We start from the raw sequence: 56,192 nt of genomic DNA, 5'->3' as shown, positions 1-56,192 counted from the left end.
GCGACTTCGCCATCCAGCTCGATACGGCCGCCCTGGCTTTTCACCGCCTGGCCCAGACCGATATCGCCACGCGCGACCTGCCCGCGCCGAGCTTGCGTCGCGCCCTCGTCGCCCTGATCACTCAATTCCAGCGCTACCGAACCTATGCGACGGACACCGGGGAGGTCCCAACCGAGGCCTTGGCCCTGGCGGCGGCGCTCGAGCCGACCTGCGGCGCGGCCCTGGAGCAGATCGGCCGCTGGCTGCAAGGCCAAGGCCCCGCCGAGCTTCGCGCCGAAGCTGTCCGGCGCTTCGAGCAGCTCAGCGCTCCCGTGGCCGCCAAGGCCGTCGAGGACACCGCGTTCTATCGGTTTGGGCGCCTGCTCTCGCGCAACGACGTCGGCTTCGACCCCGGCCGTTTCTCGGCCTCGCCGGGCGACTTCTTGGCGCTGGCGGCCGCGCGAGGAGAGGCCTTTCCTCATAGTCTTCTGACGACCGCCACCCACGACCATAAGCGCGGCGAGGACGTCCGCGCCCGGCTGGCCGTGCTCAGCCACGCCCCGGACGCCTGGGTCGAACGCGCCAGAGCCTGGCTCGCCGCGACGACACCCCAGGACGTCGCCCCGGGCGACGCCCATATTCTGCACCAGATGATCGTTGGGGCCTGGCCGCTCGACCTATCGCCGCAGGATCCCGTCGCGATGAGCGCGTTCGCCGATCGCCTGGCCGGATGGCAGCGCAAGGCGCTGCGTGAGGCCAAGCTGCGCACGTCCTGGACCGTGCCAGACGAGAACTACGAGTCGGCTTGCGAGCGGTATCTGCGCGACCTGCTCACCGGACCTGATGCCGCATTCCGCGCCGACTGCGCCGCTTTTGTCGAGGAGATCGCACCAGCCGGCGTGGCGTTCAGCCTGATCCAAACCGGCCTGCGCCTGACCCTGCCAGGCGTGCCCGACCAGTTCCAAGGAACGGAATTGTGGGACTTCAGCCTGGTGGATCCAGATAACCGTCGCCCCGTGGACTATGCGGCCCGACAGGCCGCTCTGCAGCGGGATCCAGGCAGCCTCGCCTGGCGGGACGGCGCCACCAAGCTGACCCTGATCCACCGGCTTCTTGGGCTACGGCGCGACCACCCGGATCTCTTCGTCGCCCCGCTTCGTCCCGTGGCGGTGACCGGCCCACGCGCCAGTCAGGCGGTGATCTTCGAACGCGTCTCGGCCCAGCGCCGCCTGCTGGTCGTCGCCGCGGTCGGCTGCGCCAAGGCGTGCCTGGCTGCGCGCGCGCCTTTGATCGGGGCCGACTGGTGGGGCGACACAGCCCTGCCTGATGGTCGCCGCCTGGCCGACCTCATGCAGGGCGCGCCCTTCTGGCTAGAGCTCGCGTGAGACCGTTGGTCGCGGCCTAGCTTGGTTGACAGGACTCGCTATCGGCGCGTCCATGGTCGGGCTTCTGGGGAGGGGCGCCGTGGCCAAGGTCATGATCGACTACGAAGAAAAGCTCTATCTGGCTCTGGCCGCCCTGCGCGGCGCGGGCTTCTCGCCGCTGCGGCTCGTGCTGGATCGCCCCGCCCGCCTTGGCCCGACCAGCCTGGACTGGCCCAAAGGCGGCGCCGCCCGAGCGCTGGATCTTGAGGTCCGGTTCGAAGCGGACGGCGAACCCCACATTGTCGCCCAGAAGGACGACCGCACGTTCCAGGCCCCTATCCGGCCAAGCCTTCTGGCCCGCTGGCTGGCTTCCGACGCCGGCGAGCGTGAGCCGTTGGCGCTGATCCCGGCTTACGCCCAGCCCCGTCTGCGCGTCGTCCGCTAGCTACTAGGACGACACACCGTCTTAGCGATCAGAGCCGCGCAGGTCACCGGGCGCCCCGCTGGGCGCGACCTCGCATCCAGGAAAGCGCAAGGCATGCCAAGCCAATCGGTATGCCGCCCAAGATCGCGGCAACTGCCCAACTTGCCGTTGGCGCTATAGCCGGGGTCTGGGCGGCAAGAAGGCCCTGTGCCAGCTCCCATAGCCCGACGAAACAGAAGGTTAGCCCGCAAAAGGCGCAGCCCCCCGCCACCCAATCGATACCTGGACCTTGGCCGCCGGATCGAGGGCTCTTCGCCATTCAAGTCTCCCATCTGCCAGCGTGACCACCAACGCGGTCCGCAAGACTTTGCGACCCCGTCATACGACGCAAGATGGGGGTTGGATCAGGGCCAAAGCAAAGATTTTTCGGTGGGGAACTGCGCCCATCAGCCCCCATTACCCCTACTCGATAAACCCTGTTCAAGGCTGGAAAATGGGCAAGTTCGTCAGTCGTCGCAGGCCGCTGGCGGCGTGCCTGTTGTCCGTGCTCTGGCTTGGCGGATGCGCGACGGGCCAGGGCAGTTTTGTCGCCGGCTCGGGCGGCGCTTCCGACTCCGAAAGCTTCGCTGAGGACGAAGGATTTTATAGCGACGCGGCGTTCGATCGCGACGCGCCTGGCCTCCTGGCGGCCAGCGGCAACGTGCTCTTGCCGGGCGGCCGAAATCTTGCGCCGCCCAGTTTGAACCTCGGCGGCGCCGGCTCAAAGCCCCTGCTGAGCACTGGGCCGGCCAACGCCGACGTCGACGTCAATCTTGGACTTTTGAATGGCGCAAACGCCTCGGCGGGCCTGACCACTGGTCTCGGCGCGGTCAATGTCAACACCGCTCTCGGCGGCCCCCTTCTGGCCTTGAACGGGTCACGCGCGGCGCTTCTTGGGGTCAGCGCCGCCGGGCCCAACATCCTGGGCGTGACGCCCAACCTGTCCGCAAGCGTGGGCACAGCGGTCAATCCGGCAACCGCCGCCACCCAGTCGCTGATCAACGCGACGGTCGGGGCGACCACGCCAAGCGGACCGGTCATCGCGCCGATCGGCGGCGCGCCCTTGACGCCGCCGGTGCTCGGCGTGCCGGGCACGACGCCCTTGCAGACCTTGCTTCCCCTGCTGCCCACCGCCCCCAAGCCGCCGGCTTTGCCGGGCCTCTTGGGAAACTGAGAAAGTCGACATGCGCCCCATTTCCCTGCTGATGGTCACGGTGGCGGCGCTTGCCCTACCGCTGGCGGTCCACGCCCAGACCAGCACGACCCGTGTGGTCCCGCAGAACCGCCCCGACCAGAACCCGCGCATCACGCGCGCCCGGCCTGCGCCAGCACCCAAGGTCCCGCGGGGTCGTGCTCGCTCCACCCCGCTCGCGCCGTTCGTCCTGCGTGAGGTCCGCTTGGAGGGCTCGACCCTGCCGCCAGCGGTCATCGAGGCCGCGTGGCGGCCATTCGTCGGCAAGACCGTCGACACCCGCGACCTCGTCAAGATCACTGACGCCTTGGCGCGCGCCTATGAGCAACGCGGCTATGCGATCTATACCGTCGTCGCGCCCGATCAGGTGTTTACCGACGGCGTCCTTCGCCTGCGAGCCCTGGAAGGTTACATCGCCGAGACGGAAGTCCAGGCCCCGAACGCCAAGAGTCGCGCCCAGGCCGACCGCCACCTCGCCCGCCTTAAAGCCGACAAGCCGCTGCGTCGCGACACGCTCGAACGCTACATTTCGCTGATCCGCGATATCCCTGGCATGAGCAATGAGATTGCTCTGGAGAACGGCGCCGGCGACGACGGCGTGCGATTGAAGCTCAAACTGACGCCCAAGCCGGTGCAGCTCGCCGTGTCGGTCAACAATCGCGGCACGGCCTACCTGGGTCGGACCCAGGTCCAGGCCGATCTCTACCTGAACGGCTTCATCCGCTCGGGCGACCAGACGCGATTCTCGGTCGCCGTGCCGACCGACATTGACCGCTTCCAGTCCTACTCCCTTTCACACGCAACGCCGGTGGGCGACGATGGCCTTACCTTGGGTCTCAACGCCGGCTATCTCAAGACCCGACCCAAGGTCGGCGGCCTCGTGGGCCACGCCAAGTCGGGCGGCGTCCAGCTGTCCTATCCGCTGCTCCGCAGCTATGAGCGAGACGCCTACATCAACGTCTCGGTCGATGGCGTCGACAGCGATAACGCCTTCCTGGGCTACACCTTCGCCAACGACAAGACACGCGCTGCCCGCGTGGCGCTGTCGACCAGCGCTCAGACTGATCGTCGGCTCTGGTACGTCAGCGGCACGCTTAGCCAGGGCATCGACGGCCTGGGCGCGCAAACCGATCCGATGCTAGGCAAAATGGCGTTCCGCAAGCTCAACCTGCGGGGCGGCGCCGCCTTCAGCCTGGGCAAGCAAGGCGCCCTGCGCCTCAACGGCGCGGGCCAGGCCACCGGCGACCGTCTGCCCGGCACCGAGCAGTTCGCCATCGGCGGCGACGAGTTCGGCCGAGGCTACGAGGCCTCGGTGATCGCGGGCGACAGCGGCCTGGCCGGCTCGGCCGAGCTGGCTTTCGTGCCCGCCAAGGCGCCCAAGGGCTTTGCCGGCTCGGAAGCCTACGCTTTCGTCGACGGCGGCAAGGTCTGGTACCGCAGTCGTTTTGGCTATCCCGGGTCCCACGCTGATCTGAAGTCGGCGGGCGCGGGCGCGCGCGTGCGTATTCGCGATAAGGCGATCGTCCAAGTCGAGGCGGCCAAGGCCTTGTCCAATGACATTGCCTTCCTCGACGCAAGGCCCTGGCGGGGCGTGGTTTCGCTCAAGACGGTTTGGTAGGCCTTCGACCACCCTGACAAGATCAAGCGCTCGGTCCTCGGCCGGGCGCTTCTTCATATCCAGCGTCGCCGAGGCGATGAGCGGCAAAAGAAAAGCCGCTCGTTTCCGAGCGGCCTGTCGAGTGGGCGGAGAGAAGGCGTAGGGTAAGGGGCCAGGAAGGGCGCGGCAGAGCCGCGCCCCCTGCAGTCGTTTAACGCGGCGTCGAAGACGACGAGTTTTGCTGGTTGCCGCTCGACGAACGGTTCGTCATCGACGAATGGCTCGCGCTGCGGTCACTCGACGACTTGGTCGAGTTGTTGTGGCTTTCGCCGCCGGCGCTCTGGCGCTGGACGCCACCGATCGTAGTGCTGTCGGTGCTGATCGGCACGCCGATGTGCAGGCCGCTCGACGAAGCGTCGGAGCTGTTGTTCGAGGCCGAGTTGGCGCCGTTGTTCGAGCCGCCGCCAGCGTTGTTGCTGGTCGAGCCGTTGGTGCTCGAGGTGTCCTTGTACGTACCGATCTGCGGATCGGCGTGGATGCCGCCGAGCGTGGTGTCGCGCAGGTTGGTGTTGTTGTCGTGCCAGCTATCGCCGGTCTTGTTCGTCTCGCGGCTTTGCATGTTGTTCTGCGTGCCGCTGTTCGAATTGGAGTTCTGCTTGTTGGTCGACGAGCTGCTCTGTTGAGCCGAGCTGCCGCCGCGGCCGAGCAGGTTGGAGCCATTGCCGCTGGTGATTTGGGCGAAAGCGGGCGCAGCGATTAGGGTCAGCGCGGCCGCGCCAGTCAGAAGGTAATTACGCACTGAGAATTCTCCTGGATTTGAATAGGGCGGTGCCGACTTGCGCCGACATCAAACAAACTCAGGGCGATCACAAAGGTTTCTACTAAATCAGTAATATGGCATCATTTTATTCAACATCGCGAGACGCACAAAACTGAACGTCGGTAATTCGACAGATGACACTTCCATTTATACTGTACTGCGTACGATGGAATACTGGGATTGGATCACATCAATTGACGATATTTCGACATTGAAATCGAACGGAGTTCTCTCTGAGGGGTTGATCCTCCAGCGCGTCACCAGAACGCCACTCCTCGGACACAAGCCGCTGCCCCTTACCGCCTCGTCTCTCCACACGGACGATCCCAGCGCCTGGATCGCGAGCATCGCCAGCAATGGCGACCGGCTGGCGTTCTCCAAGCTCTTCCGGCGGTTTGCGCCCAAGCTGAAGAGCTACTTTTTGCGCAATGGCTTCGAGGATGGCGAGGCCGAAGACTTAAGCCAGGAGACCTTGCTACGGGTCTGGCGCTGTGCAGCTCAGTTTGATCCGGCCAAGTGCGAAGCCTGGGGTTGGATCTACGCAATCGCCCGCAACCTGCGCATTGACCGATACCGAAAGGCGATGCGTCAAACCGCGACGGTCTCGGACCTTGCCGCGCCGGCGAGCGATCCTGAAGGTCAGATTGTCGTAGCCGACAGCGCCCGGCGCCTACGCGGCGCCCTGGGCTGTCTGGCCGACGATCAAATCGCCGTCGTGAGACTGGCCTATTACGATGATAGACCCCATTCTGAGATCGCCCGACGATTGAACGTCCCATTGGGAACTGTGAAGTCGAGACTGCGCCGAGCGGCGGCGCTGTTGAGGGTGACCCTCGGTGAGTAAGCTTTGCATTTTCATCCATCTCCCGACCTGATCGAGCGCTTCGCGGCAGGGAACCTTCCGCTGGCGCCATCCTTGGTCGTCGAGAGCCACATCGAAGTCTGCCCGCACTGCGCAAAGGCCGCATTCGGCTTGGAGGCCGCCCATGGTCGCGGTCTGGCTGATCTCCCCGACGCGCAGCTCAAGCCGGATGCTCTCGATCGGGCCCTCGCGGCGCTGGACGCCACGCCCGCCAACCCACCACGCTTTGACGACACCCCCCTACCCGCCGCGGTTCTGCGCCAGGGCCTTCATCCGCGCCGGTTTATCGGCCAGGATTACTGGGTGGCCCCGGTGCGTCGCGCGCGTCGCGATAGCTGGCGCGCCTATGTCCTACGGGCGCCTGCGGGTACGTCGATCCCGGCTCACCGGCATCTGGGTCAGGAGTATTTTCAAGTCTTGATGGGCGCGGTCACCGATACCGACCTTCGGCGAACCGGTGATTTTGTTGGCGGCTCCACCGGCGCCGATCACGCGCTCAAGGTCGGACCCGACTCCCCCTGCGCGTGTCTGATCGCTGTCGAGCATGGCGCACTGTGGCGTGGGGCGATGCGCCTGCTCTCGCCCCTGCTCGGGGTCTGAAGGCCAAACAGCGGTTTGCACTTAAGTCCCTTGGGAAATCGCCCCTAATTTACCTTCGTTGCCGACGGTTGGGCTTCCCAGCCGAACACGCTGCGCCCACCATAGGTATGCGACATGGCTCGCTCCTCGGCGATGTAGGCGTCGACGGATGGGCCCGTGGCCTGGCGCTCCAGTCGGCGCGCCTGATCGTCCAGTCGCTGGATCGCGCCCAGCGCCTCCTCGCGTCCAAGCTTGGCGCTTTCAACTGCGCTCTTCAGCACACGGATCGTCTCGTCATAGACTTTGGTCGGCACCGGGAAGGGATGGCGATCCTTGCCGCCCAAGGCCAGCGAGAACCTCGCTGGATCGCTGAAACGGCAAGGCGCGCCGTGTACGACCTCGGCGACCATGGCCAGTGTGCGAACGGTGCGCGCGCCCACGCCCGGGACCAGAAGGAGCTCGCTGAAGTCCTTGGGCCCCTGCTCGACCGCCGCCGCCAAGGCGCCGTGCAGCCGGCGGGTTACGACGTCTTGCGCCCGGACATCGTGATGATCGGGCATGATGAGATGAGGCAGCATCGCCTGGGCCGGCGTGGGATCTTCGGCGGCCGTCAGCTTGCGCGCCTCGCGCGCGACGCCGTCCGGACCAAGGCTGGTCAATAGGTCCAGCTGCGCCATTCGCGACGCCTCAGCCCGCCGGTCGGTCAGGTTGACGATCGTGCCCCGCCCTCGCCCCTCGATAGCCGCATGTGGCGCGTCCACGAAGCTCCTCAGATCCCGCGAGAGCCAATGGTAGCGCCGGGCCTGCTTGCGATCGCCGTTCATGCCCTGCTGGACGACGACCCACTGGCCGTCGTCGGCGACGATGAAGCCGTGCAGGTAGAGATCAAAGCCGTCCTGCACAGCGGCGCTGTCGACCTTGGCCACCAGCCGACTGGTGTGTGCCAGCAGCGCCCCATCGAGTCCGACGCGCTCGCCAACGCCGATCAGCTCGGCCGGCGTCAGGCGCGAGGCCTTGCCGCGGCCGCCGCAGACATGGATGCCCAGCTCGGCCGACAATGGCGAGAGACCCCGCTTGAGCGCACCCAGCACGCTGGTGGTTATGCCTGACGAGTGCCAGTCCATGCCCATCACTGCGCCAAACGACTGGAACCAGAAGGGATGGGCCAAGCGCCGCAAGAGTTCCTCCCGGCCATAGTGGTGCACGATGGCCTGGCTGACGACCGCGCCCAGCCGCGTCATGCGCTCGCCCAGCCAAGCGGGCACGCGCCCGCCATGCAGCGGTAGGTCGGCGCTCCCCGCGCGTCTGGCCATGCTGACTCCGATGTTCCGCAATCGTTCTAGCATGCGAGCATATCTTCGTCAGTCGTCTATCCGTCACACGACCGAAGCCACTGAGGGTTGGAACGGCGCTCGCCGTGCGCCGTTGGTGCTGCCTGAGCCGCCGGAGACAAGACCATGACCCCCGAGGACCGTCTGAAGATGCAGGATCCGCGCGAGCAGTATCCCAAGCCGCCCTTTCCTGCCCAGCCGCAGGCCGCGCCGGGCTTGGCCGCAAGGATGCACCCGCGCCCAGATCATGGTGAGGAAAGCTACAGGGGTTCGGGCAAGCTGGCGGGCCGCAAGGCGCTGATCACCGGCGCGGATTCGGGGATCGGTCGGGCCGCGGCCATCGCCTACGCCCGTGAAGGCGCTGACGTCGCCATCGGTTATCTGCCGAGCGAGGAGAGTGACGCGCGCGAGGTCATCGCCCTGATTGAAGCCGAAGGCCGCAAGGCCATCGCCTTGCCCGGCGATATCAAGGATGAAGGCTTTTGCCGGGAGCTCGTCGCCAAGGCGGTCGAGGCGCTGGGCGGGCTCGATATCCTGGTCAACAACGCTGGCAAGCAGGTGAGCCGTCCCGATATCGGCGCGATCGACAGCGAACAGTTCGATCAGACCCTCAAAACCAATCTCTACGCCATGTTCTGGATCACCCAGGCGGCCAAGCCCCATCTGCGTCCCGGATCGGCGGTGATCAACACCGCGTCCATCCAGGCCTATGAGCCTTCCGAAACGCTGCTCGACTACGCCACCACCAAGGCTGGCATTGTCGCTTTCACCAAGGCCTTGGCCAAGCAGCTGATCAAGAACGGCGTGCGCGCCAACGTCGTGGCGCCCGGCCCGTTCTGGACGGCGCTGCAACCGAGCGGCGGTCAGACCCAGGAAAAGGTCCAGCATTTTGGCGAGCAGAGCCAGTTTGGTCGCCCCGGCCAACCCGTGGAGATCGCACCGGTTTATGTGCTGCTAGCCTCGCAGGAAGCCAGTTTCATCACCGGCGAAGTCTATGGCGTCACCGGCGGTGCGGGCGTCGCGTGACGACGCATCACGCATCGGCTCAAGACGTCGAGACTACCGAGCCGAGCTTTGCGCGCGCGTTCCGCGACCGCCCGGATGTTGCCTATCCGACTTAAGTCGCGGAAAACAAAAGTGTTTTCAAACGGAACGTCCGGCCCGGCCTGCGGTTCGTCAGAGTATGTCAAGCAACGCGCCCCTTGTCCTGATCGTCGAAGATGAACCTCTGGTGCGAGAGATCGCCGCCGCAGCCATCCAGGACGCCGGCTACGAGGTGGTAGAGGCCGCCAATGCCCGTGAGGCGGTCGATATCCTATGTACGCGCGCCGACGTCGGCGTCCTGTTCACAGACGTGGACATGCCCGGCGACCTTGACGGGCTGCGCTCGCGCGCTTGGTCCATGAGCAGTGGCCGGCCATTCGCTTGGTGGTGACATCGGGACGCTCTCTGCTCGGCCCGGTTCCAGACGACGGGCGGTTCGTCGCCAAGCCCTACAGTCTACAGCACTTGGCCGACACGCTCGCGAGCGTGACGGTCTCCAAGCATTGAAGACTTGTGCCGCGTAGAGGCAGACTCTCGCCGGGCTAGGCGGCCGGATCCAGGATGACGCCGTGTGTGGCGGAAGGCTGCAGAACCGGCGTGTGCTTTCGCCCTGCCACCCAGGCGTCGATCATGTCAGCCCACTCCTGCAGCATGTGGCTCCTGGCGTGAGCGTATTCGGCCACGTTGTAGACCCGGCGCGACGTGCGGCGGTCGACGTGAGCCAAGCATTTCTCGATCCAGTCGCCATCAAACCCGACCTCGTTGAGCAATGTCGAGCCCGTGCGACGAAGATCGTGCACCGTGAAGGGTGCGAGCTGTTGCTGGTTGCGCGTTGCGCGTTCGGCGATCGACGCGGTAACGCGGTTGAAGGTGGCGTTCGACATCGGCTGATCCGGCTCGTAGCGGGATGGCAGCAGATAAGGCGAGTTTCCCGCGCAGGTCCTGAGAGCGATCATGATGTCGAGCGCCTGACGCGACAGGTAGACGTTGTGGGGACGCCCGCATTTCATCCGCGCGGCCGGGATGCACCAGATCGCGTTGACGAAGTCGACCTCGTCCCAGGTCGCGAACCGCAACTCGCTCTTCCGGACGAGGGTCAGAAGGATCAGCTTCAGGCCAAGTCGGATGGTCGGCAGGGTCGGCACCGCCTCCAGCAACGGGAAGAAGATCCGGATCTCCTTGGGCGACAAGGAGCGTTCGCGTGGCGTGAAGGTGGCGATGGAAGCGGGGCTGACGTCGTTGGCTGGGTTCTCGATTTTCACCCCATGCAGTCGAGCGAAGCCGAAGATCAGCTTGATGATCTCACGCACGTGGATGGCGGTGGCTGGCGCGTCTCTGGCCACGATCCGCTCGCAGAGCGCCCGGATGTCCTGAGGCTCGATTTCGTGCAGCAGCCTGTTCTGGAATGGGCGCTTGATGTCGCGCTCGTAGATGCTGCGGCGCATGGCTCGGGTGCTCTCCGCCATCGGCGCCTTTTCGAACCACTTCTCGGCCCATTCGCCGAACGTCCGGGCATCGTGTAACTTGGCCTTGGCCCGCTGCTTTTCGATCATCGGCGAGCGTCCTTCACGAACCTCCTGCCGGGCGGCCATGGCCAACTCCCTGGCCCGAACCAGGGTGATGCCGTCGGGGCCGTACCGGCCCAGGGTCAGGCTCTCGCGCCGACCGCTCATCCGGTAATCCAGGCGAAACGAGATCGCGCCGGTTGGAGCGACGGTGACATAGATGCCGTCACGGTCTGTGACCTTGTAGATTTTATCTCGTGGTTTCAGGGACTTGAGCTTGCTGTCGGTAAGCATGGACGGTCTCCAGGACGCTCTGAAGCCGGCCGAAAGCGCACGAAAATGCCGTCAGCCCAATTCAGCCGATCGCAGTCGCCGTTTCGATAACGATTTCAGGAGCTTAGGGTCTGAAAAAATGCCGTCATGACGTAGTTTCACGACGGTATAACCGCCAACGTCAATTGGGCAACCCCGGCGGAACGCCGCCACAGCCACCGACAAACGAAAAGAGCGCTGGCGATTGCCAGCGCTCTTAATGGAGATAAAACACTATTTATTTCAGTAACTTGACGACGAAATCCGGACCACTCGGATAGTCACTGAACGACGTTATTTCACTCCCACTCGATCGTGCCGGGCGGCTTGCTGGTCACGTCGTAGACCACTCGGTTCACGCCGCGCACTTCGTTGATGATGCGCGTGGCGGTCTTGCCCAGGATGGGCCAGGGGAATTCGAAGAAGTCGGCGGTCATGCCGTCGGTCGAAGTGACCGCGCGCAGGGCCAGGACGTTCTCGTAGGTGCGGGCGTCGCCCATGACTCCGACGGTCTTCACGGGCAGCAGCACGGCGAAGGCCTGCCAAATCTGGTCGTAGAGGCCGGCGTTGCGGATCTCTTCCAGATAGATGGCGTCGGCGTCCTGCAGGACCTTGACCTTCTCGGGCGTGATCTCGCCCGGGATGCGGATGGCCAGGCCCGGGCCGGGGAACGGATGGCGGCCGACGAAGGCCGGGGCCAGGCCCAGCTCGACGCCCAGGGCGCGGACCTCGTCCTTGAAGAGCTCGCGCAGCGGCTCGACCAGCTTCAGCTTCATATAGTCCGGCAGGCCGCCGACATTGTGGTGGCTCTTGATCACCGCCGACGGGCCACCGCGCGCCGAGACGCTCTCGACGACGTCGGGATAGAGCGTGCCCTGGGCCAGGAACGCCGCGCCGTCGATCTTGGCGGCTTCCTTGTCGAAGACGTCGATGAACAGGCGGCCGATGGTCTTGCGCTTGGTCTCCGGGTCGCTGACGCCCGCCAGTTCGCCCAGGAACAGGTCGCCGGCGTCCACGTGGACCAGCGGGATGTTGTAGTGGTCGCGGAACAGGGTGACGACCTGATCGGCCTCGTTCTTGCGCAGCAGGCCGGTGTCGACGAACACGCAGGTCAGCTGGTCGCCGATCGCCTCGTGGATCAGGACGGCGGCCACCGAGCTGTCGACGCCGCCCGACAGGCCGCAGATCACCTTGCCGGTCCCGACCTGGTCGCGGATCTTCTGGACCATCTCCTGGCGGAAGGCCGCCATGGTCCAGTCTCCCGTCAGGCCGGCCAGGGCCAGGAAGTTCTTGTAGATCTTGGCGCCGTTGACCGTGTGATAGACCTCCGGGTGGAACTGGAGGGCGTAGATCTGCTTGTCGTCGTTGGCGATGGCGGCGAACGGCGCGCCGGTCGAGGTGCCGATGACCTCGAAGCCATCCGGGATGGCGGTGACGCGGTCGCCGTGGCTCATCCAGACGGTTTCCATCTCACCGACACCGGCTAGGCCTTCGAACAGCGGGCTGGTCTTGCCGATGATCAGCTCGGCGCGGCCGAACTCGCCGGCGTGACCGCCCTCGACCTTACCGCCCAGCACATCGCACAGCAGCTGTTGGCCATAGCAGATGGCCAGCATCGGCAGGCCCAGGTCGAACAGCTTGCGGCCGATGCGGGGGCTGTCTTCTTCCAGCACGCTGGCGGGGCCGCCCGACAGGATGATGGCCGACGGCTTGTACCCATCGACCAGCTCTTCGGCCTTGTCGAACGGATGGATTTCGCAATAGACGCCGGCCTCGCGCACCCGGCGCGCGATCAGCTGGGTCACTTGGCTGCCGAAATCGACGATCAGGACGCGCTGGTGGTGGGTTTCGGTGGTCATCGGCAAATCTCCAGCGGTCAGGCGTTCAGGTCAGGGCGTGTACGAGGATCGCTCCAGTACGGCGGCGAAGAAGCCGTCCGTTCCAGCGCGGTAAGGGGTCAGGCGCAGATAGCCTTCGGGCGTGACGTGGGTGACGCCATCGAGCGCGATCGGCTTCACGGTGAATTCGGGATGGCGTTCGAGGAAGCCGGCGACGCGGTCCTCGTTCTCGTCGGTCAGCAGCGAGCAGGTGACATAGATCATGCGACCGCCGGCCTTCACGAAGGTCGACGCGTCCTCCAGGACCGAGTCCTGCTCGATCTGGCGCTTGGCCAGTTGGTCGGGCGACAGGCGCCACTTGGCGTCCGGGTGACGGCGCCAGGTGCCCGCGCCGGTGCAGGGGGCGTCGACGAAGACGACGTCGATCTTGCCTTCCAGACCCTTCAGCGGCGTGGCCTCGATCGGCGAGCGAATCTGCAGGTTGCGGACCCCTGCCCTCTGGCCGCGCCGGATGGTGTCGGCCAGGCGCCGGGCGTCGCTGTCGTGGGCGAAGATCTGGCCGGTATTGCCCATGGCGGCGGCCAGGGCGAGCGTCTTGCCGCCCCCGCCGGCGCAGAAGTCCAGCACCTGCTTGCCCTTGACCTCGCCCGCCACGGCCGCGGCGATCTGCGAGCCCAGGTCCTGGACCTCGAACCAGCCCTTGGAGAAGGCCGGCACGGCCTCCACCGACGGCGTGCGGTCGGCGGCTTCGGGCGCGGGAATGCGAAAGGCGGTGGGCAGGACGCCGGCGGGACCAGCGCCGATCAGCGCGACCGCCTTGGCGCCGCGCTCGGCGTCGGTCTTCAAGGTGTTGATGCGCAGGTCGACCGGGGCGCGTTCCGACAACGCCCGCATCTCGACCGTCTGATCCTCGCCCAAGGCGCGGACCAGATGCTTTTCCAGCCAGTCGGGATAGTCGCCCGCCACCGGAGCCGGCGCACCGTCCAGCGTGACGGGATCGGCTAGTCGCTCGCGCTCGGCGTCGGTCAGAGCGCCGAAGCCGTGTTCCTCGGCGGCCGCTTCAGCGATCCGCTCGGGCGTCCACTTCCAGACGAAGGCCAGAACGCCCAGCATGACGCCGCGTGCGCTGGCGTCGCCCATCATCCAGCCCAGCGAGCGCTTGCGACGCAGGGCGTCCAGCACCAGGCCCGAGACGAAGGCGCGGTCCTTGGAACCGGCGTAACGCGCGGTCTCGCCCCAGCGCTTCAGGGCCATCTTCGAGGGAAAATGCCGCGCCTCGATCTCGGTCAGGACCTCGATCGCCGCTGAAACCCGTCCGCCGTCTCGCATCAGACCACCAGGGCCGCGAGCAACATGAAGATCCCGACCATCGAGGCGACCCAGGTCAAGCTGCGCACATAGGGCACGCCGAAGGCATAGAGCGGGATGTAGACGGCGCGGGCCGCCACATAGATCAGCGCGCCCAGCGAGGTGAGCTCGCCCAGGCGGCCGCCCAGATAGTCCACCAGCACCAGCGCCGCGAAGAACGGGAAGGTCTCGCGGAAGTTGGCGAAGGCGCGTTCCAGACGCCCCGCGACGCCGGTCAGCACGACCGGCTCGTCGCGGGGACCCGCATTCCACTTCAAGCCACGCTGGGGCTGAGCGGCCGCGGCCGCCCACAGCAGGTGGACGATCCCGATCAGGATCGCCGCCGCCAGCATCTGCAGCTCGAAGGCCATCCGCATCGCCTAGACCGCGCTCGGATAGTTGGGGGCTTCGCGCGTGATCATCACGTCGTGGACGTGGCTTTCACGAAGACCGGCGCCCGTGATGCGGACGAACTTGGCGCGCGCCTGCAGCTCGGGGATGGTCGGCGCGCCGACATAGCCCATGGCCGCGCGGAGGCCGCCGACCAGCTGGTGCAGCACCGGCGAGATCGGACCCTTGAACGGGGTCTGGCCCTCGATGCCTTCCGGCACCAGCTTGAAGTTGTCCGTCACTTCCTTCTGGAAGTAGCGGTCGGCCGAGCCACGGGCCATGGCGCCCACCGAGCCCATGCCGCGATAGCTCTTGTACGAACGGCCCTGGTACAGGAACACCTCGCCCGGCGCCTCTTCGGTGCCGGCGAACATCGAGCCCATCATGGCGGTCGAGGCCCCGGCCGCGATGGCCTTGGCCAGGTCGCCCGAGTACTTGATGCCGCCGTCGGCGATGATCGGGGTGTTGCTCTCGCGGCCCGCGCGCACGGCTTCCATGATCGCGGTCAGTTGCGGCACGCCCACGCCCGCGACGATGCGGGTGGTGCAGATCGAGCCCGGGCCGATGCCGACCTTCACCGCGTCGGCGCCGGCGTCGATCAAAGCCCGCGCGGCGTCGTAGGTGGCGATGTTGCCGGCCACGATCTGGACGCGGTTGGCTTCACGCTTCAGGCGGCTGACGGCTTGGGCGACCTGGCTGGAGTGACCGTGGGCGGTGTCGATGACGACGACGTCGACGCCGGCGTCCACCAGGCCCATCGAGCGCTCGAAACCGGCGTCGCCGACGGTCGAGGCCGCGCCGACCAGCAGGCGGCCCTTGTCGTCCTTGGCGGCCAGGGGGTGAGCCTGAGCCTTCTCGATGTCCTTCACCGTGATCAGGCCGACGGCGCGATAGGCCTCGTCGACGACGATCAGGCGTTCGATCTTGTGCTTGCGCAGCAGCTCGCGGGCTTCGGCTTGATCGACGCCCTCGCCCACCGTGATCAGGCCTTCGCGGGTCATGATCGCCGAGGCCGGGACGCTGGCGTCACCCTCGAAGCGCATGTCGCGGTTGGTGACGATGCCGACCAGCTTGCCCGAGCCGCGCTCGACCACCGGGAAGCCCGAGATCTTGCGGCGGGCCGTGATCTCGCGGATTTCGGCCAGGGTGGTGTCGGGATGGATGGTCAGCGGATTGATGACCATGCCGCTTTCGTAGCGCTTGACCTCGCGAACCTGGTCGGCCTGCTCCTCGTTAGTGAGGTTGCGGTGCAGGATGCCCAGGCCGCCGGCTTGCGCCATGGCGATGGCGAGGCGGCTTTCGGTCACCGTGTCCATGGCGGCGGACACGAGCGGAATGTTCAGACTGATTTCACGCGTGAACCGGGTCTCGGTCGTCACCTGGGTAGGCATGACGTCGGACGGGCCGGGTTCGAGCAAAACGTCGTCGAAGGTGAGCCCTTCGCGAATCTCCATCGGAGTCTCCATTTTGCGGCGCGTATGTAGCCGCGAGGCCGGCGGTTGTCGACCCATCGCAGGTGCGAAATGGAGATGAATCTTTCAGTGACAATGCCAGACGTCGTGCGCTTGTCCGCGAGCGACCAATAATAGATATTGGATCAAACGGAGAACGCCGATGGCTATCAGTGTCGATCTTGGTCCGCAGTTGGAAGCCGCCGTCAACGATCTGATCGAGAATGGGCGGTACGGCTCCAAGAGCGAGGTGCTGCGCGAGGGCGTGCGTCTGGTGCAGGAGCGCGAGGCTAAGCTAGCAGCCTTCCACGCGTCGATCGACGAAGGATTAGAAGACATCAAGGCTGGGCGAACGGTATCGCTGGAAGAGGCCTTCGCGGCCGTGGAGGCCGAACTGGATTTGCTGCTCGCGCGCCCCGCTGGCTTCGCTGAAGAATGAAGGTCATCTTCTCCAGGCGCGCCGAGAGAGATCTTCGCGCCATCGCCGCCTGGATTTCGGATGATCGCCCCAATGCGGCGCGCAAGGTTCTTCGCGGTCTGAATATCGCTTGCGCCGCGCTCGCCATGCGCCCCTACGCATATCAGCTCGTCAAAGATCGTGAAGCTGAAGGCGTCAGAAGAGCGCCCTTCAGCAGGTACGTCATCCTGTATCAAGTCGAGGCCGATCACATATCGATCGTCCGCATTCTCGACGGCGCGCGGGACATCCCCTCCCTGCTTTAGGAAAATCCGCCCCGACACGCCGCCCGTTCGGCCTAGACCGGCTTGGCGCCCGGCGTGCCGCACTTGGCGAACTTGCCCTTCGCGTCCTTGCACTTGGTCGGCTTGGCCGGCGAGGCGGCGGCCGGCGGGCACTTGGTGAACTTACCCTTGGCGTCCTTGCAGGGGGCGGCGGAGGCGACGCTCGCGCCGGACAGGGCGACGGCAAAGGCGGCGGCGATGCTCAGGGACTTCAACATGGGTAAGCCTCTTGGTGACGCGCGAGATGCGCACCGAAAGGCTCACGCCTGTTCCGACTGATCCGCAAGGGACGGAAATGTAAATTTCCGTGATAGATCAACGCGCTATGAGCGAGATCGCGATTTTCACAATCTCCGCGTCAGCACTTATCTCCCTTTGAACCCTGTCGCGACCAGGAAGACCTCGGAACTGTCGGCCCGGCTGGCCTTGGGCTTGTAGTGCTGGACCTTGTCGAAGTGGCGCTTCAGCCGGGCGATGACCTCGGCCGTCTCGCCGCCCTGGAAGGCCTTGGCGACGAAGGCGCCGCCGGGCTTGAGCACGTCGATGGCGAACTCGGCGGCGATCTCGATCAGGCCGACGATACGCAGGTGGTCGGTCTCGCGGTGGCCGACGGTGTTCGGGGCCATGTCCGACAGGACGACGTCCGGCGCGCCATCCAGCAGTTCGAGGAGCTTGCCTGGCGCGTCGTCGGTGGTGAAGTCCATCTCCAGCAGGTGGGCTGGCGCCACCGGATCGACCGGCAGCAGATCGATACCGGCCAACTGGGTCACGCCCCGCTCGACGGCGATCTGCAGCCAGCCGCCCGGCGCGCAGCCCAGGTCGATGACCTTCGCGCCCTTGTGGAAGAAGCGGAACTTGTCGTCGATCTCGCTGATCTTGAAGGCCGCGCGGCTGCGATAGCCCAGGGCGCGCGCCTTGGCCGAGAATGGGTCGTTGATCTGGCGCTCCAGCCAGGCCTGCTGGCTGGGCGTACGACCGTAAGCCGTCTTCAGGCGCGCCGGCTTGGCGCGGCCGCCGTCGGTGCCCCCGGCCGGCGGCTTGACCATGCGCTTGCGGGGAGGCTCTTCATCGCTCATGCGGCTACCGGCTTCTTGGACGATCCGCCGCGACGGCGCCGACGCGGGCGCTTCTGCTGCTCGGACATCAGGGACATCAGAAGGCCCTCTCTAAGGCCTCGGTCGGCGACACGCACGCGAGAACATGGCCACAGCTCCTGGACGGCCTGGAGGATGGCCGCGCCGGCCAGGACCAGATCGGCGCGATCAGCGCCGATGCAGGGCTCCAGGGCGCGCTCGGCGGCGGTCAGGCCCTGCAGGCGCTCGGACGCCGCATCGCAGTCGCTGCGGTCCATCCAGAGACCATCGACGATGTTGCGGTCATAGCGCGGCAGGCCCAGGTGCAGGCCAGCCAGACTGGTGATGGCGCCGGAGGTCCCGATCAGGTGCGCCCTGCCCTCGGCGAAGATTTCGCGCATCGGCTCGGCGTGCGGAAAGGCCTCGATCCGCGCCTTGACGTCATCGACCATGGCCCGAAACCAGTCCTCGCTGGCCCGCTCGCCCTCGGGGAAGCGCTCGGCCAGCGTGACGACGCCCACAGGGATCGACAGCCAGGCCTTGATCGGCAGCTTCCACGCGGCGAACTGGCGCGGCTTGGCGTCGAGACCGCCGCCCTTCAGATCGACCCAGGAGAGCTCCGTCGAACCACCGCCGACATCGACCACCAGGGCCGCGTCCTGCTCGCGGTCGAACAGGCTCATACAGCCGGCGACCGACAGCTGCGCTTCCTCGCGCGGGCTGATGATCTGCAGCTTGAGGCCGGTCTCCTCCTGCACGCGCCTGACGAAGTCAGGACCATTGGTCGCACCCCGGCAAGCCTGGGTCGCCACGGCCTTCACCCGGATCGCCTTGCGGCGGCGGATCTTCTCGGCGCAGACCTTCAGGGCCGCCAGCGAGCGCTCCATGGCCGCGTCGGACAGCTGGCCGGTCTGCGACAGGCCCTCGCCCAGGCGCACGATGCGGGAATAGGCCTCGACGACGCGGAATCCGCGCGGCGTGGGCGTGGCCACCAACAGGCGGCAATTGTTGGTCCCCAGGTCGAGCGCCGCATAGCAAGCGACGGACTCCTCCTGAGACCTCCGGCGTCGGCCTTGCGGCGCGCCGGGCGCACGCGGCGCCTCCGACATGGTCTCTACCTGTCTCGCAGGTCTTCGCGAACGTTGCGAAGCCTCACTTCGACTCGACCTTATCATGCAACTCGCCTGCCGGAAGGCGCCCGCTTGTCATCCGGGTTCTGACCTCTACGTTCAGGATTCAGTCAGGTAGGCTGGCTATCCTTAACGCCATGAACTCGAGACTCGCCAAATTCGCGATCGGACAGGTCGTCAGGCACCGCATCTTCCCGTTCCGGGGCGTGGTGTTCGACGTCGATCCCGTATTCGCCAATACCGAGGAGTGGTGGCAGTCCATCCCGGAAGACATCCGGCCGACCAAGGACCAGCCCTTCTATCACCTGCTGGCCGAGAACGAGGACAACAGCTACGTCGCCTATGTGTCCGAGCAGAACCTGCTGCCCGACGACAGCGGCGAGCCGGTTGGTCACCCGCAGACGGCGGTGATCTTCGAGTCGTTCGATCACGGGCTCTACAAGCTTCGTCCCCGGATCTCGCACTAGGCGGCACGCTTCTCCGCCGAACGGCGTTTTCGGCGCAAACTGCGAACAGCTTTTGCGAAAATCAGGGCGTAGCGTCTCCTCATGAGCGGAGATGGTTTTAGCAACGGGCCGCCTCCGGGCGCGCGCCCGGATTGGACGATCGACCAGGGCTGGGAGAACTACTCCCAGACCGAGCACGACGTCTGGATCACCCTGTACGAGCGCCAAGCCGACATGTTGCACGGCCGCGCCTGCGACGAGTTCATGCGCGGTCTCGACGCGCTGGACCTGCACCGCACGGGCATCCCCGACTTCCACCGCATCAACGAGGAGCTCCAGCGCCTGACCGGCTGGAGCGTGGTCGCCGTGCCGGGCCTGGTGCCCGACGAGGTGTTCTTCGACCACCTGGCCAATCGCCGCTTCCCCGCCGGTCAGTTCATCCGCAAGCCGCACGAGCTGGACTACCTGCAGGAGCCGGACATCTTCCACGATGTCTTCGGGCATGTGCCGATGCTGACCGACCCGGTCTTCGCCGACTACATGCAGGCCTATGGCCAGGGCGGCCAGCGCGCGCTGGGCCTGGGTCGTCTGGCCAACCTGGCGCGGCTCTACTGGTACACGGTCGAGTTCGGCCTGATGAACACGCCCGCGGGCCTGCGCATCTATGGGGCCGGCATCGTCTCGTCGCGGACGGAGTCGATCTTCGCCCTGGACGATCCCTCGCCCAACCGCATCGGCTTCGACCTGGAGCGGGTGATGCGGACCGACTACCGGATCGACGACTTCCAGCAGGTCTATTTCGTGATCGACTCGATCCAGACCTTGCAGGAGGTGACGCTGCGCGACTTCGGCGCGATCTATGAGCGCCTGGCCGGCGCTGGCGAGATCGGTGTCGCCGAGATCGTTCCCGGCGACACCGTCCTCACGCGAGGCTCCCAGGCCTATGCGAAGGCGGGCGGACGCTTGGCTTCCGTCACGGCCGGCTGACCTTTCAAGCCGAACAGGATCCGCACGCCGGGGATGCGCCGCACGATCTCGTAGGTGGCGAAGCAGCCGGCGAAGGTCGCCACGACCAGGATCGCGCCCTCCAGGCCCTGGGGCAGGCCCAGCTTGGCCAGGTGGTAGGCCATGACCACGATCAAGGTCTGGTGCACCAGGTAGAACGGGAAGACGCCCAGGGTCAGGTAGCGCAGCGCCGCACCACCCTTGTTGGTCAGATGCTTGGCCCCGAAGCCCAGGATGGCGACGATGGCGCACCAGGTGTCGGCGGCGAAGACGAAGCGCATCAAGAGCTTCAGCTGCGGCGGCGGCACGGCGTTGTCGGCGCGATAGGTCCAGACATAGACGCTCCAGCCCACCCAGGCGGCGATGGCGATGACCAGGGCCGGCCAGCGCATGGCGGTCAGGCGATCGCGCAGCACCTCGGACTTGGCCAGGCCAAAGCCCAGCAGGAAGGCGCTGAACGAGACGGCGTGAACATAGTGGTCGCCGGCCAGGGCGTGGGTCTCGCCGTACTTGGCGTAGAGCGTGGCGCGCAGCATCCCCAGGAACAGGATCGGCCACGCGAACAGGCCCACACCCTTCAGCAGCCACTCGGCGGCCTTCTGGATGTGCTCGCCGGCCTTCTTCCAGACCAGCAGCATCACCGCCAGCACCAGGGTGTAGAACAGCAGATAGGCCACGAACCACATGTGGTTCCACGTCGGAGTGGTCAGGCAGTCGCCGTCGGTCCCGCACCAGTGACCCTGGGCGGTGACATAGCGAACCCAGAAGTTGTCGACCGAGAGACCGCTGTTGGGATGCAGCGCCATGTACTCGACCACCTGGTAGTACGACTGCGGCGGCACGATCACGAACATGGCGAACAGCAGCGGCGGCAGCAGGCGCGCGATCCGCGCCCAGGTCAGCTTCCCGACGGGCGTCTTGTCGGCCATGAACCGCGTCGCCGCGCCCGAGACCAGGAAAAGCAAGGTGAGCCGCCAGGGATTGGTCAGCAGCATGAAGGGCATCAGGCCCTCGACGATATGCGGCGACTTCACGTGCCATTCCCACGGCACGTAGAACATGCCGGTGTGGTACAGGATCAGCAGGAAGAACGCGCCGACCCGAATCCAGTCGAGGTCGTAGCGCCGGTCGAGGGGTAAGGCTGTCGTGGTCATGAAGAGGCGTCCGGCTTGAAAAGCGATGCCAAGGACCTGACCCAGCACGCCCCGGCCGGCCAAGCGTCCGGGGATCAGCGGTCGCTGGCTGGGACGACCGGAAAACCTTCAGGGACAAGCGGCGGGCTTTTTGGGATGACCGGCGAAGAGCGCCTGTGGCTTACCCGCGCGTGGATACTGGGCGCCTGCCTGATCGGCGCCATCACGGTGGTCAACGTCCTGACCATCCAGCACGACGCGCCGAGACTTGGCGTGATCCGCCCGGCGATCTGGGAGGTCAGCAGCGCGCTGGTCACCATGGTCATCTTCGGCATCCCGGCGGCCATGGCCTTCTGGATGGTGCGCAAGCAGCCGCGCTGGTGGCAGGCCATCCCGGCGCATCTGGTCGCCGTGTTCGTCTATTCGGTCCTGCACGTCTCCAGCTTCGTGGCCCTGCGCAAGCTCGGCCATGGGCTCATCCTGCACGAGGGCTACGACTTCGGCCCGCTCTCGACGGAGTTCCCGTACGAGTTCCGCAAGGACATGATGTCGTACGGTCTGGCGACGATCATCTACTGGCTGGCCCTGCGACGCAGCGCCCAAGGACCGCTCGGCGCTCACGCCCCTGCCCCGCCCGCGACCTTCGACATCCAGGACGGCGCGCGGCTGATCCGCGTACCGGTCGCCGAGATCCTGGCCGTGCGCTCGGCCGGAAACTATGTCGAGTTCATCCTGGCCGACGAACGCCGACCGCTGATGCGTTCGTCGCTGAGCGCGGTGCTGGACGGCCTCGCGGCTCATGGCTTCGTCCGCTGCCACAAGTCCTGGCTGGTCAACGGCACGCGCGTCACGGGACTGAAGCCGGAGGGTTCCGGCGACTACGCCGTCGAGCTGGGCGCGCTGGAGGTCCCGCTGTCGCGGCGCTATCCGGAAGCGCTGGCGGCGCTCAAGGGCTAGAGCAGCATCCCCATCAGGATGTCGTCCTCGAAGCGGCCGTCAGGCAACCGGCCCCGCGCGACCTGCCGGCCCTCGTGTTGAAAACCCAGCCGCTCATAGAGCCGCACCGCGCCGGGATTGCCGCCACCGGCCGCCAGTTCGATACGCAGGATCGCCGGCTGCTGGGTCCGCGCCCAGACGAACACCCTCTCGAACAGCGCCGAACCGATCCCCTGCCCTTGCCGCTGCGGATGCACCGCCACGGTCAGTCCGCCCAGCACGTGGGCGAACAGGGCGATGGTCTCGCGCCTGGCGTGGAGCTCGCCGACCACGGTCCCGTCGGGCTCGACCGCGACCAAGCAGATGTCGCTGGCCAGAGCGTAGTCGGCATAGGCTGTGGTGATTTCCTCAGGCGCGCGGGCCAAGGCGCCGGTCATGACGCCAGCGGCGGCCTTGTGGACGGCGACGATGCCGTCGCGGTCGTCCGGCGTGGCGGGTCGGATGGTGAAGCTCAAGCGTCCCTCTGGAACGGATAGAAGTCGCCGCCAAGGTTCAGGATTTGGCAGAGCTCGTCCAGCGCCTCGCGGCTCTCGGTAAGCAGCAATGGGTCAGCCAGATCGGCCGGCGACAGGCGGTCGCGATAGCGGCGGGTGATCCAGTCGGCGAGCGTCGTGTGCAGGTCGTGCGTGAAGCGTTGGGCGGGGTTGGTCACCTCCAGCTCGGTCTCGGTCAGCACCACCCGCAGGCGCAGGCAGGCAGGGCCGCCGCCATTGCGCATGCTCTGGCGAACATCGACATACTCCACCCGGCCAATCGGGCCGTTGGACGACGCCAGCCCCTCGGCCACCGCGAAGGCGCGCGGGTTGTCCCGGGACTCGGCCGGGGCCAGCAGCACCAAGCGATCCTCGCCGGGGATGACCAGCAGCTGCGAATTGAACAGGTAGCTGGCCACCAGGTCGGCCATCGGCAGATCGGCCTCCGACACCTCGACGAAGGCCGGCTCGAACAGGCCCTGCGCTGCGGCGCGGACGTCACGTTCCATCCTGGCGCGGTCCTCGAAGGCCCGTTCGTGGAAGAACAGGCACTCGCGGGTGCCGACGCAGACCACGTCGTTGTGGAAGGCCCCGCCTTCGATCGCCGCCCGGCCCTGCTGCGGGAACACCGCCCGGGCCGCGCCGTGGCGGCGCTGGATGGCCTCGAAGGCCTCACGGGTCTGGCGGGCGGGGAACTTGCCATCCCAGCGCTCCCAGGCCTCGCGGCCCCAAACGAACAGGTTCACCCCCGACGCGCCATGCTCGGCGCAGAGCCGGACATGATTGGCCGCGCCCTCGTCGGCGAAGTGCGGCTGGGCCGGCAGCGGCTCGTGGACGGCGAAGCGGGTCTCGTCCGGGAACAGCCGGCGCAGGGCGCGGGTCGTCTGCGGTCCCTCCAGGCTGCGATGCAGGTTGGTCAGCAGGTTGGCCGGGGTGAAGTGGACACGACCGTCGGCGGCGTCGGCGCTGGGGGTCACGGTCGCGGCGTTGGCCGCCCACATCGGCGAGGCCGAGCAGGCGGCGGCGGCCAGGGCCGGCGCGTCCTTCCAGGCCTGCCCGATCACTGCCTCGTCCGAACCGGAGAAGCCGAGCGACTTCAGCAAGCTCACGGCCGGCCGCTCATGCGGCGGCAGCACGAACTGCGGGATGCCGAGATCCGACAATCGCCGCATCTTGGACAGCCCCTCCAGCGCCGCGCCACGCGGGTTGGAGACCTCGCCGGCGTTCTTCTGGCTGGCCAGGTTACCGGGCGAGAGGCCGACGTAGGAGTGGGTCGGCCCGACCAGGCCGTCGCAATTGGCCTCGACCGCGCTGGTCATCCCCGCAGCCCCTTGATGTCCTTCAAGGTGTCGGTAACCGCCTCCGCCTCGAAGCTGGCGACCGGATAGGCGCAGTAGTCGGCGGCGTAATAGGCGCTGGGCCGGTGATTGCCCGAAGCGCCGAGCCCGCCGAACGGCATAGAGCCCGCCGCGCCGGTCGTCGGCCGGTTCCAGTTCACGACACCCGCGCGGATGCGGTTCAGGAACTGATCCCAACGCTTTGACTTGTTTGAGATAAGCCCCGCTGAGAGACCATAGCGCGTGGCGTTGGCGGCCTTCAGCGCGTCGTCGTAGCTGGCCACGCGACGCACCTGCAGCCACGGCGCGAACAGCTCCTCGTCGGGCGTATCGACGCCGGTGACGTCGACGATCCCCGGCGTCACGAAGGCCTCGCTCAGCCCCTCGACCGAGCCCAGTGATCGGATGCGCTCGCCGCCCATGGTGTCGGCGATGGCGCGGGCGGCGTTGGCGGCTCGAGCCGAGATCAGCGGGCCCATGAAGGCCTCGCCCTCGCCGTTCCACGGTCCGATCGACAGCCGATCGGCCAAAGCGGCGGTCGCCTCAATCACCTTCCGCCCAAACGCGTCGTCCGGCACGATCAGCCGCCGGGCGCAGGAGCAGCGCTGGCCGGTGGTGATGAAGGCCGACTGCACGACCAGGGCCGCGACGGCCTCGGCGTCGTCGGCGTCCCAGACCACCAGCGGATTGTTGCCGCCCAGCTCCAGAGCCAGGATCACGTCCGGCCGATCGGCGAAGTGGCGGCGGAAGAAGGTCCCGGCCGCGGCCGAGCCGGTGAACAGCAGGCCGTCGATCTCCTGGTTGATCAGCGCCTGGCCGGTCTCGCGGCCGCCCTGGACCAGGTTGACCACGCCCGCCGGCACGCCAGCCGCCTCCAGCGCCTCGACCATCAGCTGGCCGGCCAGTGGCGTCTCTTCCGAGGGCTTGAACACCACTGTGTCGCCCGCCAGCAGAGCAGGCACGATGTGGCCGTTGGGCAGGTGGCCGGGGAAGTTGAACGGCCCCAGCACCGCCATGACGCCATGGGCCCGGTGGCGCAGCACCGCGCGGCCGAACGGCATGACGTTCTCGGTGATCCCGGTGCGCTCGTCATAGGCCTTGATCGACAAGTCGACCTTGCCGGCCATCGAACCCAGCTCCGCCTTGGTTTCCCACAACGCCTTGCCGGTCTCGCGGCTCAAGGCTTCGGCGAAGACGGCGGTGCGTTCGACCAGGATCTCCTTGTAGCGGCGCAGGATCGCGATGCGCTCCTCACGCGGGCGGTCGGCCCAGACCGGGAAGGCGCGGCGAGCAGCTTCGACCGCTTCGGCGACGTCAGCCTCGGTCGCCGTGGCCTCGCGCCAGACGGGCTCGCCGGTCGCCGGGTCGGTCGAGACCAGTTCCGCGCCGCGCCCCGAGCGCCACTTCCCGTCGATGAACACGCCGCTCATGCCTTCACCCGCACCATGTCGCCTTCACGCACGCCCAGGGCCTGGGCCGCGTCTCGGCTCAGGATCGCGCTGTCGCCATCGACCAATACCGGCGCGCGCACCGCCCGGAACCGGGCCACGGCGCCGGTGGAGACCAGGGCCTCCTCACCAAAGGCGTCCTCGCCGATCTTCACGCGCAGGGCTCGCGCCTCGCGCACAGTCTTGATGTCGTCGCGACGCGCGGCGACCGTCGGCCCGGCGTCGAAGATGTCGATCAGGCCCTGGTAGCGGAAACCCTCGGCCTCCAGCATGGCCCGCGCCGCCTCACCCTCGCGGTGGACGCGGCCCAGCACCGCGCTGGCCTGCTCGGGCAGCAGCTCGGCATAGATCGGGTGGCGCGGCGCCAGGTCCAGGATGAACTGACCGTCGGTCGAGGCGCTCATCATGTCGGCCTCGTCGAACTCCAGGCGGAAGAACTTGCTGGCCACATGGTCCCAGAACGGACAGCCGCCATCCTCGTCGAACCAGCCGCGCAACTCGGCCAGGACCATCTCGGCGAAGCGCTGCGGCTCCAGGCCGATCAGCATGTAGCGCGACTGGGCCAGCAGGCGCCCCGCCCCGCCCTTGCGCCGCTCGGGTCGCAGGAACAGCGAGCCGACCTCCGACCAGCCGGCGCACTCGTTGACCAGCACCAGTGCCCGGTGGTCGAAGCGCTTCTCCAGGGTCGGCGACGACTGAGCCAAAGTGACGACCCGGAACGAGAAGTGCGGCCGCTTCAGCCCCACCCCCGCCTTGACCCCGGCGACGCCGATGACGTCGCTGGCCTCAAGGTCCTCCAGCATCAGGGTGTACCAAGCCTCGGGCGGCGCGACGCCGGACTGGAAGCTGGCTTCGGAAAGCGCCAGGCGCGCGCGGAGGGTCGGCTCGTCCTCTGGCAGGCTAGTGAAGCCGCGCCCAGACAGCACGGCCAGCTCCATCAGGGCGTCGAAATCGGCGGAACCGGCGGGACGAACAACGAGCATTCAGGACTCCCCCATGGCCGCGCGGATCGCTCTGGCGTCGATCTCGCCGCTGGCCAGTTTCATCAGGATCAGGGCCGAGAGCTGGGCGCGCTCGACGAAGCTTTCTGGAAAGGCGTGTTCGGCCTCGCTGTGGATGTCGCCGCCGCGCACGCCCAGGGTGTCGACATTGGGCAGGCCCGAGGCGAACAGGTTGTTGCCTTCGCAGACTCCGCCGGACGGCTTCCAGGCGATGTCCTGGCCCAGCAGCGCGCCGACGTCCTTCACCGCGCCGAACAGCTGTTGCTGGGCGGCGTTGAAGGGCTTGGCGCCGCGGGTGATCAGGCCGTGCAGGTGGGCGTGCAGATCATCGCCGATCTCGCCGACGATGCGGGCGACCTCGGCCTCGAACCAAGCGGCGGCCTCGGCCTCCGGGAAGCGGACATTGAAGCGGACCACCGCCACGTCCGGCACCATGTTCAGCGGCGCGCCGCCGTCGATGCGGGCGACATTGACCGTGACGCCGTCGCGCTGGCCGTTCAGGCCGTGCAGCTTCTCGGCCACGCGCGCCGCGCCGATGATGGCGTTGCGGCCGGCGGCGAAGTCGCGGCCGGCATGGGCCGCGCGGCCGTGGATGACGATGTGGAAGTTGCCCGAACCCTTGCGCGCCGAGGCCAGGGCTCCGTCGGCCAGGGCCGGCTCGTAGGTCAGGCCGACATGGCCCTGCCGCGCGAACTCGGCCAGCACCGGCCCCGAGGCGATCGAGCCGATCTCCTCGTCGGGCGACAGCAGCACGCGGTAGCCGACATTGGCCGCGTCGGGATGCTTCTCGAACGCCTCCAACGCCGCCAGCATCACCGAGATGCCACCCTTCATGTCGGCGATCCCTGGGCCGTGCAGCGCGCCGTCGGGACGGGTGCGGACGACCTGGAACGGGCTCGTCTCGGGATAGACCGTATCGTAGTGGCCGGTCAGCACGACCTGGACCGGGGCCTGCGGCCGCACGATCACGGCCAGGGACGGCGGATGGGGAAACTCGGTCTCGCGACCGTCGGCGCTGATCTCACGTGAGGGCGACAGCGGCGTCTCGATCGGCGCGGCGGGCAGGACTGCGGCCGCGTCGAGCAGAATTTGCCTTTGGCGCTCCAGGCCAGCCAGATGCCGGCTGCCGGAGTTGATGGCGCACCAGTCCACGGCGCGGTCGACGATCAGGCCGCCATCGCGCGCGATGTGATCCAGAACCGCGCGATCTTCTGAATTGAGTCGCATGAAAAGCCGGTCCTCCCTCAGTCACGATAACCAAGGGCCGCGGGTAAAACGTTGTCACCTCACCTGAGGAAACCGGTCACCCACGCAACAGCCTTGCTGCTTTAGTAGTCCTTTCGCCACCGGACGGAAAGCTTGGCGTCATTCTGCCCGCCGATCCGGGAAACCAGCGACAGGGTCCGGCGCACGCGCCACTCGACCTGGGCGGCCGGACCTTCGCGCCCCCCGCCGATGATCTCGACATAGACGTCATCGGTCACGTACTTGCCGCCCGACACCGTCATGCCCGTGGCGCTTTCGGCGAAGGCCAGGCGGTCCAGACGCGCGAAGCTGCGCAGGTTGCCGATCACGTCGAAGCCGCCGCCGCCGGCCAGCGAGGCCAGGGCCGAGGCCAGCTGGGCGGCCTCGATCGGCGACAACTGGGCGGCCGAGGCGCCGAACAGCACCTGGCTGAGCACCTCGTCGCTGGGCAGTTCGGGCTTGGAGGTCAGGGTGATCTCCGGCTTGGCGGCCGTGCCCTGGATACGGACCACCGCCGTCAGGGAGGTGTCCTCACGGGTGGCCGACAGGTCCAGGCGGATGCGATCCAGCTGGCTTGACAGATAGACCACGCCGTCGTCGTCGAACTCGAACCGCTTGCCGGCGAAGTCGTATTCACCGCGCACCATCCGCGCGACGCCCGACAGCTGCGGGGCCAGGGAGGTGCCGCCGACATGGGCGGCCAGCGACAGCTCGACGTCGAGGCCGCGACCGCGCACGAACACTCGGCGGGCCGCCTTGAGATCCAGGTCCAGGATCATGCCGCCCGTATCCGGACGGCGCTGCAGGCCCTGGTCGAGGTCTTGCGGGCGGTTGCGCTCGATGACGTCCATCGCAATGACGCCGACGGGCGTCTTGCTCTGAGCTGAGACGTCGGCGCGGTCGATGGTGACGGCGCCGGTCAGCTTGATCTTGCCGTCGGCCGATCGGTTCACCGAGGCCTGACCCGTGGCCACGGCCGAAGCCAGGTCGTTGTCGATCAGGCGGAAACTCTTCATGTCGAGCTTGAAGTTGCCGATCCCGTCGCGCGCCAGGCTGATCCGCCCCTGGCCCGAGATCGAGCCGCCCTGCCCGTCCTCACCGATGGCCTGGCTGACGTCGATGGCGTTGTCGGCCAGGGCCGCGCGCAGGGTGACGTTGCGCAGGCGCAGGCCCGTCTGGCCGTCGTCGAAGCCACCGCTGTCCAGGGTGGCCGAGCCCAGCAGACGAGGATCGGCCAAGGTGCCGCCCAGGCTGGCCTGCAGGTTGATGCGGCCCGACAGCGAGCGGTCCGCGCCCATCAGCAGGTTCCATAGCGGCTTGATCTCGCCCTTGGCCGAGAACTGGCCCTGAACGCCGCGCTTCTTGTCGATCATCAGGCGCAGCGGCTTGGCCGAGGCCTCGACCGGCAGGACGAGGTTGGCCTCCGCCTTCAGGCCCAAGCTGTTGTCGCCGTCGGCCACGATGGTCAGCTTGCTGTCGGTCAGGTCGCCATGGACCTTGGCGTTCAGCGATTGCTCGATCTTGGCGCCGCGCTCACGGGCGTTGGCCAGGCGCATGTCGAAGTCGCCGCTCAGGGTCTCGCCCTGGCCGCGCAGGTTGAACGACCCGTCGATGTCGCCGTCGAGATCGGGGTTGAAGGCGGTGATGGCCACGCCGGCCAGTTCGGCCTTCAGCATCGCCGTCGCGCCGCCTAGGTCGGCGTCGATGTCGGCGCGGCCCTTGTCGATGGCCAGGCGCAGGCGGGCCTGGGTCGGGCCGTCGCCGAACCGGACCTTGGCTGTCTCGCGCGTCTTGATCTCGGTGCGGCCCATGCGGCCGGCGGCGTCGAGGGAAAGGTCGTAGATCTTGCCGCTCTGGGCCAGCGCGCCCGTGCCGCCGATGCGCCAGCGGCCGCCCGGAGCCTCGCCACGGGCGTCGATCGACAACGGTAGGCGGGTCAGCGGGCCGTCGGCCTTGATCCGCGCCGAGCGCACCTTCCAGGCGCCCGCGGCGACGTCCTCGGCGGTCAGGTCCAGGGTTGCTGATGGGCCTCCGCCTCCCGGGGCGTCAACCAGCTTGGCCGAGCCCTTGACCTGCCCTTGGGGCAGGAAGGCGCCAGGACCGATGGCCACGGTCAGGTCGGCGGTGGCCGGCAGGCCGTCGCGCAACGACATCGCGCCCTTGGCCTTGGCCCCGCCGGCGTCGACATCCAGTTCGGAAAGCTCGATGCCGCCTGTCGAGAAACGGAAAGCCGTGCGCCCGCGCCCCGGGCCATAGCTGCTGTCGGCCGTCAGCGTCGCCGCGCCGTCGGTGGCGTTCGGGCCATGCGCGAAAGTCAGCACCAGATGCGCCTTGGTCAGCGGCAGCATGGGCAGGTCGATACTGTCGAAGTCGGCGTTCAGCTCGGCCTTCGGATTGGTCAGCGTGCCGCCGACATGGCCATCGCCGGCCGCCTTGCCGGCGACCTCGACCGGGCCGGCGGTGAAGGGGCCCGAAGCGGTCCAGTCCAGCTTGAAGTCCAGCTCCAAGGCCTTGGCGACCGTCATCTTGCCCGAGGATTTCAGGCTGGCGTTGGTCCCGTCCAGCTTGGCGTCGGAGATGCTCAGGACCCCGTCGTTCCAGGCGCCCTTGCCGGTCAGGCGCGGCGTCGCGCCCAATAGGCGGTCGATCTCGGGATAGCCCGTGGCGAAGCCCGCCGCTCGGCTGTCGACGGTGAAGTTCCAGGGCCGATTGGCGAGGCTGGAAGCCGTCCACTTGGCCGTGACCGAGCCCTTCGCCCCCTGGCGAACAGGACCCATGCTGGCGACCTTCATGTCGCCGTCGAACGACAGGCCGCCCAGCGGTCCGCGCTCGCCCTTGCCGGTGACGATCAGGTTTGGGGCGTCGATGCGGGCCGCCTTGATCAGGAAGCGACCGCCTTTGACCCGCGCGCCCTCGAAGGTCGCCTTGGGACTGGCGCCCAGCAGGGCCAGCAGGCCCGTGCCGCCGCCGCCCGACGAGGTCGCGGCCGCCTTGATCTCCAGCTCGCCCTTGGCCCAACGGACCTTGGCCGGCCCCTTGGCGCGCTTGAGGTGGTAGCCCAGCAGCTCCAGGTCGGCAACGTCGATATCGCCCTCGACCGAGAAGCCGCCCTCTTCCAGCCGGAAGACGCCGTCGGCCTGGCCCCGGCCCATCTGCGGGATCGTGACGATCCGCTTCAGCTGGCCGACATTGGCGCTGAAGGCGACGCCGTCCGGCCCGGTGCGCTTCTTGGCCAGATCCGCCAGGCCGTGGCCGTGCAGGGTCAGGTTCTGGGCGATGATCGCCAGGTTGAGGTCCGAGAGGCCGTCCTGCGTAGCCTTCTTACCGTCGATCGTGAAGTTGGCTTCCGGCCCGAACATCTGCGCCAGGCGCTGGGTCAGGGTCGAGGCCTGCAGGTCCAGGCGACCACGCGCCGAGCCGCCCTGCTCGGTCCAGGCCCCGTCGGCTTGCAGCGGCGTGGTCGCGCCCGAGCGGGCCAGGACCTTGAACGCCGCGCGACTGGTCGTGCCGTCGGCCTTGGCCTTCAGGTCGAACGTGCGGTTGGCCGGCAGACCCAGCGCGCCGGCGATGGCGCCGCCATTGGCCTCGGTCGCGTCGGCGATCAGGTGCAGGCTGTTGGAGCGGCCCAGGTCGAAGTCGAGGTTCAGATGGTCGCCGACATGCAGGCGCGAGGCGACACCCAGCTTACCCTTCTGGCCGCCCTGGCGCGCCATCTCGTAGCCGCCGGTGACGTCGAAATCGCCGTCCTTGCCGCTGAAGGCCGGGCGGGTGATCAGGCGGAAACGGAAGGCGTCCAGATCGACCGACACCGGCGCTGCACTGGACTTTGGCCCCTTGGGCTCCATGGTCGGACGGCGCAGGACGGTGACATCGCGCGCGTCAATGCGCTCGGCGTGGAAGCGACGGCCAAACAGCTCGGTCGGACGCCAGGCCACGCGCAAGTCGTGGGCCTCCAGCCAGACGCCCTGCTCGTCGGAGATCGTCAGGCGGCGGACGCCGAAGTCCTTCCAGATGTCGCCCGACAGGCCCTCGATCTTCAGCTTGCCGATGCGGCCCAGCTTCAGGCCCGAGGCGCGGGCCTCCAGGAACATGCGGCCTTGCGGGGTGATCGGGGCCAGGCGCAGACCGCCGGCCAGGAAGATCAGCAGGCCGGCCAGGATCGCCCCGGCGATCAGCAGCCCTCCGCCCCAGCCGATCTTCTTGGCGGCCTTCACGGCGGCCTCGCCCGTCGCTTCGGCGGCGTGGACGACGGTCTCCGTCAGGTCAGGCTTGTCGTGCTCCCCACTCAAAAGCTTTGCCCGATGCTGAGATAGATCTGGAAGGCCGGGTCGCCCTTGCGACGGCCCATCGGCACGGCGACGTCGGCGCGGATGGGGCCAAAGCCCAGGTCATAGCGGACGCCCAGGCCCGCGCCGGCCCGGAAATCCTGGCTCTTCGGGTTCGGGCTCGTGCTGATGGCGCCAGTGTCGATGAACGCCACGCCGCTCCATTTCGACGTGATCTTCTGGCGCAGCTCGACCGAGGTCTCGACCAGCGAGATGCCGCCCTGCGGGGTGTTGTCGGTCAGGCGCGGGCCAATGGCCTGGTAGGCATAGCCGCGAACAGAGCCACCGCCGCCGGCATAGAAGCGCCGGGACGCAGGCACGTCTTGGATGCCGCCGCCCACGATGGCGCCAAGCTTGAGACGACCGGCCAGCACGGTGCTGGCTTGCCGGCCGAACGGGATGTAGGCCGTGCCTTGGGTCGTCATCTTCAGGTACGGGACGGTGGTGTCGCCGACCACGTAGGTCGGCTCGCCTCGGGCCTCGAGACGCCAGCCGCGCTTGGGGTCCAGGATGTTGTCCGAGAAGTCCCAGGCATAGGCGGCCAGCCCTGCGAAGGTCGCCAGGTTCAGCTTGCGGCCCGCGACAGCGCCGTTCTGGCTGATCTGTTCCTTGGTCTGGGAGATGTCCAGCGAGACGCCGAACGTGCGGTAGGCGGTCGTCTGCCGCCGCTTGGTCAGGTCCACCCCAACCGTGGCGCCCGTTTCGTTATAGGCGTCGGTGTCGTTGCGGAAGGCGGCGCTGTTCAGCTTCAGCGTCTGCTGCGGACGCCGCCAGTGCGGCAGCGAGATTTCCGCGCCTAGGCGCTGCTCCAACTTGGCGAAGCGCAGGGCGTAGGTCGTCGTGTCGGCGCGCTTGAAACGGTTGTAGCGGATCCAGCGAGCGTCGACGCCTGCCCCTTCGCTGGTCGAGTAGCCCGCGCCCAGTTCGATGGTGCGTGACTTGCGATCGGCCAAGGTGACGACGACGGGGCGGTAGCCCTCGGCCGTGGCCTTGTCCGTCCCGGCCAGCGACACCGAGATCGAATCGTAGACGCTGGTGTCGCGCAGGCGACGCTCCAGCTCGGCCACGTCCTCGGGGTCGTAGACGTCGCCGGCCACCCAGGGCGCCAGGCGGCTGACCCAGGCGGGATTGGTGCGGCCCTTGGTGACCACCTCGATCCCGTCCAGATGGACCAGCTCGCCGGCGGCGATCTTGAACGAGGGCCGGACCGTGTGGTCGGCGTGGTCGACGATGACCTCGCGCGGCTCGGCGGCCGCGTCGGCATAGCCCAGCTTGGCGACCTGGGCGACGACGCGCCCCTCGGCCCCGACGATGTCGGCGGAACGGCCCGGCTCGCCCTCGGTCAGGCGCATGGCCGTGGCGGCGCGCTGGCGGGTGCCTTCGTCGGGCGGCGCGCCCGACCAGTCGATGCGCGGATCGGCGACCAGGAAGACCGGACCGGGCGTGATCTTGACCACCGCGCGCGGGGGCTCACCGTCCATGACGTCGGGTTCGACGGTGTAGCCGTAGTAGCCCTCGGCTCGGAGGACGGCGATGGCGTCCTCGCCGGCCTGACGGGCGCGCCGGCGCGCCTCGGCGCGGCTTTGAGCAGAAGTCTTGGATTCGGTCAGGGCGCGCTGGATGATCTCGCGCAGGCTCTTGTCTTCGACGCCTTGGATCTGGGCCATGGGTTCGTCGGCGAAGGCGGCAGAGGCCATCAACCAGGTCACCGCCGTCAAAGCCAGGGAAGTCCGCCCAAGCACCAAATCTCGTTCCCCGCGCGAAGCGCCCCCGGCCCTGCTGTAGTCCGGGGTTCGCGCCGTGTCACGACAGTAAATGCAACGAACTTGGCGCAAGCGGCGCTTCTCAAAGCAGGCGATCGGCGCCCAAATGCTGAGCAGTCGTGCGCAATCACGTGGCGAAGGTCGAATCCGCCGCGCGTGGTGGTCGCGACGCTCTAGAGTCGGGGACGGCGCGACCTACCGGTCGGCGCCCAAGGTTATGAGAAACGTGGACAAAAGCGTGGCGGCGAAGACCCAGACCCTCGTGGACGCACCGACCCTGCCTATGACGGAGGCGGCATACCTGCCGGGCGTCGCCTACGACGAGATGTTCACGGCCGACGGCGAGGTGCGGTCGCACTACGATCCGCTGCACGCGCGCATGTCGACCCTGGGCGCCGAGGAGCTGGCGGGCCGCCAGCGCACGCTGGAGCGCTCGTTCCTGCTGCAGGGCATCACCTTCACCGTCTACGGAGCCGACAACACCACCGAGCGGGTGATGCCGACCGACCTCTTCCCGCGCATCATCCCCGCGGCCGAGTGGGCCCAGATCGAGGCGGGTCTGACCCAGCGCCTGCAGGCGCTGAACCTGTTCCTGGCCGACATCTATGGCGACCAGCAGATCCTGATGGACGGCGTGGTGCCGCGCGAGCTGGTGCTGGGCGCGCCCTCGTACCGCCGCGAGATGCAGCACCTCTATGTGCCGCACAAGGCCTACGCCAATGTCTGCGGCAGTGACCTGATCCGCTGCCAGGACGGCCAGTTCGCGGTGCTGGAGGACAATCTGCGCGTCCCGTCCGGCGTCTCGTACATGCTGGCCAACCGCGACGCGGCCAAGCGGACCTTCCCCGGCACCTACCGCGCCGCCGGTGTCCGGCCGGTCGAGCGCTATCCGGACCTCCTGCTGTCGACGCTGAAGAGCATGGCCGCCGACTGGCGCTCCGATCCGCAGGTCGTGGTGCTGACCCCCGGCGTCTATAACAGCGCCTACTACGAGCACGCCTATCTGGCCCGCCTGATGGGCGTGCCGCTGGTCGAGGGCCGCGACCTCGTGGTGCACGAGAACATGGTCTACATGCGGACCACGACCGGCATCCGCCGCGTCGACGTGATCTACCGCCGGGTTGACGACGACTTCATCGACCCCTTGACCTTCCGGCGCGACAGCTCGCTGGGGGCGGCGGGCCTGTTCAACGCCTATCGGGCCGGCAATGTGGTGATCTGCAACGCCCCCGGCACCGGCGTCGCCGACGACAAGGCCGTCTACGCCTACGTCCCCGACATCATTCGCTACTATCTTGGCCAGGACGCCATCCTGCCCAATATCGAGACCTTCCTGTGCCGCGAGCCGCGCCAGCTGGGCCACGTGCTCGACAACCTGGACAAGTTCGTGGTCAAGGCGGTCGGCGCCTCGGGCGGCTACGGCATGCTGGTTGGCCCCCACGCCAGCCAGAAGGAGCGCGACGACTTCGCCGACGCGATCAAGGCCGATCCCGACAACTACATCGCCCAGCCGACCATCCAGCTGTCGACCGCGCCCTGCCTGGTCGACGGCCGCATCGAGCCGCGCCACGTCGACCTGCGTCCCTTCATCCTGTCCGGCGAGAAGACCATCGTCACGCCCGGCGCCCTGACCCGCGTGGCGCTGAAGCGCGGCTCGCTGGTGGTCAATTCCAGCCAGGGCGGCGGCTCCAAGGACACCTGGGTTTTGGCCGACGAAAGCCCGCACAACGGCAATGGAAACGGCAACGGGAGCGCCCGCCCATGATGTTGGCTCGCGTCGCCGACAGCCTCTACTGGCTGGGCCGATACATCGAACGGGCCGAGCACCTCTCGCGCCTGTCCAGCGTGATGATGAACGCCACCCTGGACCAGACCGATTCCGGGACCCAGGCCGTCTGGATCGCCATGGCCGCCGTGGGCGAGCCTGGCGACGGCGCCGATGTCGGCTCGTTCGAGGCCGCCCAGGCCCTGGTGCTGGATCGCGGCGACCCCAACTCGGTCGTCTCGTCCCTGGCCCGGGCCCGCGAGAACGCCCGCCAGGTCCGCGACCAGATCACCACCGAGACCTGGGAGCGGCTGAACCTGCTGTATCTCAAGGTCACCGACAAGGACGCGACCAAGGCGTTCTCGGACGGCTCGGCCAACTTCCTGCACGACGTGATCGCCGACCTGCACCTGTTCAAGGGCGCGGCCGACACCACCATGAGCCATGGCGAGAGCTGGCGGTTCATGATGCTGGGCATCTACATGGAGCGCGCCCACCTGGTCTCGCGCCTGCTGGAAGTGTGCTTCGCCGAAAGCCCCGCCCACGGCCAGATCGACGACCACGTGGCCCTGGTCAGCGTGCTGCGCATGGCCTGTGCGCTGGAGCCCTATCTGCGGGTCTACACCGCCGAGATCGAGCCGCGGCACATCCTGGAGTTCCTGGTCTTCGACGAGGATTTCCCCCGCTCGATTCGCTTCGCCACCGCCCAGATCGAACAGCATCTCTCGGCCATGGTCCGCCGGGATGGCGAGCGCGCCGGGCCCGAACGCCTGGCCGGCCGCCTGAAGGCCCGCCTGCAGTTCGCCGATGTCGACGAGCTGGAAGCCGTCGGCGCGGGACCGCTGCTGACCACCGTCGTCAACGAATGCGCGCGCATCCACGAAGCGATCTACGAGACCTTCGTGGCCTACCCGCTCGAAACGCGCCTGCCCGCGTAAGGACTGATCCCGTGCTGCTCGAAATCCGCCACGTCACCCAGTACCACTACGAGAAGCCTGTCCGGGAAAGCCTGATGGAGCTGTGGATGCAGCCCCAGAAGACCGCCCGCCAACGCCTGGTCAGCTTCGAGCTGGACCTGGAGCCGGCCGCCCAGGTGTTCTCGTACGCCGACAGCTTCGGCAACGCCGTCTACCACTTCGACGTCCCCCAGCCGCACGACAAGCTGACCATCATCGCCCGCTCCGCCGTCGAGACCGAAGCGCCAGCCGAGCTTCCCGCGCACCTGGACACCGGCGAGTGGGACCGCCTGCGCAGCGAGTTCGTGCGCGGCGAGTGCTTCGACTTCCTGCGCCCGCACGGCTTCGTCCAGACGACCGACGCCCTGCGCACCTTCATCGCCGAGCACGACCTGGACGCTCTCCGACGCAAGGACCCGCTGACGGCGGTCCGCACCTTGTCGGAGACCATCTACCGCGCGTTCGAGTATCAGCCGGGCGTCACCGACGCCGACAGCCCGATCGACCTGGCGCTGAGCGCCGGGCGCGGCGTCTGTCAGGACTTCGCCCACATCATGCTGGCCATCTGCCGGGAGTGGGGCATCCCAGCTCGCTACGTGTCGGGCTATCTGTTCACCGATCGCGACGCCGGCGATCGTTCGGATCCGGACGCCACCCACGCCTGGGTCGAGGTCTTCCTGCCCAGCCTGCGCTGGGTGGGCCTGGACCCGACCAACAACATGATGACCGGCGAGCGCCATGTCGGCGTGGCGGTCGGCCGCGACTATGCCGACGTCACCCCGTCACGCGGGGTCTACAAGGGCGACGCGGAAAGCCAGCTGGCCGTGGGCGTCACCGTCCGCCGCGCCCGCGCGGCTCTAGCCGAGCCGGAATTCCTGCGCATGGCTCGCCCAAGCTTCGCCGGCGGCCGTCGCCGTCCGGACGCCGCGCTGAAGCAGGAACTGCATCAGCAGCAGCAACAACAGCAGCAGTGATCTACTGAAGAATCTCAGGCGGCAGGTTGGCCGCGAAACGGCGGGCGATCTCCAGCGCGCCGGCCGCGCCGCCGGCCCGGGGGCCGATGCGCTCGGTCTTCAGGAACTGCACGCCGATCTCGCCGCCCGAGCGCCAGACGACGTGCGCGAAGTGCACCCGGCGGCCGCCGGCATCGACGAACACGAACTTGTCGGGCGGCGCCGCGATGCCGGCGATCGACAGGCGCGCGCCCTTCTCGGCGATGTCCAGCAGCGAGCACTTCCACGAGCGCGGATCATCGACGATGTAGATCTTGCGCGCCGCCGGCATTCGGGCATGCGCGCGGCGTTCAGCGCCGGTGGGCTCGACCATGACCATGCGACCTCAGAACTCCCGTCGAGTCGTCGACGATTTTAACGCAACCGAGAACGCCAAGCGCCAACGTTTACGCCGTTCACTTTGTAGAGGTCGTAACCGCCAGAAGCTTAGGCAGCGTAAACGTGAGCCTTGCGGGCGGCGATCTTCACCGTGCCCTGGAAATGAGCGGCTTCGGCGCGCGAGGCGCTGATCTCGATCGGACGGCCGTCGGCGGCAGTTGCGTTGACCGTGGTCAGGGCGCCCTGCACATGGGCGCGCTCGACACGCACCTCGAAACCGCCGTCGTCCAGCACGAAGTCGTGCGGCCGGACATAGGCCGTGGCCGCGCCCTCGCGCACGCCGCCGGCCGGCAGGCGCAGCACGCCGGCGTTGAACTGGCCGCCTCCGACCTGCCCCTCGAAGCAGTTGGCCTCGCCCACGAAGCCGCAGACGAAGGCCGTCTCGGGCTGGTCGTGGACCTGATCCGGCGTGCCGATCTGCTCGATCTGGCCCTTGTTGAGGATGGCCACGCGGTCGGCCAGCTCCAGGGCCTCTTCCTGGTCGTGAGTGACGAAGATGGTGGTCACGCCGGTGGCGTCATGCACCCGGCGCAGCTCCTTGCGCAGCGACTTGCGGACCGTGGCGTCCAAAGCGCCGAAGGGTTCGTCCAGCAGCAGTACGCTGGGCTGCACGGCCAGGGCGCGCGACAGGGCCACGCGCTGGCGCTGGCCGCCCGACAGCTGCGACGGGTAGCGCTTGCCCAGGCCGTCCAGCTCGACCAGCTTCAGCAGCTCCTCGACGCGGCGGGCGATCTCGGCCTTGTCCGGCTTGTCCTTGCCCTTCCGGACATCCAGGCCGAACGCGATGTTCTTGGCCACGGTCATGTGCTTGAACAGCGCATATTGCTGGAACACGAAGCCCACGCGGCGGTCCGCAGCCGAGGCGAACGTCACGTCCTGACCGTCGAACAGCACCTGGCCCGCGTCGGGGAATTCCAGGCCGGCGATCGTGCGCAGCAGCGTCGTCTTGCCCGAGCCCGAAGGCCCCAGTAGCGCCAGCAGTTCGCCGTCGGCGATCTCGAGATCGACCTTGTTCAGGGCCGGATAGCGACCGAACTTCTTGTCGACGGAGCGGATGGAGATGGTCATGGCCTAATCAGTCCGTTCAGTGTCCGCCGCGCCCGCGCGTGCCAGGCTGGGCGGCCTCGACCGCCGTCTTCAGCACCAGGGTCACCACGGCCAGCAGGCAAAGCAAGGCCGCGACGGCGAAGGCGCCGACGAAGTCGTACTCGTTGTAGAGGATCTCGACATGCAGCGGCATGGTGTTGGTCAGGCCGCGGATGTGGCCGCTGACCACCGACACCGCGCCGAACTCGCCCATGGCGCGGGCGTTGCACAGCAGCACGCCGTACATCAGGCCCCAGCGCACATTGGGCGCGGTCACCCGCCAGAAGGTCGTCAGGCCACCGGCGCCCATCGACACGGCCGCCTCCTCCTCGCTGGTCCCCTGCTCCTGCATCAGCGGGATCAGCTCGCGGGCCACGAACGGGAAGGTCACGAAGACGGTCGCCAGCACGATGCCGGGCACGGCGAAGATGATCTTGATGTCGTTGTCGACCAGGTAGTCGCCGAACCATCCCTGCAGGCCGAAGATCAGCACGTAGATCAGGCCCGCCACCACAGGCGACACCGAGAACGGCAGGTCGATCAGGGTGATCAGCAGCGCCTTGCCCCTGAAGTCGTGCTTGGCGATCGCCCAGCTGGCGCACAGGCCGAAGGCGGCGTTGAACGGCACCGAGATGGCGGCGGTGATCAGGGTCAGCTTCACGGCCGCCAGGGCGTCGGCGTTCTTGATGGCCAGCAAGGCCGCATCCAGGCCCTTGCGCAGCGCTTCGGCGAAGACGGCGACCAGCGGCAGGATCAAAACGAGCGCCAGGAAGGCCATGACCGTCCCGATCACCAGGACCTTGGCCCACAACGGATCGTCGGTGGCGCGACGGTGAGAGGCAGCAGCCATCAGTCGAACCTCCGCGCCCAGGCCTGGATGGCGTTGATGACCAGCAGCATCGTGAACGAGACCGTCAGCATCACCACGGCGATCGTGGCCGCCCGCGCGTACTCGAACTGCTCAAGCTGGATGATGATCAGCAGCGGCGCGATCTCGGACTTGTAGGGCATATTGCCGGCGATGAAGATCACCGAGCCGTACTCGCCTACACCGCGCGCGAAGGCCATGGCGAAGCCGGTCAGCCACGCGGGCGCCAGGGCCGGCAGGACGATGCGCAGGATGGTGTCGATCCGATTGGCACCCAGGCTGGCGGCGGCCTCCTCGACATCCTGCGCCGCGTCACGCAGCACCGGCTCGATGGTGCGGACCACGAACGGCAGGCCGATGAAGATCAGGGCGATGGTCACGCCGACCGGGTTGTAGGCGGCCTTGATGCCCAGCGGGGTCAGGAACTGCCCTACCCAGCCATTGGGCGAATAGAGGGTCGCCAGCGCGATCCCGGCCACGGCGGTCGGCAAGGCGAACGGCAGATCGACCAGGGCGTTGACCAGGGTCTTGCCGGGAAAGTCGTAGCGGACCAGCGCCCAGGCGGTCAGTACGCCGAATATGCCATTGATCACCGCCGCCACGAAGGCCGCGCCGAAGCTCAAACGATAGGCGGCCAGCGACCGCTGCGACGTCGCCACGGCCCAGAACTCGGCCGGCGACTGCTGCGCGGCCTTCAGGACCACGGCGCTCAAGGGAATAAGGACGATCAGCGACAGCACGGTCAGCGTCACGCCCATGGTCAGGCCAAAGCCCGGAATGGCCGATCGCCGCCTGAAAAGCGGCCGCTTGCCTTGCGGCGCGGTCGGCCGGCGAGCGGCGGTCTCGGCGGTCATCGTCTGATCGTCGTCCAGGGTCCGGGCTCGCCACATGGCTCTAGGCAAAGGCTGAACGCGCGGAGCCCCATCGGGGTCCCTGCGGCGTCGTTGAAACTGAGCCGCTTAAATCTCTAGCCCGGCAATGGGGCAAACGAGAAAAGGGAGATGGTGCGTGGAGAAAAACTTACCGCTCGGCCTAGGCCCAGCAATCCGCCAGCCAATGGGCGGGGGCCGCGCCGAAGGCCTGCACGACATAGTCGCGAACGGTTGTCGGAGCCTGCTCGAGAGGCCTGATCGTCTCACCATCCAGAAAGCCCAGCAGGGAGATCGATGAAACCTCGTTGCGCAGCACGAACCGCGGTCGCGGGGCGCGATAGGCGTGTGCGGCGGAGGCGTCCGCCGCCAGGGTTTGCAGCTGTGCCTGGTTGGCCATGAGATAGCCAATCTCGAAATCCCACCACGGCGCAAATTGCGCGCGAGCACGCAGCTTGCGGGCCGGAACACCAGCATAGACGCCCAGGGGATCGACATCCTTTGTCACGACCGACGACGCGCCGATCACGGCGCCATCACCTACAGATCGGCCGCTCAGAATCTGGGCGTTCGCCCCCACGACCACGCCGTTGCCGATCGTAAATGGACGCGCGGGCTCCAGCCCGTGCTGATCAAAGCCGCCGTTCACCAGCGGTAGTCCCGAGAAGCAGATATTCACCGGCTTGTCGTTGGCATGTTCGCCACGCACCAATATACGCGCCGATGGGTGCATCTCGCAGAAGCGGCCGATCTCGCCAACCTTTCCCACGTCTCCAGCCGGCACCAGCATCAGATTGTTTATGCAAGGCAGCGATCCGGCGCCGATGTCCACATAGGCGCCCGGCGTGCAGTAGAAACGGATATCGTAGTGCCCCAAGAAGGTCAGCACACGGTTCCAGGGCGTGGCGTCGGCTGGAAGCGCTACGGGAATGGGGGCGGACCAGTTCATGAGCACTGGCTATCAGAACCCTTGATCCCGGCGCAAACCGCTCAAGCGACGCCCGTATATCATCGCGCCGCCCTGAAGCCTTTAAAGATTAGAGGCTTGAAATTGGTAGGCCGGGTGGGAGCGTGAGAACCACGGTTTTTCAGTGCTTTGGGCTGTCAAACCCGCCGCTCGCTCTGTTAGGAAATTCAACGACTTACCTCGCGTGTGTCAAACCTACGAAGCCAACGTCAAAGCTCCGACACCTACTGGCAAGGACGCCAGCATCCATCCAGAGCTGTACCCCAGCCGAAGACCCGGAATAGTTGCTAAGCCGCTCCAAAAGTGCAGAGCTTTGCCAATGAATTTTTGATTGGGGAAAAGCGTGGCAAATCTGAACGATAAAGGAATTTTTACCGCAAATTACCATGACTACAAAAAGACGGTGCTGACCTACGCCGCAGCAATAGCAATTGCAGCCGCAGCGCGCCAATACCCAGTTCCAAAAACCGACAGTCTACAAGTTCTGGGCGTTTCACTGTCTCGTGAAGCCCTTGTTCTTGTAGTTTCAGGCCTATGTGCTGCTGTAGTCTACTACGTATTCCAATTCACTCTCCGGTGGCGGGACGAAACGACACTCTCGCTACCCGGAGATACGGGCGAACTACTTCCCCGCATCGACAACCTTGAGAAAAGCCAAAAAACTTTATCCGAGTCGATACAACGAGCGACTGACGTATTTCGTAGATTTGAAGGCCACGCAGCAGAAGCTGCTCCTCAGCTACCCACGCCAAATTACACAAACCACCTAAGTGAATTCATCCATGAAGAACTACAACAAGTTAAGAAGCAGGACTTAGTGCGTCACTCCTTCTACGAAATGCAAGGTGCCGCGTATCGGTTTGGACAACAAACAGACGAAGGAGTTGAGGAGTTTATCGATAAATACTATGAAACATTTATACCGGATGCTTTGGAGCGAGCTGCTCGTGCAACCGCCACGCAAATGCAGGCCCAACTAGGAGAGCTTTGCGAGAAGACGAACAATTTGCATGAAACGACCGTCAAGAACGCGAAGCGAAACCTTGATGACGCACACAAGCAATGGCTTGAATTGCAACCACGCCTTAAATTGGCGGTCATTCAGACCAATCAAATTGCCGGAAATGTATACAACGTTCGCATGATACGCCACAAAAAGGTAGTAATTGATATTTTGTCAATTTATACCTTTTCTTTGATTTCTATAGCATATTGGTGCTATGTATCTGGTTTTTATAAATGGTCTATAGACCATATCATTACCAGCACCCTGTCATCTGTATTGTTCGCATTGCTATTCTATATCTTCGCCTGGAGAAATCATCGAAAGGCCAAATCAGCCGAACTAGAAGAGGCATCGGACATTTCAGAAGAGAAGCCTGTGCCCCCCCCCTTCTTGATTGAAGCGCGGCCATTAGCCATCGTTTAACGATGCGAGCTGTTCAGCAATTCATCGGCGGGCTACCTGTTCGTCACCTGAACACCGGAGCCCCGCACGAGGAGAGCCGTCTAGGTCACCTTTTCCAGCGCATGAGGCGGCTGGCCGTGGGTCGGAGCCTGACGCTACGCGCCCTACGCCATTCCTGTGTCGTGAAGCTCGCCCGCGCCGACTGCACTGATCCGCAAATAGCGGCCATCACTGGTCACTCGCCTGCGTCGGTCGAACAAATCCTTCGCCTGTACCTGCCGCGTGACAACATCGTGGCGCGAGCCGCCCAAGCGAAACAAGGCCTCGTAAAGGCCGGCGCATGAACGTTCGCGGATCAAAAGTCTAACGGTGGGGTGGTGGGGGGTGGAGAAGTCTAACGGTCCCGATCCGTTCTTTTCACCGAACCGCACAACCCTCTGAAAGGTTTAGGTTCGATTGGTAGGCCGGGTGGGGTTCGAACCCACGACCATTCGATTAAAAGTCGAATGCTCTACCACTGAGCTACCGGCCCGCTAACGTCCGGCGGGCGCCGGTTGGAAGCGGCGCGGACCATAGGCGGGGGGCTCGTGCGTCGCAAGCATGGTTTCGCCGTTTTTCCGATGGATGACGGCAAAGCTGTGGGCGGGTTAGGGTGAGTCATGCGTGGAACCTTGCTTTTGGCGGTCTTTTGCGGCGCGGCGGTGGCTGGAATGGCCGATGCGCGCCAGTGGCAAGAGGCGCCGCCGCTGCTGGGCGCGCCTCCCCTACCCAAGGAATCGCCTGTCGAGCCGACCGACGACGGACGAATCAGATCGACCTCTGAGGCCAACCGCGATGGCTTCACCGGCGCCATGAGCGCGCCGCTGCGCGACGTGAATATCGTCCGCACCAAGATCCCGCGCGTGCTGCTCGAGGCGATGGACGATCCCTATCAGCGCCCGCCCATGGCCGACTGCCGGAGCCTGATCGCCCTGGTCGCGCCGCTGGACAGCGCCCTGGGCGAGGACATCGACCGCAATCCGCCGGTCGAGGGCGAGGACCTGATGGACCGGGGCCGCAAGGCGGCCGGCCAGGCGGCGTTGGGCGCGATCGCCAGCACGGCCCAGGACATGATCCCGATGCGTGGCTGGGTGCGGAAGCTGACGGGCGCCGAGCGCCACGACCGGCTGGTGCAGAGCGCCATCACCTCGGGCAATGTCCGCCGTGCCTATCTGAAAGGCCTGGGCGAAGCGCGCGGCTGCAACCCGCCGGCCACGCCGCAACACAAGCCGCCAACCGCGCCGCCGGTCGTCGATCCGGGCATGCCGCCGCCGCGCGATCCCTACGGCCCCCGCAAGCCGCGCTTCCCGATCTTCAAGGAAGAGGCGCCGACGGTGCCGCAAGGACCCAGAGACTAGATCGGGAGACTAGCCTTCGTTCAGGTGCCGAGCGCGGAAGTCGCGGCGGAACTGCTCGAACCGTCCCTCGGCGATCGCCGCGCGCATGGCCGCCGTCAGCGCCTGGAAGAAGGCGATGTTGTGCCACGACAGCAGCACCTGGCCCAGGATCTCCTCGGCCTTGAACAGGTGACGCAGATAGGCCTTCGAATAGTCGCGGCTGGCCGGGCATTCGCTGTTGGGATCCAGCGGGCTTTCGTCCTCGGCGAACTTGGCGTTCTTCAGGTTGATGGCTCCGTCCCAGGTCCAGGCCTGGCCGTGGCGACCCGAGCGGGTGGGCAGGACGCAGTCGAACATATCGACGCCGCGCGCCACGGCTTCCACCAGGTCGATCGGCTTGCCGACACCCATCAGGTAGCGCGGACGATCCTCGGGCAGCAGGCCGGGCGCATAGTCCAGCACCTCGCACATCGCCTCGTGGCCCTCCCCCACGGCGAGACCACCGATGGCGTAGCCGTCGAAGCCGATCTCGCGCAGACGGTCCGAGGACTCGCGGCGCAGGTTTTCGAACGTCGAGCCCTGCTGGATGCCGAACAACACCTGGCTGTCGCGCGCGCCGAAGGCGCCCTTCGAACGCTGGGCCCAGCGGGCGGACAGCTCCATGCCCTTGCGGGCCCGCGCCTCCTCGGCCGGCCAGGCGACGCATTCGTCCAGCTGCATGACGATGTCGCTGCCCAGAAGGTCGGCCTGGATCTCGATCGAGCGTTCGGGGGTCAGCACGTGCTTGGAGCCATCGACGTGGCTGGAGAAGGTCACGGCCTCCTCGGTCAGCTTGCTGATGCCCGAAAGGCTCATGACCTGGAAGCCGCCGCTGTCGGTCAGGATCGGCTTGTCCCAGCGCATGAACTTGTGCAGCCCGCCCAGGCGCGCCACCCGCTCGGCCGAGGGCCGCAGCATCAGGTGATAGGTGTTGCCCAGGATGATGTCGGCCCCGGTGTCCTTGACCTGATCGACGGTCAGGGCCTTCACCGTCGCGGCCGTGCCGACGGGCATGAAGGCCGGCGTGCGGATGTCGCCGCGCGGGGTCTTCAGGACGCCGGTGCGGGCCTTGCCCTCGGTGGCTTTGATCTCGAACGGAAAGGCCATCAGACGGTCTCGTCGCGGAACAGCAGACTGCCGTCGCCGTAAGAATAGAAGCGGTAGCCCGTCGATATGGCGTGCTCATAGGCGGCGCGCATCGTCGCCTGGCCGGCGAAGGCGCTGACCAGCATGAACAGGGTCGACTTGGGCAGGTGGAAGTTGGTCATCAGCACGTCGGCGGCGCGGAAGCGATAGCCGGGCGTGATGAAGATGGCCGTCTCGTCGGCGAACGGCCGGACGATCCCGTCCTCGTCCGTGGCGCTCTCCAGCAGACGCAAGCTGGTGGTGCCCACACAGACGATACGGCCGCCCGCGGCGTGGACCGCGTTCAGGGCGTCGGCCACTTCGGCCGTCACCTCGCCGAACTCGGCGTGCATCTTGTGGTCGGAGAGGTCGTCGGTCTTGACCGGCAAGAAGGTCCCCGCGCCCACGTGCAGGGTCACGAAGTGCAGCGAGACACTCTTGGCCTTCAGCGCGTCCAGCAGGCCCGGCGTGAAGTGCAGGCCAGCGGTCGGGGCGGCCACCGAACCATCCTCGCGGGCATAGACGGTCTGGTAATCGGCCCGGTCGCGCTCGTCCTCGCCCCGCTTGGCGGCGATGTAGGGCGGCAGCGGCATGTCGCCGTGCTTGGCGATGCCGATGTCGAGGTCCGGACCCGAGACGTCGAAGGCCAGCAGAACCTCGCCGCCCTCGTGCTTCTCGACAATCAGGGCGTCCAGCGGATCGGCCTCGTCGCCGAAGGCCACGCGGTCGCCGACCTTCAGCCGCTTGCCCGGGCGCATGAAAGCGCTCCAGCGATCCGGCGCGACGCGGCGGTGCAGGGTCGCCTCAACGGCCACGGGCGTGCCATCGGCCCCACCGGTCGTGCGGCCCTCGCGCAGGCCGGCCAGGCGCGCGGGGATCACGCGGGTGTCATTGAACACCAGAGCGTCGCCGGGACGCAGGAAATCTGGCAGCTCGCGCACCACATGGTCGGCGAGCGCTTGGCCCGGGCGGACGACCAGGAAGCGCGCGGCGTCGCGCGGCTCGGCCGGGCGCAGGGCGATACGGTCCTCGGGAAGGTCGAAATCGAAGTCGGAAAGGCGCATGGGCGGGCTTCAAGCGCACGATGGAACCGGAAGGTCAAGACACGTTCGAGCGACCGACCTGAGGCATAGGTAGGGCATCCTTCACGGACCCATGGTATGGGCGGCCCATGCGCCTGATCGTCCAGCTCCTGAGCCTTCTCGTTCGCGGCACCGCCCTGATGTTGGGCCTGGTCGGTCTCGGCTTCGCGGGCGTGTGCCTGGGCGGCGCCTTCAGCGACAAGCTGGACGCCTTCACCCACGCAGCGCCCTTGTGGCTGCTGATGGGTATCGCGGCGGTCGTGCTGGGAGGGATCTTCGCGCGCGGCGGCGAGCGCTGGGTGATGGTCGGGCTGGGCGTCGCCACGCTTCTGGCCTGCTCAGTGCTGATGCTGCCAGAGCTGTGGTCGGCTTGGCGCTTCAAGCCTACGACCCAGGCGGCGAGCGACCTGAAGATCGTGCAGTTCAATATCTGGCACGACAATAGGACGCCCGAAAAGAGCCTCGCCTGGATCATGGCCCAGGACGCCGACGTGGTGATCATCGAGGAAGGCGCCGGGGATTCCCTGCCGGTCATCCAGGCGCTGAAGTCCGCCTATCCGTTCGCCTCTTGCGACATGGTCACGAAGTGCGAGAGCTGGATTTTCTCGCGCAAGAAAATGATCGCACGTGGCGGCATGCCGCTGGAGCGGCCCTATCTGTCCGGCGCCTGGGCGACCCTGGCCGACGCCAAGGGCCCGTTCACCGTCGTGGGCGTCCACCTGACGTGGCCCGTGCCGGCCGGTATCCAGCAGGGCCAGAGCCGCAAGCTCATCAAGCTTGTCTCGCACTTCGACCGCAAGAGCGCCATCGTCACGGGCGACTTCAACTCCACGCCCTGGTCGTTCACGCTGAAGCGCCAGGACAAGGCTATCGGCCTGCGCCGTTGGACGCACGCCATCCCCTCATGGCCGGCCAGCAAGTTCTCGCGCGTGATGGTCGCCCCGGCCCCGTTCCTGCCGATCGACCACGTCTATGCCGGCAGCGAATGGTATGCGGTCAATGTCGAGCGTGGCCCGGCCCTGGGCTCTGACCACCGGCCGATCGTGACGACGCTCAGGCGTCGGTAAGGCTGGCGATCTCGCGCGCCAGATTGGCTCGCGCGGCCGCGTCGAAGCGTGCGGCGAAGTCGGGATCGGGGAACAGCGTCGGCGCGTCCAGGAAATATCGCAGCACCCGCGCCCGGCCCAGCCGATAGGCCTCTTCCGGCACGTGGACATATTCCTCGCGGATCGCGCGGGCATAGGCCTCGTAGGTTTCAGGTTCGGCGCCCAGGATCGACAGGTCGATCGACACCATCAGCGCGCCCAGCGGATCGCCCGCTGGAACCTGATGGCCTTGGGTCAACAGGATCAGGCGCTCGACCTCAGCGATATCCTCGGGCACGTAGCCGAGCGCCGGCAGGTCGCGGCCGGCCAGTTGCGCGCTCAGCGCCTCGTTGTCGGAGCGGGTCGGATCATAGACCGCGTCATGCCACCAAAAGGCGGCGGTCAGGACCGCGCGATCTCGGTCCGACAAACCGGTAATCGCCGCGAGCCGCGCCAGGCAGTCCTCGATATGCGCCAGGGTATGATACCGGCGCCGAGGCTCCACATAGGCGGCTCGCAGCGATGGAATCATTCGTCGGCGGCGATCTTGGCGCTGACGATCTTGCCCGGGGCGCGCGGCGGCTCGCCCTTCGGCAGGGCGTCGACATGGTCCATGCCTTCAGTCACCTGGCCCCAGACGGTGTATTGCTTGTCCAGGAAGGTGGCGTCGTCGAACACGATGAAGAACTGGCTGTTGGCCGAGTCCGGGTTCGGCGTGCGGGCCATCGAGACCACCCCGCGCACGTGCGGCTCGTCGTTGAACTCGGCCTTCAGGTCCGGCTTGTCCGAACCGCCACGGCCGGTGCCCGACGGATCACCGCCCTGGGCCATGAAACCCGGGATCACGCGGTGGAAGACGACGCCGTCGTAGAAGCCTTCACGCACCAGTTCCTTGATCCGCGCCACGTGGCCGGGGGCCAGGTCGGGACGAAGCTTGATCGTGACCGGACCGCTCTCGAGGGTCAGGATCAGGGTGTTTTCGAGATCGGCCGACATGGTCTTCCCTTGGATGACAAGTGTTGTGAACGCGCTTCTAGCGCGGTTCACGCCCGCCTGTGAACCAAGTTGAGCCTAGAAATCGGTACGTACTCAGCGAACCTCGACCGGAAGATCGATATCGCACACCGAGAAGTCGGCGCCTTTCAGCGTCCGCAGACGCTTGGTCTCGGCCGCGAACCAGGGCCCCTTGGGATCGATCACTCGCACCTTGGGGCGTTCTGCTTCGGGAATGTCCGCCAGCAGACGAACCTTCTGCATCTGATCCTGCGGAGCCGGAACAGGTTCACCGGTCTTGATGGCGCGCACGGCGTCCAGGCCGCTGATCACGCGACCGAAGGCGGTGTAGCGCTTGTCCAGCGACGGGTACGGCTGGCGCATCAGGAAAAACTGGCTGTTGGCCGAGTCATTGCCTTCGTCGCGGGCCATGCCGATCACGCCGGGGCAATAGGTTCCCCAGGCCGAGACCTTCTTGTCGGTGGTGACCTCGCTCCAGCTCCAGGCCTGGCTGACGACCGGCAGCGACTTGATGAAGCCGACTTCAAGGCCCGCCGGCGCCGCCATCGGCACGAAGCCGGTCTCGGCGGTACGGCGGAAGGTGAATTCGGCCTTGAGGTTGGGCTTGTCCGTACCGCCCTCGCCCGTATTGGTCGGATCGCCAGTCTGCGCCATGAACCGATCGATGACCCGGAAGAAGGTGCGACCGTCATAGACGCCCGCGCGGGTCAGGTCCTGCAACCGCGCCACATGGTTAGGCGCGACGTCCGGGACCAGCTCGACCAGCACACGCCCCTTGTTGGTGTCGATCACCATCACCGTTTCCGGAGCCGGCGTGCGCCAATCTTGTTCAGAAGGCTTGGCGGGGGCCGAGGGCGTCGCCGCCAGGGCCGGACCGGTGATCGTCGCCAGGCAGAGCCCGGCCAGGAGCGTGCGCGAGAAGGTCATGTCACTTAACTTGCACGGGCACGTCCACGTCGCAATTGGTGAAGCTGGGGCCCATCTCGCCTTGGCGCTTGGTCACCAGCGCCTTGAAGGCCGCGCCGCGCGTATCCATCACCTGGACCTTGGGACGCTTGTCGGCCGGCAGGTCGGCCAGCATCTTGACGCTGATCATCTTGTCCTGCGGATCGGGAACCGGCTCGCCGGTCTTGATGTTGCGCACGACGTCCAGGCCCGACAGCACGCGGCCGAAGGCGGTATAGGTCTTGTCCAGCGAGCTGTTGGCCTGGCGCATGAAGAAGAACTGGCTGTTGGCGCTGTCCGGGTCTCCGGCGCGGGCCATGCCCAGCACGCCGGGACAGAAGTTGCCCCAGCTGGCCACCTTCTTGTCGGCGGTCATCACGGCCAGGGCCGAGTTCTGGCTCGACACCGGTAGCGCGCCGATCCAGCCCAGCTCGGTGCTGCCCGCCTTGAAGCCGGCGCCCAGCGGCAGGTCCATGCCGCGACGGAAGGTGAACTCGGCCGTCAGGTTCGGCTGGTCCGAACCGCCGGCCCCGGTGTTCTGCGGATCGCCCGTCTGAGCCATGAAGTCGCTGATGACCCGGAAGAAGGTCAGGCCGTCATAGAAGCCGCTCTTCACCAGGCCGCGCACGCGCTCGACGTGGTTGGGTGCGGCGACCGGGTCGAGCTCGGCGATGATCCGGCCCTTGTTGGTCTCGACGACGATGACGTTATTGGGGTCGGGCGTGCGCCAGTCCGCGCCAGCTGGAGCGGCAGTTTGGGCCGTTGCCGTCGTAGCGACGAGCGCCAGGGCGGCGGCGGTCATGGCGAGCTTCATCGAAATCCCCGAACAGAACAGTCGGGGTCGGCGTAGAACGCCACGGCCGCCCCGACAAGTGCGGCGTCCGTTCAACCGCACGATTCCGGCCGGAACGGGGCGACGGCTACGCTTCGGACGCGGCCTTGAAGACCTGCAGCTGGTCGTCGAAGGCGCGCTGGAAGGCGGGTCTCGCTTCGGCCCGCGCCACATAGGCCAGGAGGCTCGGATAGTCGTTCAAAATCCCGGACGATCCCAGCCGGCGCAGCACCACCACCATCATCAGGTCGCCGGCGTTGAAGTCACCATCCAGCCAGTCGGCTTCGCCCAGGCGATCGGCGAGTTGGTCCAACCGTGTGCGGACGGCCTGTTCCAGCATCGGCTGGCGCGCCGCGAACCAGGGCTTGTCGCGCTCCAGGATCGTGGCCATGCCGAACTCGACGATCGGCGGCTGCACGGTGCTGACGGCGGCGAACATCCAGGTCAGCGCCCTGGCCCGGGCGTTGGCGTCCTCAGGCAGCAAGCCCCTGTGACGCTCGGCGATATGGAAAACGATGGCGCCCGACTCGAACAGTACGAGCTCGCCGTCCTCATAGGTCGGGATCTGGCCGAACGGCTGCACCGCCATGTGGGCGGCGGCCTTCATCTCTGGAAAGGTGACCAGGCGCACGTCGTAAGGCTGGCCCACCTCCTCCAGCGCCCATCGGACAGCCATGTCGCGCGCCAGGCCTCGGCCGCGATCGGGCGATGTCTTGAAGGCGGTGATGGTCGGGGTCATGGCTGTCTCCGGGCTGCTGTCCCGAGGACGAACGACCGGGCGGCGTTCCGACACCGCCCGGCCGAGATTTCGTCGATCAGGCCTTGCCGACCTTGGCCAGCAGCTGCTCGGCCACGCCGGCGGGCACGAACTTGCCGATATCGCCGCCCAGGGCCGCGATCTCCTTGACCAGCCGCGAGGCGATCGCCTGGTGACGCGGATCGGCCATCAGGAAGACGGTCTCGATCTCGCGGTCCAGCTGCTGGTTCATCGCCGTCATCTGGAATTCGTATTCGAAGTCGGCCACGGCCCGCAGGCCGCGCACGATCATCTGGGCCTCCACCTCGCGGGCGAAGTGCATCAGCAGGCTCTCGAACGGCCGGACCTCGATCTCGGCGATCTTGGTCAGGTGCGCCGTTTCCTTTTCCAGGATGGCGACCCGTTCCTCCAGCGAGAACAGCGGCCCCTTGCCGATGTTCACCGCCACCCCGATCACCAGCTTGTCGACCAGCTTCACGGCCCGACCGATGATGTCGAGGTGACCGTTGGTGACGGGATCGAAGGTCCCTGGATATAGCCCAACCCGCATGCTGCCCCCTGCTTTAAGGGTTCGAGGGATTACAGGGTCTCTTCCGCCCCGCTGTCCTCGCCCTGGTTGTCGTCTCCGCCGGAATCGGCGAGGCGCTCGACGCTGACGACATGCTCGTCCTGCGCGGTGCGGAAGATGGTTACGCCCTGAGTATTCCGCGCTGCAACACGAATTTGCGAGACCGGCACCCGGATGAGTTGACCTTGATCCGTGACCAGCAGGATCTGGTCGCTCTCGTCGATCGGGAACGAGCCCACCAGACGGCCGCCGCGCTTGCTGAGGTCTTGCGCGGCAAGGCCTTGGCCGCCACGACCCGTACGACGGAAGTCATAGGCGCTGGTGCGCTTGCCGAAGCCTTCCGACGACACGGTCAGCAGGATTTCCTCGGCCGCGCCCAGTGCGGCGATGCGTTCCGGCGTCAGAGTGGTTTCGTCGCCGTCCTCTTCGCCGTCCTCCACGGCGGCGGGGACGTCGTCGCCCTCCTCGCCAGCGGCGCGCAGCATGGCGCGCTGATGCTTGAGATAAGCCGTGCGTTCAGCAGGGGTGGCGTCCACGCTGCGCAGGACAGCCATCGAGATGACGGTGTCATCGCCCGCCAGCTTCACGCCGCGCACGCCGGTGGAGTCACGGCTGGCGAACACGCGCACCTCGTCGACCGAGAAGCGGATGCAGCGGCCAGCCGCCGTGGTCAGCAGCACGTCCTGGTCGGCGTTGCAGACCGAGACGCCGACGATGCCATCGCCCTCGTCCAGCTTCATGGCGATCTTGCCGTTGCGGCGCACGTCCACGAAGTCGCTGAGCTTGTTGCGGCGCACGCTGCCCGAGCGGGTGGCGAACATCACGTCCAGGCCGCCCCAGGTGGCTTCGTCCTCCGGCAGGGTCAGGATCGAGGTGATGGTCTCGCCCGGCTCGATCGGCAGCAGGTTCACGAACGCCTTGCCGCGCGAGTTGGCGGCGCCTTGCGGCAGACGCCAGACCTTCAGCTTGTAGACCTTGCCGCCCGAGGTGAAGAACAGCAGCGGCGCGTGGGTCGAGGCCGAGAACACGCGGGTGACGGCGTCCTCGGTCTTGGTCGCCATGCCCGACTTGCCTTTACCGCCCCGGTGCTGGGTGCGGTAGTTGGCCAGGGGCGTGCGTTTGACGTAGCCGCTCATGGTGACGGTGATGACCATGTCCTCGCGGACGATCAGGTCTTCGTCTTCCATGTCGGCGTCGCCGTCGACCAGCTGGCTGCGGCGCGGAATGGCGAACTTCTCGCGGACCTCGACCAGTTCATCGCGCACCACGGCCATAATGTTGGCGCGGTCGGACAGCAGGTCCAGATAGCCTTGGATGGCTTCGGCCAGAGCGGCGGCTTCATTGCCGATCTCGTCGCGGCCCAGGCCGGTCAGGCGTGACAGGGTCAGGGCCAGGATGGCGCGGGCCTGCTCGTCGGTCAGGCGGATCAGGCCGCCCTCTTCCTGCAGGGTGCGCGGGTCGGCGATCAGCTCGACCAGCGGCAGCATGTCGCCGGCCGGCCAGGACTTGGCCACCAGGCGCTCACGCGCCTCGGTCGGGTCCTTGGACGAGCGGATGATGTGGATGAACTCGTCGATATTGGCGACGGCGATGGTCAGACCGACCAGCACGTGGCCGCGATCGCGGGCCTTGCCCAGTTCGAACTTGGTCCGGCGGACGACCACTTCCTCGCGGAAGGTGACGAACAGCTGCAGCAGCTTGTGCAGGCCCATCTGCTCGGGACGACCCCGGTTCAGGGCCAGCATGTTGACGCCGAACGAGGTCTGCAGCGCCGTGAAGCGGTACAGCTGGTTCAGGATCACCTCGCCCGAGGCGTCGCGCTTCAGCTCGACCACGATGCGCATGCCCTCGCGGTTCGACTCGTCGCGAATGTCGGCGATGCCTTCGAGCTTCTTCTCGCGGACCAGTTCGGCGATGTGCTCGACTAGGTTGGCCTTGTTCACCTGATACGGGATCTCGGTGATGATAATCGCTTCGCGACCGGCGCGGATCTCGTCGACGCTGGCGACGCCGCGCATGATCACCGAGCCCCGGCCCGTCAGCAGCGCTTGGCGCGGACCCGCGCGACCGATGATCTCGCCGCCGGTCGGGAAGTCGGGGCCAGGCACCAGGTCCAGCAGCTGATCGGTCGTGCACTCCGGCTCGTCGATCAGCAGCAGGCAGGCGTCGATGATTTCGCCAAGGTTGTGCGGCGGGATGTTGGTCGCCATGCCGACGGCGATGCCGCCCGCGCCGTTGACCAGCAGGTTGGGAATCCGCGACGGCAGGACGGTCGGTTCCTGCTCCTTGCCGTCGTAGTTGTCGGCGAAGTCGACCGTGTCCTTGTCCAGGTCGGCCAGCAGCGACATGGCCGGCGCGGCCATGCGGCATTCCGTGTAACGCATGGCCGCGGGCATATCGCCATCGACCGAGCCGAAGTTGCCCTGACCGTCGATCAGCACCAGGCCCATCGAGAACGACTGGGTCATGCGGACCAGGGTGAAGTAGATCGAGGCGTCGCCGTGCGGGTGATACTTACCCATGACGTCACCGACCACGCGGGCGGACTTGACGTAAGGACGCTCCGGCGTCTGGCCCTGCTCGTGCATCGAGAACAGCACGCGGCGGTGAACCGGCTTCAGACCATCACGCGCGTCGGGCAGCGCACGGCTGACGATCACGCTCATCGCATAGTCGAGATACGAACGACGCAGTTCGTCCTCGATGTTGATGGGCTCGATGTCCCCGCCCGTGGCGTCAGGGGGGATGGTGTTTTGATCGTCGTTCAAAGGGATTTTCGCCGTCAGAATCGGACACGGAACCGTCGAAAACAGTTAGCATTGGGACGAGGAAGGCGCCACCTTTCCGGGCGCTTCCCGATCCCCTGTTCGCTTGAATCCGAAGGAAAAACGCATGATCCGCCTCCCCGCCGCGACCACGCTCGCCCTCGCCGCTCTGATCGCCGCCTCGCCCGCTCTGGCCCAGACCTCCGCGACCGCCGTGGTGAAGGCTGGCGACGGCAAGGACGCCGGCGTGGTCACGCTGACCGAGGCGCCGCACGGCGTGCTGCTCAAGCTTGAACTCAAGGGCCTGACGCCGGGCTGGCACGCGGTGCACTTCCACGAGAAGGGCGACTGCGGCGCGCCGGACTTCAAGTCGGCTGGCGCCCACGTCCACACGGCCGCCAACACGATCCACGGCCTGCTGAACCCGGACGCCAACGACAGCGGCGACCTGCCCAACGTCTTCGCCGCCGCCGACGGTTCGGTCGCCGCCGAAGTCTATTCGACCCTGGTGTCGCTGAAGGGCGCCGGCGGCCGCCCCGCCCTGCTGGACACCGACGGTTCGGCGATCGTCGTCCACGCCAGCCCCGATGACCACAAGAGCCAGCCGATCGGCGGCGCCGGCGCGCGCGCCGCTTGCGGCGTGATCAAGTAGCACTCTAGGCTCCGGTCACGCGTTCCTTTCGTGGCGGGAGATCCCATGCGCACCTGGCGGCTGTCGCTCATCGCTCTGACCTTGGCCGCGACGGCCGCCTGCCACGACTCCAAGACGTCGAAGGACGCCAAGCCGCCGGAAAAGCCGGCCGCCATCGCGCCTTCGACGCAGCTCGTTTCGCTGGCCTGGCGTCCGGCGAACGGCAACCAGAACCTCCAGTCCTTCGAATTCCAGCTGATGGGGGCCGAGATCGTCTCCGTCTGCAACAAGCCGCCCGGCTGGGTCGTCGAGAGCTCGGGCGCGGCGATCAAAGGCTACGCCACCGTCGGCGCGGGCTTCATCAGCGTCGAGCATCTGGACGACCTGAAAGGCCTCTTCCTGATCAGGACTCAGGCTGGCCGGCCGCTGGGCGTGACCGGCAAGGTGCTGACCGGTGTCTATGCCGACGACGG

At 66.8% G+C, this 56,192-nt stretch carries 53 protein-coding genes and 1 tRNA gene (2 of these 54 cut by a window edge); 21 read left to right on the top strand and 33 right to left on the bottom strand.

From position 1 onward, the window contains the following. The 4 genes from treY to AC07YH_RS08315 all read left to right on the top strand — a co-directional run. Positions 1-1,364: the 3' portion of a malto-oligosyltrehalose synthase gene (gene treY / locus AC07YH_RS08330; protein WP_494746526.1), read on the top strand. The gene continues 1,120 nt to the left of window position 1, outside the view; only the last 1,364 of its 2,484 coding nucleotides appear in the window; the start codon falls outside the window, past its left edge; its stop codon occupies positions 1,362-1,364. Positions 1,365-1,443: 79 nt separating this feature from the next. Next, the gene (locus tag AC07YH_RS08325; protein WP_494746525.1) at positions 1,444-1,788 is read left to right on the top strand and encodes a hypothetical protein; all 345 of its coding nucleotides are present in this window, start codon (positions 1,444-1,446) and stop codon (positions 1,786-1,788) included. Between the two features lie 472 nt (positions 1,789-2,260). Further along, complete coding sequence (locus AC07YH_RS08320) at positions 2,261-2,980, top strand: hypothetical protein (RefSeq protein WP_494746524.1); 720 nt, start codon at positions 2,261-2,263, stop codon at positions 2,978-2,980. A 10-nt stretch (positions 2,981-2,990) separates the two neighbouring features. After that, on the top strand, positions 2,991-4,616 hold the full coding sequence (locus AC07YH_RS08315) for a ShlB/FhaC/HecB family hemolysin secretion/activation protein (RefSeq protein WP_494746523.1): 1,626 nt from the start codon (positions 2,991-2,993) through the stop codon (positions 4,614-4,616). 190 nt (positions 4,617-4,806) lie between these two features. Here AC07YH_RS08315 and AC07YH_RS08310 read toward each other — a convergent pair whose 3' ends face one another. Next, a complete protein-coding gene (locus tag AC07YH_RS08310; protein WP_494746522.1) occupies positions 4,807-5,394 on the bottom strand; it encodes a hypothetical protein in 588 nt (195 codons plus the stop codon). Positions 5,395-5,581: 187 nt separating this feature from the next. Here AC07YH_RS08310 and AC07YH_RS08305 point away from each other — a divergent pair, with 187 nt between their 5' ends. Further along, positions 5,582-6,259, top strand: a complete 678-nt coding sequence (locus AC07YH_RS08305; RefSeq protein ID WP_494746521.1) for a sigma-70 family RNA polymerase sigma factor — start codon at positions 5,582-5,584, stop codon at positions 6,257-6,259. A 3-nt stretch (positions 6,260-6,262) separates the two neighbouring features. Beyond that, a complete protein-coding gene (locus AC07YH_RS08300; RefSeq protein WP_494746520.1) occupies positions 6,263-6,877 on the top strand; it encodes a cupin domain-containing protein in 615 nt (204 codons plus the stop codon). A gap of 44 nt (positions 6,878-6,921) precedes the next feature. Here AC07YH_RS08300 and AC07YH_RS08295 read toward each other — a convergent pair whose 3' ends face one another. Continuing rightward, positions 6,922-8,169: a DUF763 domain-containing protein gene (locus AC07YH_RS08295; RefSeq protein ID WP_494746519.1), complete on the bottom strand. Its 1,248-nt coding sequence runs from the start codon at positions 8,167-8,169 to the stop codon at positions 6,922-6,924. 144 nt (positions 8,170-8,313) lie between these two features. Between AC07YH_RS08295 and AC07YH_RS08290 the strand changes: the two genes are divergently transcribed. Beyond that, positions 8,314-9,213 carry an SDR family oxidoreductase gene (locus tag AC07YH_RS08290; protein WP_494746518.1) on the top strand — a complete coding sequence of 300 codons (900 nt, stop codon included), beginning with the start codon at positions 8,314-8,316 and terminating at the stop codon, positions 9,211-9,213. Between the two features lie 157 nt (positions 9,214-9,370). Next, complete coding sequence (locus AC07YH_RS08285) at positions 9,371-9,622, top strand: response regulator (RefSeq protein WP_494746517.1); 252 nt, start codon at positions 9,371-9,373, stop codon at positions 9,620-9,622. A gap of 151 nt (positions 9,623-9,773) precedes the next feature. Here the strand turns inward: AC07YH_RS08285 and AC07YH_RS08280 are convergent, their stop codons facing one another. From AC07YH_RS08280 to guaB, 5 genes are all read right to left on the bottom strand, one after another. After that, on the bottom strand, positions 9,774-11,030 hold the full coding sequence (locus AC07YH_RS08280) for a tyrosine-type recombinase/integrase (RefSeq protein ID WP_494746516.1): 1,257 nt from the start codon (positions 11,028-11,030) through the stop codon (positions 9,774-9,776). 317 nt (positions 11,031-11,347) lie between these two features. Beyond that, positions 11,348-12,907 (bottom strand): glutamine-hydrolyzing GMP synthase, encoded by a 1,560-nt coding sequence (gene guaA, locus AC07YH_RS08275; protein WP_494746515.1) that lies wholly within the window; start codon positions 12,905-12,907, stop codon positions 11,348-11,350. 30 nt (positions 12,908-12,937) lie between these two features. Further along, positions 12,938-14,215, bottom strand: coding sequence for an RsmB/NOP family class I SAM-dependent RNA methyltransferase (locus AC07YH_RS08270; protein WP_494746514.1), 1,278 nt, complete (start codon positions 14,213-14,215; stop codon positions 12,938-12,940). Further along, positions 14,215-14,610, bottom strand: a complete 396-nt coding sequence (locus tag AC07YH_RS08265; protein ID WP_494746513.1) for an MAPEG family protein — start codon at positions 14,608-14,610, stop codon at positions 14,215-14,217. The genes AC07YH_RS08270 and AC07YH_RS08265 overlap by 1 nt, the downstream gene beginning before the upstream one ends. 3 nt (positions 14,611-14,613) lie before the next feature. Continuing rightward, positions 14,614-16,077 (bottom strand): IMP dehydrogenase, encoded by a 1,464-nt coding sequence (gene guaB / locus AC07YH_RS08260; RefSeq protein ID WP_494746512.1) that lies wholly within the window; start codon positions 16,075-16,077, stop codon positions 14,614-14,616. 160 nt (positions 16,078-16,237) lie between these two features. Here guaB and AC07YH_RS08255 point away from each other — a divergent pair, with 160 nt between their 5' ends. Beyond that, on the top strand, positions 16,238-16,513 hold the full coding sequence (locus AC07YH_RS08255; RefSeq protein ID WP_494746511.1) for a type II toxin-antitoxin system ParD family antitoxin: 276 nt from the start codon (positions 16,238-16,240) through the stop codon (positions 16,511-16,513). After that, a complete protein-coding gene (locus AC07YH_RS08250) occupies positions 16,510-16,797 on the top strand; it encodes a type II toxin-antitoxin system RelE/ParE family toxin (RefSeq protein WP_494746510.1) in 288 nt (95 codons plus the stop codon). Before AC07YH_RS08255 ends, AC07YH_RS08250 begins: the two co-directional genes overlap by 4 nt. Before the next feature lie 32 nt (positions 16,798-16,829). Here AC07YH_RS08250 and AC07YH_RS08245 read toward each other — a convergent pair whose 3' ends face one another. The 3 genes from AC07YH_RS08245 to AC07YH_RS08235 form a co-directional block, all read right to left on the bottom strand. Beyond that, a complete protein-coding gene (locus AC07YH_RS08245; protein ID WP_494746509.1) occupies positions 16,830-17,033 on the bottom strand; it encodes a hypothetical protein in 204 nt (67 codons plus the stop codon). 147 nt (positions 17,034-17,180) lie between these two features. Beyond that, entirely contained in the window at positions 17,181-17,891 is a 711-nt protein-coding gene (locus AC07YH_RS08240; protein ID WP_494746508.1) for an RlmE family RNA methyltransferase, read from the bottom strand. Continuing rightward, positions 17,888-18,997, bottom strand: a complete 1,110-nt coding sequence (locus AC07YH_RS08235; RefSeq protein ID WP_494746507.1) for a Ppx/GppA phosphatase family protein — start codon at positions 18,995-18,997, stop codon at positions 17,888-17,890. Before AC07YH_RS08235 ends, AC07YH_RS08240 begins: the two co-directional genes overlap by 4 nt. A 158-nt stretch (positions 18,998-19,155) precedes the next feature. On the opposite strand from AC07YH_RS08235, the gene hspQ reads away from it, so the two are divergent. Further along, on the top strand, positions 19,156-19,485 hold the full coding sequence (hspQ, locus tag AC07YH_RS08230; RefSeq protein ID WP_125157501.1) for a heat shock protein HspQ: 330 nt from the start codon (positions 19,156-19,158) through the stop codon (positions 19,483-19,485). Positions 19,486-19,566: 81 nt separating this feature from the next. After that, a complete protein-coding gene (gene phhA, locus AC07YH_RS08225; protein WP_494746506.1) occupies positions 19,567-20,451 on the top strand; it encodes a phenylalanine 4-monooxygenase in 885 nt (294 codons plus the stop codon). On the opposite strand, the gene AC07YH_RS08220 is transcribed toward phhA, so the two are convergent. Next, a complete protein-coding gene (locus AC07YH_RS08220; RefSeq protein ID WP_494746505.1) occupies positions 20,406-21,623 on the bottom strand; it encodes an acyltransferase family protein in 1,218 nt (405 codons plus the stop codon). The two genes, phhA and AC07YH_RS08220, sit on opposite strands and share 46 nt — an antisense overlap. Before the next feature lie 135 nt (positions 21,624-21,758). Between AC07YH_RS08220 and AC07YH_RS08215 the strand changes: the two genes are divergently transcribed. Further along, the gene (locus tag AC07YH_RS08215) at positions 21,759-22,559 is read left to right on the top strand and encodes a LytTR family DNA-binding domain-containing protein (protein WP_494746504.1); all 801 of its coding nucleotides are present in this window, start codon (positions 21,759-21,761) and stop codon (positions 22,557-22,559) included. Here the strand turns inward: AC07YH_RS08215 and AC07YH_RS08210 are convergent. The 7 genes from AC07YH_RS08210 to AC07YH_RS08180 all read right to left on the bottom strand — a co-directional run bounded on the left by AC07YH_RS08210 (position 22,556) and on the right by AC07YH_RS08180 (position 34,172). Further along, positions 22,556-23,053 carry a GNAT family N-acetyltransferase gene (locus tag AC07YH_RS08210; RefSeq protein WP_494746503.1) on the bottom strand — a complete coding sequence of 166 codons (498 nt, stop codon included), beginning with the start codon at positions 23,051-23,053 and terminating at the stop codon, positions 22,556-22,558. The two genes, AC07YH_RS08215 and AC07YH_RS08210, sit on opposite strands and share 4 nt — an antisense overlap. Beyond that, positions 23,050-24,390 (bottom strand): N-succinylarginine dihydrolase, encoded by a 1,341-nt coding sequence (gene astB / locus AC07YH_RS08205; protein WP_494746502.1) that lies wholly within the window; start codon positions 24,388-24,390, stop codon positions 23,050-23,052. The genes AC07YH_RS08210 and astB overlap by 4 nt, the downstream gene beginning before the upstream one ends. Further along, positions 24,387-25,838 carry a succinylglutamate-semialdehyde dehydrogenase gene (gene astD, locus AC07YH_RS08200; RefSeq protein ID WP_494746501.1) on the bottom strand — a complete coding sequence of 484 codons (1,452 nt, stop codon included), beginning with the start codon at positions 25,836-25,838 and terminating at the stop codon, positions 24,387-24,389. The genes astB and astD overlap by 4 nt, the downstream gene beginning before the upstream one ends. Continuing rightward, on the bottom strand, positions 25,835-26,839 hold the full coding sequence (locus AC07YH_RS08195; RefSeq protein ID WP_494746500.1) for an arginine N-succinyltransferase: 1,005 nt from the start codon (positions 26,837-26,839) through the stop codon (positions 25,835-25,837). Before AC07YH_RS08195 ends, astD begins: the two co-directional genes overlap by 4 nt. Continuing rightward, on the bottom strand, positions 26,840-28,084 hold the full coding sequence (locus AC07YH_RS08190) for a hydrolase (RefSeq protein ID WP_494746499.1): 1,245 nt from the start codon (positions 28,082-28,084) through the stop codon (positions 26,840-26,842). It lies immediately after the preceding gene. 101 nt (positions 28,085-28,185) lie between these two features. Then, positions 28,186-32,316 (bottom strand): translocation/assembly module TamB domain-containing protein, encoded by a 4,131-nt coding sequence (locus tag AC07YH_RS08185; RefSeq protein ID WP_494746559.1) that lies wholly within the window; start codon positions 32,314-32,316, stop codon positions 28,186-28,188. A 71-nt stretch (positions 32,317-32,387) separates the two neighbouring features. After that, positions 32,388-34,172, bottom strand: a complete 1,785-nt coding sequence (locus tag AC07YH_RS08180; RefSeq protein WP_494746498.1) for an autotransporter assembly complex protein TamA — start codon at positions 34,170-34,172, stop codon at positions 32,388-32,390. A 256-nt stretch (positions 34,173-34,428) separates the two neighbouring features. On the opposite strand from AC07YH_RS08180, the gene AC07YH_RS08175 reads away from it, so the two are divergent. From AC07YH_RS08175 to AC07YH_RS08165, 3 genes are read left to right on the top strand one after another with little or no spacing between them, the layout of a single operon-like run. Next, positions 34,429-35,955, top strand: a complete 1,527-nt coding sequence (locus tag AC07YH_RS08175) for a circularly permuted type 2 ATP-grasp protein (protein WP_494746497.1) — start codon at positions 34,429-34,431, stop codon at positions 35,953-35,955. Beyond that, on the top strand, positions 35,952-36,893 hold the full coding sequence (locus AC07YH_RS08170) for an alpha-E domain-containing protein (protein ID WP_494746496.1): 942 nt from the start codon (positions 35,952-35,954) through the stop codon (positions 36,891-36,893). The genes AC07YH_RS08175 and AC07YH_RS08170 overlap by 4 nt, the downstream gene beginning before the upstream one ends. An 11-nt stretch (positions 36,894-36,904) precedes the next feature. Then, positions 36,905-37,885 (top strand): transglutaminase family protein, encoded by a 981-nt coding sequence (locus AC07YH_RS08165; protein ID WP_494746495.1) that lies wholly within the window; start codon positions 36,905-36,907, stop codon positions 37,883-37,885. 1 nt (position 37,886) lies between these two features. On the opposite strand, the gene AC07YH_RS08160 is transcribed toward AC07YH_RS08165, so the two are convergent. The 5 genes from AC07YH_RS08160 to AC07YH_RS08140 all read right to left on the bottom strand — a co-directional run bounded on the left by AC07YH_RS08160 (position 37,887) and on the right by AC07YH_RS08140 (position 42,074). Beyond that, entirely contained in the window at positions 37,887-38,243 is a 357-nt protein-coding gene (locus AC07YH_RS08160) for a PilZ domain-containing protein (RefSeq protein WP_494746494.1), read from the bottom strand. Between the two features lie 107 nt (positions 38,244-38,350). After that, the gene (locus AC07YH_RS08155; RefSeq protein WP_494746493.1) at positions 38,351-39,370 is read right to left on the bottom strand and encodes a sulfate/molybdate ABC transporter ATP-binding protein; all 1,020 of its coding nucleotides are present in this window, start codon (positions 39,368-39,370) and stop codon (positions 38,351-38,353) included. Positions 39,371-39,386: 16 nt separating this feature from the next. Continuing rightward, complete coding sequence (gene cysW / locus AC07YH_RS08150; RefSeq protein ID WP_494746492.1) at positions 39,387-40,238, bottom strand: sulfate ABC transporter permease subunit CysW; 852 nt, start codon at positions 40,236-40,238, stop codon at positions 39,387-39,389. Then, positions 40,238-41,110: a sulfate ABC transporter permease subunit CysT gene (cysT, locus tag AC07YH_RS08145; RefSeq protein WP_494746491.1), complete on the bottom strand. Its 873-nt coding sequence runs from the start codon at positions 41,108-41,110 to the stop codon at positions 40,238-40,240. Before cysT ends, cysW begins: the two co-directional genes overlap by 1 nt. A 178-nt stretch (positions 41,111-41,288) precedes the next feature. Then, complete coding sequence (locus AC07YH_RS08140) at positions 41,289-42,074, bottom strand: LbetaH domain-containing protein (protein ID WP_494746490.1); 786 nt, start codon at positions 42,072-42,074, stop codon at positions 41,289-41,291. 361 nt (positions 42,075-42,435) lie between these two features. On the opposite strand from AC07YH_RS08140, the gene AC07YH_RS08135 reads away from it, so the two are divergent. Next, positions 42,436-43,521 carry a hypothetical protein gene (locus AC07YH_RS08135; RefSeq protein ID WP_494746489.1) on the top strand — a complete coding sequence of 362 codons (1,086 nt, stop codon included), beginning with the start codon at positions 42,436-42,438 and terminating at the stop codon, positions 43,519-43,521. 436 nt (positions 43,522-43,957) lie between these two features. On the opposite strand, the gene AC07YH_RS08130 is transcribed toward AC07YH_RS08135, so the two are convergent. Further along, positions 43,958-44,032: transfer RNA gene (locus tag AC07YH_RS08130), tRNA-Lys, on the bottom strand. A 127-nt stretch (positions 44,033-44,159) separates the two neighbouring features. Between AC07YH_RS08130 and AC07YH_RS08125 the strand changes: the two genes are divergently transcribed. After that, positions 44,160-44,897, top strand: a complete 738-nt coding sequence (locus tag AC07YH_RS08125; RefSeq protein ID WP_494746488.1) for a hypothetical protein — start codon at positions 44,160-44,162, stop codon at positions 44,895-44,897. Between the two features lie 9 nt (positions 44,898-44,906). Here the strand turns inward: AC07YH_RS08125 and tgt are convergent, their stop codons facing one another. Together tgt and queA are read right to left on the bottom strand one after the other, a co-directional pair. Further along, positions 44,907-46,025, bottom strand: coding sequence for a tRNA guanosine(34) transglycosylase Tgt (gene tgt, locus AC07YH_RS08120; protein WP_494746558.1), 1,119 nt, complete (start codon positions 46,023-46,025; stop codon positions 44,907-44,909). Beyond that, a complete protein-coding gene (gene queA, locus AC07YH_RS08115; protein WP_494746487.1) occupies positions 46,022-47,104 on the bottom strand; it encodes a tRNA preQ1(34) S-adenosylmethionine ribosyltransferase-isomerase QueA in 1,083 nt (360 codons plus the stop codon). Before queA ends, tgt begins: the two co-directional genes overlap by 4 nt. A gap of 107 nt (positions 47,105-47,211) precedes the next feature. On the opposite strand from queA, the gene AC07YH_RS08110 reads away from it, so the two are divergent. Then, entirely contained in the window at positions 47,212-48,189 is a 978-nt protein-coding gene (locus AC07YH_RS08110; protein ID WP_494746486.1) for an endonuclease/exonuclease/phosphatase family protein, read from the top strand. Here AC07YH_RS08110 and AC07YH_RS08105 read toward each other — a convergent pair. From AC07YH_RS08105 to gyrA, 7 genes are all read right to left on the bottom strand, one after another. Further along, the gene (locus AC07YH_RS08105) at positions 48,176-48,739 is read right to left on the bottom strand and encodes an HD domain-containing protein (protein ID WP_494746485.1); all 564 of its coding nucleotides are present in this window, start codon (positions 48,737-48,739) and stop codon (positions 48,176-48,178) included. The two genes, AC07YH_RS08110 and AC07YH_RS08105, sit on opposite strands and share 14 nt — an antisense overlap. After that, positions 48,736-49,203 carry a peptidylprolyl isomerase gene (locus AC07YH_RS08100; RefSeq protein WP_494746484.1) on the bottom strand — a complete coding sequence of 156 codons (468 nt, stop codon included), beginning with the start codon at positions 49,201-49,203 and terminating at the stop codon, positions 48,736-48,738. The genes AC07YH_RS08105 and AC07YH_RS08100 overlap by 4 nt, the downstream gene beginning before the upstream one ends. A gap of 93 nt (positions 49,204-49,296) precedes the next feature. Next, positions 49,297-50,148, bottom strand: coding sequence for a peptidylprolyl isomerase (locus tag AC07YH_RS08095; RefSeq protein ID WP_494746483.1), 852 nt, complete (start codon positions 50,146-50,148; stop codon positions 49,297-49,299). Position 50,149: 1 nt separating this feature from the next. Further along, positions 50,150-50,980, bottom strand: a complete 831-nt coding sequence (locus AC07YH_RS08090; RefSeq protein ID WP_494746482.1) for a peptidylprolyl isomerase — start codon at positions 50,978-50,980, stop codon at positions 50,150-50,152. A gap of 106 nt (positions 50,981-51,086) precedes the next feature. Then, the gene (locus AC07YH_RS08085; RefSeq protein ID WP_494746481.1) at positions 51,087-51,737 is read right to left on the bottom strand and encodes a glutathione S-transferase family protein; all 651 of its coding nucleotides are present in this window, start codon (positions 51,735-51,737) and stop codon (positions 51,087-51,089) included. Positions 51,738-51,813: 76 nt separating this feature from the next. Next, positions 51,814-52,305, bottom strand: coding sequence for a pantetheine-phosphate adenylyltransferase (coaD, locus tag AC07YH_RS08080; RefSeq protein ID WP_494746480.1), 492 nt, complete (start codon positions 52,303-52,305; stop codon positions 51,814-51,816). A 29-nt stretch (positions 52,306-52,334) separates the two neighbouring features. Continuing rightward, positions 52,335-55,091 (bottom strand): DNA gyrase subunit A, encoded by a 2,757-nt coding sequence (gene gyrA, locus AC07YH_RS08075; RefSeq protein WP_494746479.1) that lies wholly within the window; start codon positions 55,089-55,091, stop codon positions 52,335-52,337. Between the two features lie 124 nt (positions 55,092-55,215). On the opposite strand from gyrA, the gene sodC reads away from it, so the two are divergent. Together sodC and AC07YH_RS08065 are read left to right on the top strand one after the other, a co-directional pair. Beyond that, positions 55,216-55,740 carry a superoxide dismutase[Cu-Zn] gene (gene sodC, locus AC07YH_RS08070; RefSeq protein ID WP_494746478.1) on the top strand — a complete coding sequence of 175 codons (525 nt, stop codon included), beginning with the start codon at positions 55,216-55,218 and terminating at the stop codon, positions 55,738-55,740. Between the two features lie 45 nt (positions 55,741-55,785). Further along, positions 55,786-56,192, top strand: partial view of a hypothetical protein gene (locus tag AC07YH_RS08065; RefSeq protein WP_494746477.1) — the 5' portion only. 82 nt of this gene lie beyond the right edge of the window; only the first 407 of its 489 coding nucleotides appear in the window; its start codon is at positions 55,786-55,788; the stop codon falls past the right edge of the window.

The organism is Caulobacter sp. GW456-12-1-14-TSB4, from assembly GCF_059424195.1.
Note: the sequence above shows the minus strand (reverse complement) of the source record. Positions and strands in the feature narration are given on the sequence as shown.

Excerpts from the sequence above, each read along its gene's own strand:
- AC07YH_RS08320 (WP_494746524.1), top strand. The coding sequence starts at position 2,261 with ATGGGCAAGTTCGTCAGTCGTCGCAGGCCGCTGGCGGCGTGCCTGTTG.
- AC07YH_RS08315 (WP_494746523.1), top strand. The coding sequence starts at position 2,991 with ATGCGCCCCATTTCCCTGCTGATGGTCACGGTGGCGGCGCTTGCCCTA.
- AC07YH_RS08305 (WP_494746521.1), top strand. The coding sequence starts at position 5,582 with ATGGAATACTGGGATTGGATCACATCAATTGACGATATTTCGACATTG.
- AC07YH_RS08295 (WP_494746519.1), bottom strand. The coding sequence starts at position 8,169 with ATGGCCAGACGCGCGGGGAGCGCCGACCTACCGCTGCATGGCGGGCGC.
- AC07YH_RS08290 (WP_494746518.1), top strand. The coding sequence starts at position 8,314 with ATGACCCCCGAGGACCGTCTGAAGATGCAGGATCCGCGCGAGCAGTAT.
- AC07YH_RS08285 (WP_494746517.1), top strand. The coding sequence starts at position 9,371 with ATGTCAAGCAACGCGCCCCTTGTCCTGATCGTCGAAGATGAACCTCTG.
- AC07YH_RS08280 (WP_494746516.1), bottom strand. The coding sequence starts at position 11,030 with ATGCTTACCGACAGCAAGCTCAAGTCCCTGAAACCACGAGATAAAATC.
- guaA (WP_494746515.1), bottom strand. The coding sequence starts at position 12,907 with ATGACCACCGAAACCCACCACCAGCGCGTCCTGATCGTCGATTTCGGC.
- AC07YH_RS08270 (WP_494746514.1), bottom strand. The coding sequence starts at position 14,215 with ATGCGAGACGGCGGACGGGTTTCAGCGGCGATCGAGGTCCTGACCGAG.
- AC07YH_RS08265 (WP_494746513.1), bottom strand. The coding sequence starts at position 14,610 with ATGCGGATGGCCTTCGAGCTGCAGATGCTGGCGGCGGCGATCCTGATC.
- guaB (WP_494746512.1), bottom strand. The coding sequence starts at position 16,077 with ATGGAGATTCGCGAAGGGCTCACCTTCGACGACGTTTTGCTCGAACCC.
- AC07YH_RS08255 (WP_494746511.1), top strand. The coding sequence starts at position 16,238 with ATGGCTATCAGTGTCGATCTTGGTCCGCAGTTGGAAGCCGCCGTCAAC.
- AC07YH_RS08250 (WP_494746510.1), top strand. The coding sequence starts at position 16,510 with ATGAAGGTCATCTTCTCCAGGCGCGCCGAGAGAGATCTTCGCGCCATC.
- AC07YH_RS08245 (WP_494746509.1), bottom strand. The coding sequence starts at position 17,033 with ATGTTGAAGTCCCTGAGCATCGCCGCCGCCTTTGCCGTCGCCCTGTCC.
- AC07YH_RS08240 (WP_494746508.1), bottom strand. The coding sequence starts at position 17,891 with ATGAGCGATGAAGAGCCTCCCCGCAAGCGCATGGTCAAGCCGCCGGCC.
- AC07YH_RS08235 (WP_494746507.1), bottom strand. The coding sequence starts at position 18,997 with ATGTCGGAGGCGCCGCGTGCGCCCGGCGCGCCGCAAGGCCGACGCCGG.
- hspQ (WP_125157501.1), top strand. The coding sequence starts at position 19,156 with ATGAACTCGAGACTCGCCAAATTCGCGATCGGACAGGTCGTCAGGCAC.
- phhA (WP_494746506.1), top strand. The coding sequence starts at position 19,567 with ATGAGCGGAGATGGTTTTAGCAACGGGCCGCCTCCGGGCGCGCGCCCG.
- AC07YH_RS08220 (WP_494746505.1), bottom strand. The coding sequence starts at position 21,623 with ATGACCACGACAGCCTTACCCCTCGACCGGCGCTACGACCTCGACTGG.
- AC07YH_RS08215 (WP_494746504.1), top strand. The coding sequence starts at position 21,759 with ATGACCGGCGAAGAGCGCCTGTGGCTTACCCGCGCGTGGATACTGGGC.
- astB (WP_494746502.1), bottom strand. The coding sequence starts at position 24,390 with ATGACCAGCGCGGTCGAGGCCAATTGCGACGGCCTGGTCGGGCCGACC.
- astD (WP_494746501.1), bottom strand. The coding sequence starts at position 25,838 with ATGAGCGGCGTGTTCATCGACGGGAAGTGGCGCTCGGGGCGCGGCGCG.
- AC07YH_RS08195 (WP_494746500.1), bottom strand. The coding sequence starts at position 26,839 with ATGCTCGTTGTTCGTCCCGCCGGTTCCGCCGATTTCGACGCCCTGATG.
- AC07YH_RS08190 (WP_494746499.1), bottom strand. The coding sequence starts at position 28,084 with ATGCGACTCAATTCAGAAGATCGCGCGGTTCTGGATCACATCGCGCGC.
- AC07YH_RS08170 (WP_494746496.1), top strand. The coding sequence starts at position 35,952 with ATGATGTTGGCTCGCGTCGCCGACAGCCTCTACTGGCTGGGCCGATAC.
- AC07YH_RS08160 (WP_494746494.1), bottom strand. The coding sequence starts at position 38,243 with ATGGTCATGGTCGAGCCCACCGGCGCTGAACGCCGCGCGCATGCCCGA.
- AC07YH_RS08155 (WP_494746493.1), bottom strand. The coding sequence starts at position 39,370 with ATGACCATCTCCATCCGCTCCGTCGACAAGAAGTTCGGTCGCTATCCG.
- cysW (WP_494746492.1), bottom strand. The coding sequence starts at position 40,238 with ATGGCTGCTGCCTCTCACCGTCGCGCCACCGACGATCCGTTGTGGGCC.
- cysT (WP_494746491.1), bottom strand. The coding sequence starts at position 41,110 with ATGACCGCCGAGACCGCCGCTCGCCGGCCGACCGCGCCGCAAGGCAAG.
- AC07YH_RS08140 (WP_494746490.1), bottom strand. The coding sequence starts at position 42,074 with ATGAACTGGTCCGCCCCCATTCCCGTAGCGCTTCCAGCCGACGCCACG.
- AC07YH_RS08125 (WP_494746488.1), top strand. The coding sequence starts at position 44,160 with ATGCGTGGAACCTTGCTTTTGGCGGTCTTTTGCGGCGCGGCGGTGGCT.
- queA (WP_494746487.1), bottom strand. The coding sequence starts at position 47,104 with ATGCGCCTTTCCGACTTCGATTTCGACCTTCCCGAGGACCGTATCGCC.
- AC07YH_RS08110 (WP_494746486.1), top strand. The coding sequence starts at position 47,212 with ATGCGCCTGATCGTCCAGCTCCTGAGCCTTCTCGTTCGCGGCACCGCC.
- AC07YH_RS08105 (WP_494746485.1), bottom strand. The coding sequence starts at position 48,739 with ATGATTCCATCGCTGCGAGCCGCCTATGTGGAGCCTCGGCGCCGGTAT.
- AC07YH_RS08100 (WP_494746484.1), bottom strand. The coding sequence starts at position 49,203 with ATGTCGGCCGATCTCGAAAACACCCTGATCCTGACCCTCGAGAGCGGT.
- AC07YH_RS08095 (WP_494746483.1), bottom strand. The coding sequence starts at position 50,148 with ATGACCTTCTCGCGCACGCTCCTGGCCGGGCTCTGCCTGGCGACGATC.
- AC07YH_RS08090 (WP_494746482.1), bottom strand. The coding sequence starts at position 50,980 with ATGAAGCTCGCCATGACCGCCGCCGCCCTGGCGCTCGTCGCTACGACG.
- AC07YH_RS08085 (WP_494746481.1), bottom strand. The coding sequence starts at position 51,737 with ATGACCCCGACCATCACCGCCTTCAAGACATCGCCCGATCGCGGCCGA.
- coaD (WP_494746480.1), bottom strand. The coding sequence starts at position 52,305 with ATGCGGGTTGGGCTATATCCAGGGACCTTCGATCCCGTCACCAACGGT.
- sodC (WP_494746478.1), top strand. The coding sequence starts at position 55,216 with ATGATCCGCCTCCCCGCCGCGACCACGCTCGCCCTCGCCGCTCTGATC.